This window comes from Mesorhizobium sp. M0601, assembly GCF_040320845.1.
GTDB lineage: Bacteria > Pseudomonadota > Alphaproteobacteria > Rhizobiales > Rhizobiaceae > Mesorhizobium.
In genome coordinates this window covers 1-57092 of sequence record NZ_JAMYQK010000003.1, presented here as the reverse complement: position 1 = coordinate 57092, position 57092 = coordinate 1, and the positions used below count along the sequence as shown (strand labels likewise).

The window sequence follows — 57092 nt, the reverse complement described above, 5'->3', positions numbered from 1 at the left end:
CGCTCGTTGCTATGGCGCAGGCACTCGGGCAGGGCGCCGCCGGGTTGATCGCAGACCAGCAGAAGGTCATCCAGAGTCTGACGGCCAAAACCGACGGTCTCGAGAAGAAGATACAGCAGGACGGCCAAGACGATGCCACCCTCGTGGAAATCCGTCTGCAATTGGAGGATCTGTCGCGGGCGGCGCTCACCAGCGCGCTAGCGTTCCGATCGCGTCTCGGCGATATCAACGATCGGATTGAGATGCTGGGACCTCCGCCGGCCGCGGGCCAGCCGGCCGAGCCAGACATCGTAACCGGTGAACGCCAGGCCTTGGCTTCCGAAAAAGCCGAGATCAACGCCGTTATTGCCAGCGCGCAGAACCTGTCGATCCGCATCAGTGGGCTGATCGAGAAGATCGGCAACATGCGCAGCGAGCTGTTCCGCAATGTGCTTACCAAACGCTACGTGCTGTCCGATGCGCTTAGCCCCGAAGTCTTTTCCGACGCCAACGCTGAGTTTTCCGGCTTCTATAAGGCGGTCTCGTCCTGGCTGAGTTTCGCCTTCAAGTTCAAGTTCCAGGCCATTCTTGCCGCGACTTTGATGGCGCTCGCATTCGCTGCAGTGCTTTTTATCGGCGGCCGACGCCTGTTCGGCCGCGTCTTCGAAGCGGATCCCTCCGTCGAGGACCCCTCTTATCTCAGCCGCCTGTCGGTGGCGTTCTGGTCGACGTTGCTGCCGACGCTGGCGGTCGGCGCCTTCCTTGTCTCGACGATCTTCTTCTTCGATTATTACAACGTTTTACGCGGTGATATCGGCATCTTCCTGAATTCGCTGGTTGCCGTTATCGCGGTGGTGTTCTGCGTCAACCGCCTGACCAACGCAGCGCTCGAGCCCCGACTGCCGAACTGGCGTTTGATCCCGGTCGAAACCGGCCCGGCGCGCTGGCTGGTGCGGCTGACGACCGCCATGGCTGTCGTCATCGGCAGCAACAACTTCCTGTCTGTCGTCAACGACAAGATGGGCTCGCCACTGTCGCTGACCATCGCCAGAAGCTTCATCGCCACCATCATCGTCGGCATCATCCTGATCCTTATGGGCCTTCTGAAGCCGTTCAAGGCCCCCGACGGAAGCTGGCGCCCGTGGCCGGCGTGGCTGCGCTACACCGCCGTCGCGCTAGGCCTATTCACAATCGCATCGGCACTGCTTGGCTATATCGGCCTTGCAATTTTCGTCTCGCTGCAGGTCGTGGTCACCGGCACCATCCTGGTCACCGCCTATATCGGCTTCCTGTCGGCGCGAGCGATCGGCGAGGAAGGTGGTTTCGCCAAAACTTCGATCGGGCGCTGGCTAGCGGCCAATTCAAGCTACGAAGAGACCGCCCTCGACCAGCTCGGGCTTGTCGTCAGCGCCGCCATCAACATCATGATTGTGCTGGTGTTCCTGCCGCTGATCCTGTTGATGTGGGGCTTCCAGCCCGGCGACATCCAGGCCTGGGCCTACAAGCTGGCGACCGGCCTCACCATCGGCTCGGTGACGATCTCGGTCACCGGCATTCTCACCGGCGTCGTCGTCTTCATCATTGGCTATTTCCTGACGCGCTGGTTCCAGGGGTGGCTCGACGGCTCGGTGATGGCGCGCGGCCGGGTCGACACCGGCGTGCGCAATTCGATCAGGCTGGCGGTCGGTTATGCCGGTGTCGCGGTCGCGGCACTGGTCGGCATCTCGGCGGCCGGTATCGACCTCTCCAATCTCGCGCTGGTCGCCGGCGCCCTGTCCCTCGGCATCGGTTTCGGCTTGCAGAATGTCGTCTCGAATTTCGTGTCGGGCCTGATCCTGTTGGCCGAGCGGCCGTTCAAGGTCGGCGACTGGATCGTCGCCGGCGACATCAGCGGCACGGTCAAGAAGATCAGCGTGCGCGCCACCGAGATCGAGACGTTCCAACGGCAATCGGTGATCCTGCCCAATTCAAACCTGATCAACAATGCGGTCGGCAACTGGACGCACCGCAACAAGCTCGGCCGCGTCGACATCAAGGTCGGCGTTGCCTATGGCAGCGACGTCAAGCACGTGCATGGCGTTCTGTTGGAGATCGCACGCAGCCATCCGCTGGTGCTGAAGAACCCGGAACCCTTTGTGCTGTTTTCCAATTTCGGCCCGGCCGCGCTCGAATTCGAGATCCGCGTATTCCTGGCAGACGTTCTTAGTGGCAATATCGTCCAGAACGACATCCGCTTTGCCATCTTCGATGTGTTCGCCGACCAGCATATCGAAATTCCGTCGACACCGCGCGCTGTCGTCGAGATCAAAAAGCACGAGGCGTGGCCGATCGACGACGACAAGATCGAAGTCGAATTCGCCGAGCGGGAACAAGCAAAAGCCCTAGCGGCGGTCGAGGCGAAACGTCTCGCCAAGTCGGGACGCAAGGTACGGAAGCCCGATCCTGACTAGCTGATTGGAGCTTGCCTTCAAGCCTTCGGAAACCAATTGCGGCATGAATGCGGCATTCAGTTGCCGTTCAGCTTGCATTGCATATAAGCTCACCTGCAAACGGCGAGAATGCCTTGCGAAATGCAACAGAGGCGGTGGCAACACCGATACTGCAAAATGTGGAAGTCTCTCGTCGCCGCCGTCGCTTTTCTGGCCGTGGGCGGCTCGGCCCATGCCGCCAGCGCGGTTAACAAGGACGCCGAGACCCGCACGCTGATCGTGACGGAAGGCGGCGGCAAGACCGAGCTGGCGCTGGCCGCTGGCGAAACCGTGGAATTTTGCCCGAGCGGCTGTTTTGTTACCTTGCCGAATGGCGACCTCGAGGCGCTGACCGGTTCGGAGACGATCGAGATCTCGGGCGGCGTCGCGCGCATCAAGTAAAGTCGACGCCATGATTTTTGAAGGCCGGGCAAACACCCGGCCTTTTATTTGCTTCCGGTAATCGGCGATGAAGGTATGCATTTTTCTTCGAAGCTGCGCAGGACGGGCTCTAGCAGCGTCTTCGTACCGAGCAGGGCGAAGGCGTAGGTCTAACTGCATTCGACGGGCTGGTGGCGCGGGCTTTTTTGGCGATGTCGCAAACAGGCTGCAAGCGCGGCGCCGCGCCGCCCTATAGTCTGCTCGCAATAGCATCTTGGAGTCGCGGGCAATGGCAGGGTTTCCGGAAAAGGCGAAGGTCGTCATCGTCGGGCTGGGCGGCATCGTCGGCGCATCGGTCGCCCATCACCTGATCGAGCGCGGATGGGACGATATTGTCGGCATCGACAAATCGGGCATCCCGACGGATATCGGCTCGACGGCGCATGCCTCCGACTTCTGCTACACGACCAGCCATGATTTCCTGTCGTGCTGGACGACGCTCTATTCCCTCGATTTCTACGAAAAGATGGGTCACTACGCGCGCATCGGCGGCCTCGAGGTCGCCCGCGTCGGCGACGACGCCCGCATGGCGGAGATCAAGCGCAAGATCGCCTCGGCGAAGGCCTTCGGCACACGCGCCCGCCTGATCGATCCCGCCGAGATCAAGGAAAAATTCCCGCTGATCGAAGAACAGATGGTACAGGGCGGCCTGTGGGATCCCGACGCCGGCCTCGTCATCCCGCGCTCGCAGACCGTCGCCGGCAAGCTTGTCGATCAGGCGGAAGCTTCCGGCAAACTCAGGGCGTTTGCCAATACGTCGGCCAGGTCGCTCGTCATCGAGAACGGCCGCATCAAGGGCGTGGTGACCGACCGCGGCACCATCGAGGCCGACTATGTCGTGGTCTGCACCGGCATCTGGGGACGGCTAATCGCGGAAATGGCGGGCGAGGACCTGCCGGTCATGCCGATTGACCATCCGCTTACCTTCTTCGGGCCGTACACCGAGTTCGCCGGCACCGGCAAGGAGATCGGCTGGCCGCTGCTGCGCGACCAGGGCAACTCGGCTTACATGCGCGATACCGGCGACCCCAAGACCGCCGAAGGCGGGCAGATCGAATGGGGTTATTACGAAGAGACCAATCCGCGCCTCTGCCATCCGCGCGATATTCTCGAGAAAAACGAGGCGCGGCTTTCGCCGTCGCAACGCGATCTCGACATGGAACAAATCCTGGCGCCGCTCGAGCGCGCCATGGAACTGACGCCGATCTTGGGCGAGCTGGGCTACAATGAGAGCCATTCCTTCAACGGCCTATTGCAGGTGACAGCGGACGGCGGCCCCTCGATGGGCGAAAGCCAGAAGGTCAGGGGCCTATGGTATGCCGTTGCGATCTGGGTCAAGGACGGCCCCGGCATGGGCAAGCTCATCGCCGACTGGATGACGGACGGCCGCACGGCGATCGACCACCACGCCATCGACTATTCGCGTTTCTATCCGCACCAGACGAAAGAACAGTTCATCTGGGATCGCTGCACCGAAACCGCGATGAAGGTCTACAACCCAGCGGTCCATCCACGCGAGCCCTTCTCCAAGGCTCGCAATGTCCGCCGCTCGCCCTTCTGGGAGCGCGAGAAGGAACTCGGCGGCTATTTCATGGAACTCGGCGGCTGGGAGCGCGCCCATGGCTACGCCGCCAACGAGCATCTGCTCGAGAAATACGGCAACCGGGTGCCGGTGCGCCAAAACGAATGGGATAACCGCCACTTCTGGCGCGTCTCGAACGCCGAGCATCTCGCGATGAGCGAGGATTGCGGCATTGTCAATCTGTCGCATTTCGCCATGTACGACGTGGAAGGCCCGGACCATGTCGCGCTGATGGAATGGCTGTGCGCGGCAAAGATCGGCGGTGACGGCAATATCGGCAAGGGCATCTATACCCATTTCCTCGACGAGGAAGGCATGGTGCGCGCCGACCTGACCGTCATCCGCATGGCCGACCGCTGCCGCGTCATCGACGGCGCCGATGCCGGGCCGCGCGACTTCCAGTACATGCGCCGGACGGCAGAGGACAAAGGCTTCGACGTTAGCGTCACCGATGTGACCGAGAGATATGTGACCGTCGGCATCTGGGGTCCGAACGCGCGGGCGACATTGAGCAAGTGCGTGGAAAACCCCGACGGGCTGACGCCTGAGAATTTTCCCTTTGCCGCGATCAAGCCCGTCAGGATCGCCGGCAAGGACGTGACCGCCTTCCGCATCTCCTATGTCGGCGAGCAAGGCTGGGAACTGCACATGCGCTACGACGACGGCCTAGCTGTCTGGGACGCGCTGCGGTCGACCGGCGTGATGGCCTTTGGCGTCGAGACCTATGCCAACAGCCGCCGCATGGAGAAGAGCCTGCGCCTGCAGAATGCGGACCTGTTGACCGAATACAATCTGCTGGAAGCCGACCTTGCCCGTCCGAAAGTCAAGGAGGCCGATTTCTGCGGCAAGGCAAAGCATCTGGAATATCGCGCCCGGGCGCATCAGCCGGCCATGCTTTGCACGCTTATCTTGACGGACAATACCGATTCCAATGGCGTTCCCCGCTATCCGGTCGGCACGATGCCGGTGATGGACCCGCAAACCGGTGAGACGCTCGTCGACGAGCTCGGCCGCCGCTCCTTCACGACTTCGGTGGCCTATGGTCCGACCCTCGGCAAGAACATCGCGCTCGCCTACCTGCCCTGGGCGTATTGCCAGGAGGGCCGCAAGCTGAGCGTCGAATATTTCGGCGAGAAGTACCCGGTCGAAGTGGCCGCCGTCGGCTACAGGCCGCTCTACGACCCGGAGAACCTCAATCCTCGCAGCTAACCGTTGCTTGCCTGCCGATTCTCCACACAGGCAAGCCGAGCAGTGCCGGCAGGACCTGAATGCAGAAGCCCGATTCATTGTCGGGCTTCTCGCTTTGTGGAGCGATGATTCTCGCTTACCGTCGCGCTGCGATTGGGGGGTGCCTTTGCGGCGGATCGGCTGGGATAGAAAAAACGATGCGCTTGTGTTTCAGCTGAACCGGAATATCCCGGTTCGCGTCAGCTGGACCTTCGCAATTCCCCATTGTGCTGCCCTTCCTGAACGAGTGGGCGAGCCGACCCAAGGATGCATTGATCCATACCTCTATCTTTGCAGCGCTTCTGTTTGCGTCGATATTTCTGCACGAACTGGCACACGCATGGATCGGACGCCGACAAGGCGTCGCCACCGACAGGATAGAATTATATCTCTTCGGCGGGTTCACGCGTTTCAAACGCGCCGCAGCACCATCGCCTGCCTGGGCGCGGATTGCGATAGCGGGTCCCCTGGCGAACATCGCGCTCGCCGCGTTTTTCGATGCGGCCTATTATCTGGTTTTTGGAGAACTCATCCCAGTTGTACCCGAAAGGCCATTCGGGTGGCTGCCGTCAAGGTCGGCCGGTCCTCTGGAATGGACGCTTTGGATTGGCGCATTGTTGAACGTGTCACTTATCATTCTCAACATCCTGCCCGCCTACGATCTGGATGGCGGCGTGATTGCAAGACATTTGTTCCTGAGACGCTTCGGCGCCCGCCGGGCCGCGCAGATCGTCGGCATCTGCGGCATCGTACTTTCAATTCTGCGTTTTGCGATCATCTTGCCTGCCGCGGTTGCAGGTATTCTGTTGTGGCTTCCGCCGTCATTCAAGCCGAACTGGACGGCAGCGCGCGGGGTCGGTGCTAGAAAACCGAAGCCGGACCCATCCTCCGAGACGGATGTCGAGAAGGCCGTGGAATGGCGGGGACGGGGCGGGCGCCGCATCCACAAATGAAATTCGTTTTCCGGCGGTTCGCAAAAATGTGACAGAATGAGCCCGGCTCTCCACCGGGCTTTTCTCTTTGTCGATCGGCGATTTTCGCTTACCGTGCGGCATGTCTGGTTTTGCCCGTGCAAGACATCTCGTCTCGGGTGCCGCCGCGCTGGCGTCGGTGCTATGGCTGACTGCAAACTCCCGCGCCGCCGAGCCGGTTGACGTCGAACTGGTACTGGCGGTCGACGTTTCGCTGTCCATGTCGCCGGACGAGCTCGAAATCCAGCGTCATGGCTATGCGGCGGCGCTGACGCATGACGATGTCCTGCAGGCAATCGGCGAAGGCGCTCATGGCAAGATTGCCGTCACCTATGTCGAATGGGCTGGCGCGACCTGGCAGCAGGTCGTTGTGCCGTGGACGGTGATCGCCAATCGTGCCGACGCCGAGCGGCTGGCAGCGCAGCTTTCCGCTCATCCGCCGGCCAGTGCCAGGCGCACCTCGATCTCCGGCGCGCTGGAATTCGCCAGCGATCTCTTTGCTGAAAGCGGCTTCCAGGGCGTCAAGCGGGTGATCGACATTTCGGGTGACGGCCCCAACAACCAGGGCGCACCTGTCGATATCACCCGCGACGCTGTGATCAAGCAAGGCATCACCATCAACGGCCTGCCGCTGATGACCAGGGGCGGGTTCAGCAGCGCTTACGATGTCAACAATCTCGACCGCTACTACAGCGACTGCGTCATCGGCGGGCCGGGCTCCTTCATGATCCCGGTCAATGACTGGACGCAGTTTCCGGCGGCCATCCGCCGCAAGCTGGTGCTGGAGCTTGCCGGTCCGGCCTCGCCGCAGCGAGCGGCGGAAGGGGCGGCGCATCCGCCATTGGTGCTGGCACAGGACATCCCCGTCACCGACTGCCTGGTTGGCGAAAAAATGTGGCGCGACCGCAGCTGGATGTACGACAGCCGCTGATGGCGGAGTTTGCTGTCGATGGTGACATACCGCAGTGCAGCATCTGCTTCATTGACAAGCCTGCGGGCGTCTGTGACACAATTCCGCATCCGAACACATTAAAGGGGAACCGACATGAACAGGATCGGAATTCTTGCCGCAAGCTTGACGCTTGCCGTCGGATTGTCCGCGCCGGCGATGGCCGCCACATCGGTCAGCATCGGCATCAGTGGGTGGACCGGCTTTGCGCCGCTGACGCTCGCCAAGCAGGCCGGCATCTTCGAAAAGCACGGCCTCGACGTCACCTTGAAGAAGGTGCCGCAAGCCAGCCGGCCGCTCGCCATCGCCAGCGGGGACCTGCAATGCGCCGCCACCACGGTCGAGACCTGGCTGGTCTGGAACGCCAATGGCGTGACGACCAAGCAGATATTCCAGCTCGACAAATCCTACGGCGCCGACGGCATCGTCGCCCGCAACGACATCAAGACCGTCGCCGATCTCAAAGGTAAGTCGGTCGCGTCTTCGGCGCCGGGCACCTCGCCCTATTTCATGCTGGCCTGGGTGCTCAACAAGAACGGCATGTCGACCAAGGACGTGACGGTCGTCAACCTGGAGCCGGATGCGGCGGCGCAGGCGTTTCTCGCCGGCCAGAACGATGCGGCGGTCACCTATGAGCCGTTCATCTCGGCGGTGCGCGAAAAGTCCGACCAGGGCCATATCCTTGTCACCACTCTCGACTATCCGATGGTGCTCGATACGGTCGGCTGCACGCCGGAGTTCCTCAAGGCCAATCCGGATGCGGGCAAGGCGCTTGCCGACAGCTATTTCGAGGCACTCGACCTGATCAAGAGCGATCCGGCGAAATCCTATGAGACGATGGGTGCCGACGTGAAGCAGTCGGCCAAGGAATTCGAAGAGTCGGCCAAATACCTGAAATGGGCCGACAAGGCTGAAAACAAGCAGTTCTTCACCAAGGAATTCCAGGACTTTTCCAAGACCGCCGGCGAGCTTCTGCTGCAGATGGGTTTGATCAAGGAAGCGCCTGACGTCTCGACGTTGGCCGACACCAGCGCCGTCGCCGACTAACCGCCAGGATTGTCGCCCGGCGGCGGCGCGTGCGCCGCCGCTTTTTCATTCAGATCAGAGGACGGTCGAAGATGCCGCGCCCCTTGCATCCGGTCTCGCCGGGCATTCGAACCGTGCTCGGCATTTCGTTCTTCGTGCTGTTCGTGGCGTTCTGGGCGTGGATCACGCTTGGCGGCCACGTCAATCGCATTTTCCTTGCCGATCCGCTGTCGATGGTGAGAGACGGCTGGCGGCTGCTGGTCGAGGACCGCTTCTGGCTCGACATCCTTATCACCATCTGGCGCGTCTTCGGCGGGTTCCTGATGGCGGCCATCGTTGCCGTGCCGCTCGGCATCTTGATGGGTGCCTGGAAGCCCGTGGAGGCGTTCCTGGAGCCGTTCGTCTCCTTCGCCCGCTATCTGCCGGCATCGGCCTTCATCCCGCTGCTCATCCTGTGGGCGGGCGTTGGCGAGCTCGAAAAACTGCTGGTGATCTTCGTCGGCTCGGTGTTCCAGATCATCCTGATCATCGCGGTCAAGGTCGGCGGCACACGGCGCGACCTAGTCGAGGCGGCCTACACGCTTGGCTCGTCCGACAACGGCATCGTGCGGCGCGTGATCATGCCGGCCAATGCGCCGGAGATTGCCGAGACCCTGCGGCTGGTGCTCGGCTGGGCCTGGACCTATGTCATCGTCGCCGAGCTGATCGGCTCGTCGTCGGGCATCGGCTACATGATCATCAACAGCCAGTCGCGGCTGGCGACAGGGCAGATCATCTTCGGCATCATCGTCATCGGCCTGATCGGGCTGTTGTCCGATTTCGCCTTCAAGGCGCTCAACCGTTGGCTGTTTCCATGGAGCCTGGCGTGAGCAAGCTGCTCATCGAAGGCGTCTCGCGCACCTTCGCCGGTGTCGGCGGTGGGCAGCCGGTCAAGGCGCTGATGCCGATCGATCTGGCGGTCGCCGCCAACGACTTCATCACCATCCTGGGGCCATCCGGCTGTGGAAAGTCGACGCTGCTCAGGATCGTCGCCGGCCTCGAAGCGCCGAGTGGGGGACGTGTTCTGCTCGACGGCAGGGTGGTGGACCGGCCCGGTCCAGACCGCGGCATGGTTTTCCAGTCCTATACGCTGTTTCCGTGGCTGACGGTCGCCGAGAACATCGCCTTCGGCCTGCGCGAACGTGGAATGGCCGAGCACGAGCGCAGCGAGATCGTCGCTTCTTACGTCGATCTCGTCGGGCTGAGAGGTTTTGAAAACCATTGGCCGAAGCAGCTTTCCGGCGGCATGCAGCAGCGCACCGCGATTGCCCGGGCACTGGCCAACGATCCGGAGATCCTGCTGCTCGACGAGCCGTTCGGCGCGCTTGACAACCAGACCCGCGGGCTGATGCAGGAACTGCTTCTCGGCATCTGGGAGCGCCGGCAAAAAACGGTGCTGTTCGTCACCCACGACATCGAGGAGGCGATCTTCATGGCGTCGCGCGTGGTCGTGATGACGGCACGGCCGGGCCGCATCAAATCGGACGTTGCCGTCGACCTGCCGCATCCGCGCCACTACACGCTGAAGACCAGCCCGGAATTCTCGGCGCTGAAAGCGCGGCTGACGGAAGACATCCGCGTCGAGGCTATGCGCACGGCGCAGGTATAGTCGCCGCAACCTACACTCGACCGCGACCGGAAAAGATGCTCGGTTCGCTCAACAGGCGCTTTAGACGTGGAAGGTCGCGCGTAGGGGCGTCCAGTGCCGCCATGAACGCGGCCCATTTTTCTGCATCGAGGCGGAAGCTGTGCGGGTCGGCCGGTTTTTGGGATAGGCTCGAACTCGTGGTCATGCGACATCTCTCGATGCGGGAATATCACACTTCGCCGGTCCTCTGCTGATTTGCCAGATCAAGCCGCCAGCAATTGCTTGCGATCGACGCGTTCCTGTTGCGGCGAGCGGGCGTACAACTCGCGATAGCATTTGGAGAAATGCGAGGCGGAAACAAAGCCGCAGGCGACCGCCACTTCGACCACCGGCAACGACGACTGGATCAGCAGGTGCCGGGCGCGGTCGAGGCGGATCTCCAGATAGTAACGGGCAGGGGAGCGCCCCATCTCGGTGCGGAACAGGCGCTCAATCTGCCGGCGCGACAGGTCGACATGATCAGCGACCTCGATCAGCGAGAGCGGCTCGGAGAGATTGGCTTCCATCAGCTCGATAATAGCCAGAACCTTGGAATTCTGCACGCCAAGGCGGGCGCGCAGCGGCAGGCGCTGGCGGTCGGTCGGGCTGCGCACGCGATCAGTCAGCACCTGCTCGCAGACGCGGTTGACGAGGCTTTCGTCGAAATCGTCGCCGATCAGCTTCAGCATCATGTCGAGCGCGGCGGTGCCGCCGGCGCAGGTGTAGATGTTCTGGTCGATCTCGAAGAGGTCGGCGAAGACATTGGCCTTGGGGAACGCCTCGGAAAAGCCCGGCAGGTTCTCCCAATGGATGGCGCAGCGCTTGTTGGACAGCAGGCCTGCGGCGGCCAGGATATGCGCGCCGGTGCACAGGCCGCCGACGGCAACGCCGCGATTGTACTCCTCGCGCAACCAGGCAAAGGCCGATTTGTTCTGGTAGCGCTCGACATTGATGCCGCTGCAGACGATGGCCATGTTCGGCCGGTCCGGTCCGGACATTTTCTTGCGCTCTTCCTCCAGCGAGGTGTTGACGGCGCATTCGACGCCGTTCGAGGCGCGCACCGGCTTGCCGTCGATGCTGGCGAGCCGCCAGCGATAGGCTTCATAGCCGAGCATGCGGTTGGCCGAACGCAACGGGTCGAGCGCCGTCGCGAAGGCGATCATGGTGAAATCGGGGACCAGGAAGAATACGAACGATCGCCGGATCGGGTGCTTTACGACATTCACGGGTAGATCCTCACGCTGCAATGGCGCGAACAGGATGTCGCGATTAGCACAGCGACATCAGGAAAGACGTTTCCTGTCAATTGGCTAGACGGCAACGGAGCGACTTTATTTGCGACACGGGTCGCAAATGGGCGATCGCTATGCGGCGAAGGACGCGACATGCCGCCGGATCGACCAACCGAGCCTATGCAGTCTGCGCACACGAAAACGCCGCCTCGGCAAAACCGAAGCGGCGCTGGATCGACTTCGAAGCAGCGCTAGGCTGCTTCCGCCGGGATTGCCGCGTCTCAGGCGACGAAGCCGAGGCGCGCGGCAGCCATGGCACCGGTCTGGCCAGGCATGGTGTTGGCCAGGCGCTGGCGCTCGAGCGCGGTCGTCAGGTTCATTTCGCGACGGGCAAAGAGGCGGGCAAAAAGCTTCATGATCATCTCCATTCGGTTGCTCAGACGGGTCGCCTTCGCTTGATGGAGTGGGGCAGCTCGTTTGTTGATGATGATATAGGCTTACGTGAGGGGAAACTAAATCGCAAAAGCGAAGCACTTGATATGAAAAGCGACACGGAATGCGACAAATTTGGGCATTCTGCCCAGGATTTTCGATTATTTACAATGCGTTGATTGCCAGTGCGGGCTGCTATGCGACTTGCTCATATGCGGCATGCGACGGCGACATGGCTCGGGAAAATCATTGGAGTACAAACAAAAAAGCCTGCCGGGCTGATCTGCGCGGCAGGCCTTCAGCTGTTGATACACACGGTTTACTTTGCTCCAGCCCACGATCCCACACCATGGCGAGTGCCGGCCTTGGCATCGGCAGCTTCGGGCCAGCCGATATCCTTCTGCAGTTCAATCGGCAGCGCGCGGATGGCGCGTTCCGTCTGGTAGCGGGCACGGGCCTCGCTGAACTCGGTCGCGATCCGACCGATGGATGACAGGATAGACATCTCATTCTCCTTCGCGTTGGGCCGGGTCGTCCCGGCGCTTGCAGCGTCAGGCGGTACACCGGCTTTGTTTCAGCTTCATTTCGTGTCGATTGCAGGTCCGTGTCATGGTTGTTTCGGGACCACTTCGATGCGTCCTGCCTCCGACCGAGTTGACTATCCTCCCAAACTGATGTTCAATCAAACGAAATGGAATGATGGTTTGCATCAGAAAAATTGAAGGCCGCTTGCCATGAACGCCCCACTCAATCATCCGCTGCCGCTGCTCGATCTCGATGTTCTGCGCACTTTCGTCGCAATCGCCGAGACCGGCAGCTTCACCACTGCGGCCAATGCGGTCTTCCGCACGCCGTCGGCCGTCTCGATGCAGATCAAGAAGCTGGAGGACATTCTCGGCCGCTCGGTGTTCGCGCGCGACGCCCGTTCGGTGACGCTGACCACCGATGGCGAGATGCTGCTCGGCTATGCGCGCCGGCTGCTGTCGATCAATCGCGAGGTGGTGTCGAAGTTCATCATTCCAGACATTGTCGGGGTGGTGCGGCTCGGCTCGCCGGACGATTACGGCGAACGTGTGCTGCCGCATGTACTGAAGCGGTTCGCACAGTCGCATCCATCGATCGCGGTCGACGTCACCATCGACCAGAGCGTCAATCTGCGCCGGCGCATGGACGACCGGGCGCTCGACATCACGTTGCTCACCAACTCGTACAAGACCAGCGCGATCGGCGCCGAAGTGCTGCTCACCGAGCCGATCGTCTGGGCCGGTGCCAAGGGCGGTTGCGCGCATCTGCGTGAGCCGCTGCCGGTCTCATTGTGGGAAGAGGGCTGTGCCTGGCGGGCAGGGGCATTGGAGGCGCTTGGCCGCGAGGGCCGCAACTACCGTATCGCCTATATGAGCGCACACACGGCCGGCCAGCGCGCCGCGATCATGGCGGATCTTGCAGTCGCGCCGCTGCCGAAATCGTTCCTCGGCAGCGATATGGTCGAGCTGTGCCCGAAGGACGGCATGCCTGACATCGGCACCTACAATCTGGCCATGGTGGTGACGCCGGACGCCAGCGCTCCAGTGAAGGCAGTCGCCGACCATATCCGCGCGACGTTTGAGATGTTCAGGGAAACTGGGAAGTTCTGAGCCAACTACGACCTGAGCGGCGCAACCAGATCGCGAGGCGTTCCGTCGCGGTCTGCCCTTTGCAGCGACAACTCTCCTGCCTTGGCATGATAACTGTCAGTTTCGTTGGTCAAGAAGGCCACTATGCTGTCCCGCGCGCGACGCGCCTCCGGCATGTCGATCAACGGCCAGACATGGAACATGCCTTGCTCGTGGACGACCTCAATTTCGACGCCGGCCGCGCGTGCCTTTTCCGCGAAAATCAGATTGTCGGGGGTGAGCAGATCGCGTGAACCGGTCAGCAGCAGCGTTTTGGGCAGCACCGACAGGTCGCCGTAAACCGGGCTGATGCGCCAGTCGGTGGGATCGATGCCGGCGCTGTAAAGCCGGATCGCCTCGCGGCCGCCGGCAATGCCCAGCCACGGATCGTTGCGTTCGGCCTCATACATTTCTGGGTTGGCGAGCGACACGTCGAGACCGGGCGAAATCAGCACGTGGCGTGATGGCAAGGGCAGGCCGTCTTGCGCAGCCATCATGGTCAGCACGACGGCCATGTTTCCGCCGGCGGAATCGCCCATGAAGATGATATCATTCGCCCTGGTTTCGCCGAACATCTGGCGGTAGACGGCGCCGACCATGCCGAACATGGCGTGAAAATCGTGTTCGGGAGCAATGGGATAGATCGGCACGGTGATACCGAACCCGAGGCGGTCGGCCATGTCGGCGATCAGCCGCCAATGATAGGGTGTGATTTCAAAGACGTAAGCGCCGCCGTGCAGGTAGAGAATCCGCCTCCGCTCACCAGCCTGGGGAGCGATCTCGTAGACGGGAAAGCCGTTGATCGTGCGGGTTGTGATCTCCAGGCGTGACCACAGCGACGCAGGCGGCTGATGGTTTTCCGTCCTGCGCGCATAGGCGATCCAGCGCTGCAGGTTCTCGGGGCTGGAAAACGCCTTCTTGCGGCTGTACCTGAGGACGAACGACACGACGTGGCTTTTGAGACTGGGCATGCAGATACACGGACTTCGGCTGAGCCGACTAAGAGAACCCCCGACTATTTCGAAGATTGTGTCGCCACCAAAAAAGTCAAGATTGATGCAATCTCAACACGGTCGTTTGATCCCAGCTGTCGACAAAGCGTCCGGCCATGAAGTCTCTGGCCTACCGGTGCAGCTCAACGCCGCGGCAGCAACGCGGCGCGCAGCCAATTGTTGGGTGCAGCCGGAGCCGCATTGCGGCTCCGGCGAATACCGAGCAGCTTGCATTTGTCGATGAATTTCATCCGCGCTGCGTGCCCCATCCGACCGAAAGCTGCCTTTCGCTCGAACGCGGCGACACCGGCCAGCCAATGTCCTTTTGGATCTCAGGCGGCAAGCTGTTGAGGATGCGCAGCGACTTGCGCGCTTCGCGTGTTTTCTTGAAGGCCGCACCATAGCGGCCGAAGCTTTCGAACATCGACATCTTGATCTCCTTGGAGCGTTGCGGTGGCCGAAAACTGTTTCCGCCTGCCGTTCGATGCCGGTTAAATGCTCCGCCTATGTATCTGGCGGATTTCACGAAAACGCGATTTCGTTTCCAGATCGGCGCGATCTGGAAACATTTGCATACAAATGAAAATGGAAGGTCTGACAGCCTGGCGGAGGCGAGTCATCCCCGCCCGCGCCGCGCGGCATGGCCTTCGCGCGAACGCCGCCGCGGGGCAGCGTCGCCGGCAATGCCGTCTTCGCTCACCGTCTTGCGCGGCGGCAGTTTCACCGCCGCCGACAGCTTGGGAAACGGGTCGATCTTGTTCGGGAGCGCCATGGCATAAACGAAATGTTCCTGGAATTTCGGCTCCAGCGCCGTCTCGATCTTCTCGATCTTGCTAACGGTTTCCTCGATCTCGCGGCGATAGCCACGGTTCAACAGCGCCATGCGGGCGCCGGCGCCGGCCGCATTGCCAACGGCCGAGACCTTGTCGAGGTCGCAATCCGGAATCAGGCCCAGCACCATTGCGTATTTCGGGTCGATGAACGAGCCGAATGCGCCGGCGAAGTGGATGCGGTCGACATGATCGGTGTGCTGTTTTTCCATCAAAAGCTTGGTGCCGGCATAAAGGGCGGCCTTGGCTAGCTGGATAGCGCGCACATCAGTCTGGGTGATGGTGATCTTGGGCTCGCCTTCCTTCAGCACATAGGAGAAGGTGCGGCCATTGGCGACGACGCGGGGCGAGTGGCCGCTCAGCGATCCATCGACGACGCCGTCCTCGGAGATGATGCCGGCGAGATACATCTCGGCGACCACCTCGATGATGCCGGAGCCGCAAATACCGGTGACGCCGGTCGCCTGCACACTGTCGAGGAAGCCCGGCTCGTCGGACCAGAGTTCCGAGCCGATGACGCGGTATTTCGGTTCCAGCGTTTCAGGATCGATGCGGACGCGCTCGATGGCACCCGGTGCGGCGCGCTGGCCACCGGAGATTTCCGCACCTTCGAAGGCCGGGCCAGTTGGCGATGAGGCCGCCACGACCCGCTGGCGATTGCCGAGCACGATCTCGGCATTGGTGCCGACATCGACGATCAGCATCATCTCGTCCTGGCGGTGCGGCCCTTCCGACAGCGTCACTGCGGCAGCGTCCGCGCCGACATGGCCGGCAATGCAAGGAAGCATATAGAGCCTGGCGCCCTGGTTGAGCTTCAAACCGATATCCGATGCCTTGATGTGCACGGCGCCGGAGACGGCTAGCGCGAAGGGGGCGCCGCCGAGCTCGGTCGGATCGATGCCGAGGAACAGATGGTGCATGATCGGATTGCCGACGAACACGGAATCCAGGATGTCGTTGCGCTGGACGTTGCCTTCGGTGCAGACCTTGTCCACAAGCCCCGAAATGGCCTCGCGCACGGCGACCGTCATGCCTTCGCGGCCGTCCGGGTTCATCATCACGTACGAGACACGGCTCATCAGATCCTCGCCGAAGCGGATCTGCGGATTGGATGTGCCCGACGAGGCGGCGACGCGGCCCGACAGCAACGACACCAGATGCATGGCGATCGTGGTCGAGCCGATATCGCAGGCAAGTCCGTACGCCTCGTTCTTGAGGCCGGGCCACAAAGCGATGACCCGTGCGGTCTCGCTGTCGGTGTCCTTGTGGATGGCGGCGGTCGCGGTCCAGTTGCCTTTGCGCAAAATGCCTTGCACCTGCGGCAACAGATGGAAATCGAAATCGAGGCTCTTGAGGCCCCAGTCCTTCATCAGCGCGATCTTCAGACGGTCGAGGTCGCCGAGCGGCTTGTGCATGTCGGGTTCTTCGATCTCGACATAGCACATGCGGATTGCCGCATCGCGGGCGATGACCCTGGTGTCGGCGTCCTTGCGAATGGTCTGCGCGTTGATGACGGTGTCCTGCGGCACGTCGACGACGAGATCGCCGAGAATCTGCGCCGAGCAGGACAGCCGGCGGCGCTCGGGCAGGCCGCGTACGCGCTCGTAGCGCTCTTCCTTGGCGCCCTTGGGCGAGAGGTGATCGTTGGAGGAAACGATCTTGTGCTTGGCGAAATTGCCTTCCTGCACCTCGATCTGGCAACGCCCGCAAGTGGCACGCCCGCCGCACACGCTCTCGACATAGACACCGAGTTGGCGCGCGGCGTCCAGAACCGGCGTGCCGACCGGAAACCGGCCGCGCTTGCCCGACGGCATGAACAGCACGAGCGGATCGGTGATGTTGACGGGAGAGTTCATACGTTCCAGACTTTACTTTCTACGCAGCTCGGGTCTTGGCTACGGCAGCGATGCCGCTATGTCTCGGTTCCTCCCCAGTCCTAGGCCCCATATCGTGTCGGCCAAGACCTGGCTCAACCCCGGGCCATACGCGCTTCGCGGCCGCCGCGCCTGCGTCCGCCATTGCCATTGCCATCGCCCGGCGCGTTGACCTGCGTCCGGGCGGCAACGGCTTGGCCGCCTTCAGCAGGCTTGTAGTCCTTGTAGGTCCTGATCCAATTGGTGCAGTTCTCGTCGGTGCCGTTCAGCACGTTGGCGCCACGCACCGCTTCCATTTCCTGCGGCCGCACCGGGTTCATGATCGCCGAGGTCATGCCGGCGCCGATCACCATCGGGATGAAGGCGGCGTTGATGCCATGACGGTGCGGCAGGCCGAATGAGATGTTGGAGAGGCCGCAGGTGGTGTTGACCTTGAGCTCCTCGCGCAGCCGGCGTAGCAGGGCAAATACCTGGCGGCCGGCATCGCCCAGCGCGCCGATCGGCATGACCAGGGGGTCGACGACCACATCATGCGCCGGAATGCCGAAGTCGGCACAGCGCTGAACGATCTTCTTGGCGACGGCGAAGCGCACATCGGGGTCCATCGAAATACCGGTCTCGTCGTTGGAAATGGCCACGACAGGAACGTTGTATTTCTTGATCAACGGCAGGATGGCTTCGAGCTTTTCCTCCTCGCCGGTGACAGAATTGACCAGCGGCCGGCCCTTGGCGACCTTCAGCGCCGCTTCGATTGCCGCAGTCACGGAGGAGTCGATCGACAACGGCAGGTCGACCAGGCCTTGCACGATCTCCAGCGTCTGCACCAGCAGCGCCGGCTCGGTGGCGTTGGGATCGACTGCAGTGACGCCGGCATTGACGTCGAGCATGGTCGCCCCACAGGCGGCCTGCTCCAGCGCATCCTTGATGACGGTCTCAAAATTGCCGGCGATCATTTCGGCGGCCAGCTTTTTGCGGCCGGTCGGATTGATGCGCTCGCCGATCACGCAGAAGGGCTGATCGAAGCCGATGATGATTTCTCGTGTCGCCGAGGCGACGATAGTGCGGGTCATGAAATCTCTCCATCGTGATATAAAGAGTTCTTTATATCGTTATCTGTTTCTGATCAAGCGAATGCTGACGATTCGCGCTGTCAATGCGCGGTCTTGACCATGTCGACCTGGGTTTCGGTGAGGTCGTCATGCAGTATGTGGTCGAGCCGGTCGGCAACGAGCTGGTCGTCGCGGCGGATTTCGCGTTTCCACGGCCGGCGACCCTTCAGCACGCCAGATTCGTCGACGATCTCAGCGACGTATTCTTCCTGGCGATAGGCCATCACATGGACGCCGGACACACCGGGAATTTCCTTCACCTCATTGATGATGTCGATGCAGAGCTGCTTGCCTTCCTTCTTCTGATCCTGAGCGCCTTCCAGGCGCTTGACGATCTGATCGGGAATGTGAATGCCCGGTACGTTGGAGCGGATCCATTTGGCCGTCTTGGCCGAGGCCAGCGGCCCGACGCCGCACAGGATGAAACATTTCTCGGTATAGCCGAGATCGCGGACCTTCTGCATGTAGGTGCGGAACATCGGTACGTCGAAGCAGTACTGGCTCTGCACGAACTGTGCCCCGGCGGCGATCTTCTTGCCCAGCCGATAGGGCCGGAAATCGATCGGCGGCGCAAACGGGTTGATCGCCGCGCCAAGGAAAAGCTGCGGCGGGGTCGTGAGTTTGCGGCCGGACAGGAATTTGCCGTTATCGCGCATAACGCGGCAGGTTTCGAGCAGCGACATGCAGTCGAGATCGAACACCGGCTTGGCGCCGGGCTGGTCGCCGGCCTGCACGCCGTCGCCGGTCAGGCACAGCATGTTGGCGACGCCCATCGCAGCACCCCCAAGCACGTCGCCCTGGATGGCGATGCGGTTCCGGTCGCGGCAGGCGATCTGCATGATCGGGGCATAGCCCATGCGGGTCAGCAGCGCGCAGATGCCGACCGACGACATGTGGCAGTTGGCGCCGGAAGCGTCGACGGCATTGATGGCGTCGACCCAGCCGTCGAAAATCCTGGCGCGGTTGTAGACGTCTTCCGGATCGGCGCTGTCGGGCGGATTGAGCTCGGTCGTCACTGCGAACTCGCCGCGCCTGAGGACGCGTTCCAGCCGGCCACGCGAGGTGTGGCCGGGCAGGGGATCGAGCGGCAAATGGATGCCGGCCGGATTCTCGTCTGGCTGACGGCCGATCATGCCGATGCTCCGGTCTTCGTAGTATTCCGGGCCGCATTGCGGGCGGCCGCGGCCTGCGCGGTGACCCGCAGCCAGGCGGAAGTTTCGCGCAAGGACTGATCCACCGGCTTCTGCACTTCCAAAATCTTGTCGCCATGCACCATGTTCCGCGAGCCTTCCCAGGCTTTGACCCAGACGCAAGGCATGTCAGGCTCGACCTCGCAATTGCCGTTGGCGCGGACACCGCCGCAAGGGCCGTTGCGCAATTGCTTGGGGCAGTTCATTGGGCACGACATGCCGGTCGAAGAAAGAATGCACTGGCCGCACATGCGGCAGTCGAACATGAATCCCTTGACGCGCTTTTCGACGAATTTCACAGGCCCTTCGACACGGCTGTAGCCGATGCCCTTCCACAGCGGATGGAGGAGCAGGAACATGTCGGCGAATTTGCCGTAGAACCATTCGAGCAGCCGCGAATGCCGCACAGACCAAAGGCGCACCGCGAAAGAGCGCTGCACACGCCGCTGCGGCGACACGTCGGCCGGCTTGTAGTCGGATTTCGGCGCCGCCTTCTTGACGATGGTCGCCTGGGTCACGCCGGCTTGAGCCGTCGTCGCCGGCATTGATTGGGGATCAGACATTTTCTTTGCCGCCCGCCTTGACCAGAGCGACCAGCCGCTCACGGTCGTATTTCGCATCAAGTTCCTGAAGAGCCTTCTCGGCCTCGGCTTCAAGATCGTCACTGACCGGAATGGGTTCTGCCTTGCGCCATTCGGCAAGATAGTCGTCGGTGCCGCCGGCGCCGGTGCGCATGGCGCACATGTCGATCGCCTCGGTGAAGCGCAGCGGCAGTTCGCGCTTGGCATTCTGCCGGCCCTTTTTGACGATGACCTGGGCGGGGATGTCGCGCCAGTAGACGACGATCAGATCGGCCATGAATTCCTGCTCCTGCAGAGCGCCGTGCGTCCAATCGACTCACAAACGATGCTCTACCACTTAACTCCGCTGCATCGTGCTCTCCGAAGATCGATTCCGATCTTTTGGCCAATGCAGTGGTTTCGAGCATTGCCGGAAGCGCTGTTGGGCTGCTTGTTATGGGACGACGCGGGGGCCTTCAAAAGCGACGCAATCGACGGCCGCGGTTGAAAGCGGAGTTTCTTCCAGCACTGGTCAGCCGGCGCGGCCATCGTAGCTGCCGACCAGCTTCCTGTGGAAGCGCACGTAACCTCGTTCGGTCGTGCGTAAATGCTCCGCGACGATGTCATGGAAGCGCGGCAGGCGGTGGAAGGGAACGGCCGGATAGGAATGGTGCTCGGAATGGTACGGCATATTCCAAGCCACGAAGCGCACCAGCCTTGTGGTGAAGGTGGTGCGGGTGTTCTCGAGCATGTTGGCGACATGTGGGCACAACGCGTGCTCGGCCAGCAGGTAGGCACGCAAAAACGGCTGTCCGACCAGCACCGGCACGATCCAGACCCACAACAGCAGCGCCGACTGCGCGGCGAGCGATGCGGCCAGCAATGCCGCATAGCCGATCAGGAACTGCCGTGCTTCGGCAACCACCTTGCCGCGGCGCTTTTCCGGCACAAAGCCGTCGCGGTTGCGGCCCGCCGCATTGGTTGCGATCACACGGCCCATGGCGATCCAATAGGGGCCGCCTGACAGATAGCGCAGATATTGGCTGATGGTCTCCGGCTTCGGGGCCATCAGTTCGGGGTCGTTGTCCGGGTCGTGCGTATGGCGGTGATGGGCGAAATGGAAATAGCGGAACCATGCCGGCGGCAGCAGGATCAGGAAGCCGGCCACGGCGGCAACAGCGCGATTGAGCCGCGCCGTCCTGAACGCCGTTTCATGGATGGTCTCGTGCAACGGCGTGAAGAAGAAGACGATCAGGATTCCCTGCGGCAAGACGAGCGCGGGCCAGAACGGGATGCGAGCGGCGATCAGCGCGCCTAGCAGGATAACCAGCCCGGCATGGACCGCCAGCCGGACAATGCCTGGCCGGTCAACCCTGGCGGTGAGGTCGCGACGGTCCTCGACCGAAAGGCCGGCAATGATGGTGCGGTGGTCGATGTCGCTCATGATGCAATGTTAGTGGCGGGTGGCTGTCCGGTAAATCGGCGCGTCACCAGACGCCGTTCCTTATCCCCGTCCAGAGATAAAACCATATCGTCGGATGATACCATTGTGTCGAAGGTAGGCCGGGATCCACCGTGCCGACCTTGCCGGCCAGCGCATCCCTGACCGCTTCGACGCAGATGTCGCGCGAGAAGGCCGCCTGCCGCAACGCGTAGCTCGAAACTGTGTCGCCCGGCTGCGGTTTGCCACGCGTCTGCCGCAGCACGCCGCCAGTGTCGACGCCGGCGTCGACCAGATGCACGGTGGTGCCGAAGTTCTCCGCATCGCCTGAGGCCAGCGCCCAGTAGCCGCCGTTCATGCCACGATATTTCGGGGCGATGCCGGCATGGTAGTTGAGGACCGGGCAAGGGATTTTCGCCAGCGTCTGCCGCGACAGCAAGCGGCAGCCGGCGAGCAGCACCACACCCGGCTGGATTTCCGCAATCGCCTGCAGGCACTCCGGCGCGTTGGCCGACGAGACATAAATGATCTTTTGCCCAGGCTTCGGTTCGGTTTGCAGCTTCTGCCCGGCGGCAAGCCGTGCTGCGTGGCCGGCGAAGAAGCGCTTACCGAGGCGCGTCAGCACCATCGTGCCGAGTTGACCGATGGCCGAGGTCCAGCCTTGCCGCCGCGCCCGCGCGAGAAGCAATTGCTTTTTGGATTCAGGAGCTTCGAGGATGACGCTGACCGGGCCGAGTTGATCGGCGAGGGCGTTGACGATCGCCCAGATATGCGGGCCGCCTTGGGTGACGACGACGATCGGCCGTTGGTTTGTTTTCGACAGTGCCATGCTCTGCGACTCTCCGCAAAGAACCTGTTCTTTGCGCGCGAATGCTAGGCTGACCGGGTTAACCCCTGGTGATCGGGCTCAGCGCTTGAATTCGAGGATATCGAGCTTCGATTCGTAATAGGGCGCCGGGAACTCGATGCGCCATTCACTGGCGCTGTTGCGGAAGGCATAGCCGACCTGATCGCTTTCCGGGCCGCTGCCGTAGGGCTTTGCCGGATCGTCGTTGACGTGGAAGGAACCGAGATAGATCGCGCGTTTCTCGCCATCGTCGAAGAAGCGGCCCTTGGTGCGCTGCGAGCCGGTGATCTTTTCCAGTCTCCAGCCGGAACCGTCGTCGCTCACCTTGCATTTGAACCAGCCATAGATGACGAGCGGGCCCAATCCGCCGGCCTTGATGGTGCGGCATTGCCATTTGCCGGTCAGGTCCCTGTCAGAGAAGGGAACCAGCGGCTTTGCCAGCAAGGCGGCGAGCTGCTTGACCTCGGCGGGATCGCCGGCCCTCGCCTCGTTAAGCGCTGCCTTGCGCGTCTCGCCATATTTGTTGAGCCGCGCCTTGTCGGCAGCCGTTATCAGCTTCTGCACCTCGCCATCGGCGAACGCGGGCATGGTCAAGCAGAGGACAGTTGCTGCGGCAAACATGAGGCGAGCGATCATCGGTGGCGTTTCCCTTTTGATGGCTGGAGCAGGCTGTTTTCTCGTCTGGCGCATACCTTAATGTTTCGCCGCGTTCTGTCATCCGTGCCTGAGCATCGACAGCAGAAACGAGGTGGAAAGAATGGGGATCTTGCTGACGGGATCGTCCGGTTGGCTGGGCAGCGCCTTGGCGCCGCGCCTGCGGGCTCTTGGCCATGACGTCACCGGCCTCGATCCCGCCCCATCCTCGGAAACGCGAATCGTCGGCTCAGTCGCCGATCGCGACCTGGTCATGAGGGCGGTCGAGGAGAACCGCATCGAGGCCATCATCCATAGCGGCGCGCTGCACAAGCCTGACATCGAACGTCATCGCAACGAGGATTTCGTCGAGACGAATGTGCGCGGCACGCTCAACCTGCTCGATGCGGCGGCAGCTTTTGGCGTTCAGCGCTTCGTGTTTACGTCGACGACATCGCTGATGATTTCCGAGTCCATCCGCACCGGCTTCACCGGCGGGGCGCGCAAGGCGGCATGGCTGACGGAAGACATGTCGCCTGAACCGCGCAACATCTACGGCGTCACCAAGCTTTCAGCCGAACAGCTCTGCCGGCTCTATCATTTGCAGTTCGGCCTGCCGGTGATCGTGTTGCGCACCGCCCGGTTTTTTCCCGAGGCGGACGACATGGCGCACGTGATCGAACAGTCGGATGCCAACACCAAGGCCAATGAGCTGTTGTTCCGCCGGCTGACGGTGGAGGACGCAGCCGACGCCCACATCGCTGCCCTGGAGAAAGCGCCGCAATTGGGCTTCGACACTTTCATCATCTCGGCACCGACGCCTTTCCAGCCCGAAGATTGCGCGGCCTTGATCGCCGACGCGCCGTCGGTCGTGGCGCGCTATTTTCCGGATTATCCGGCGCTCTACGCGAAGAAAGGCTGGACGATGTTTTCGTCGATCGACCGGGTCTATGATGCGTCGCGGGCGAGGAAGCGGCTGGGTTTCATCTGCAAGACGAGCTTTGCCGATGTGCTCGCCCGGCTTGTGGCGGAATAAGAGCGCGGGTATTCGTCAGGAATGCGCGTCACTGGGAGAGGTAGTTGGGAGTAACAATCCACTTTGAAGGACAGTTACGGGGTCACGGGCAATATGCTGCTTTGCTGCACGAAGCCAAGGCGTTCGCCATTGCGCGAGACTGGCCGGTGCGCGAGATCGATGAGCGCGAGAAGACGCTCAATCGAGTCATTGATGAACGAAACGTGGACTATATTGGCCCTGTGTTTGGAATAGAGCTTCAACCGCATCCCAATTCGGAACCGCTGCGGCTTGAGTTCGACAAGCACCTCTTCGTTCAACAACACTGTAAAACTCAGTTTTCAGGTGCAGGCGCTCATATCGAGATCATCAGCTTTCTTCGCGAAATTACTCGCTTGTTCTCCAGTCTCAATGTCGTCGATGAAGGGGAGTATTGGGAGCTAAGTGATCCGTCAATTCTGCAAAGTAATTTTGACAATGTCGATGCAATGCTTGCCGAAATATTGCTTAAAGATCCAACCGCGCGGGGACCGATCCGCCTTGAAACCGGACGCATTATCGATGTCATATCGGATCGGTGAATCGGTGGGCGAAAATGAACGGCAGCCTCCGGCAAACGCTTAGAGGACGCTATTTCTTTTACGAATGTGCTGAGGCGCTGGCCAGTTCCTTCGTCAGGTCACCATAGCCGGTCGAGCGGCGCTCATAGGCGAGGCCGAGCATTTTCGCCGCCTTTTCGGCGACCTTGTCGAGTTCCGGGTCGTTGGTCTGAGCGATATAGATCAGCTTCTCGTAGTTGCCGAAATAGTCCTTGATCAGCTCCGGGTGCTTGTCGAGGCCGAGCGGCTTCATGAAGAAGGCATCGAATTGCCGGCAGAGGAAGTCGGTCATGTAGAACGACATCATGTCGTCATCGGCGACCTTCGCATAGGCATCCATGCCCTGGTAGAAAGCAAAGCAATGCGGCCCGGCCATGCGCTCGACGCCATGCTTCTCGCAGATCCGATCGAGCAGGCCACCCGTGCCGCAATCGGCATAGCCGACGAAGATGTGTCTGTAGCCGTCGGTCTTGGCCTTCTCGATAGCCCTGTCCATGGCCGGCGCGATGCGGTCCGGATAGAAATGGAACTCCGCCGGCAGGCAGGTCAGGTCGAGATGGTCGAGCCCGAGCTGCTCCTTGACCGCCAAAACTTCGCGCGCGATCATCCCGCAGGCGATGACGAGCAGCCTGTCGCCTTGATCGGATTGTTGTTTTCGCGCGGTAGTCATGGAACCAGTCTAATCGATCTTCGTTGCTGTCCGGCGAATTTATATGCTGAGGGAGACACCAATCATGAAATTGTTCCGCGTCGCGCCAATCGCTATTCTCGCCTGCGCCTTGGCTGTTTCGGCCTGCGCCAACACGGTGCGCGGCGTCGGTAAGGATATCAAATCCACTGCGAAGGCAGTTGACGATACCGTCAAGAAACCCTGATCCGCACGGCTCTCAACATTTGGGAATAAAAAAGCCGCACTGCAAGGCGCGGCTTTTCTTGTTCGTGCCGGACTTATTGGCTCAGGCCGAAGCGCGGACGTTGTGCTTGCGCTTCATGAAGTCCTTGGCGGTCTCGACTGCCACCGCGGCGTCGCGGCAATAGGCGTCGGCGCCGACGGCTTTGCCGAATTCCTCGTTGAGCGGTGCGCCGCCGACCAGTACGACATAGTCGTCGCGAATGCCTTTTTCCTTCATCGTATCGATGACGACCTTCATGTAAGGCATGGTCGTCGTCAGCAGGGCCGACATGCCGATGATGTCGGGCTGGTGCTTTTCGATGGCATCGAGATATTTTTCGACCGCATTGTTGATGCCGAGGTCGATGACATCGAAGCCGGCGCCTTCCATCATCATGCCGACCAGGTTCTTGCCGATGTCGTGGATGTCGCCCTTGACGGTGCCGATCACCATCTTGCCCTGCTTCGGCGCGCCTGTGGCGACAAGCAGCGGACGCAGGATGAACATGCCGGCCTTCATCGCGTTGGCCGACAGCAGCACTTCGGGAACGAACAGGATGCCGTCGCGGAAATCCTCGCCGACGATACGCATGCCCTCGACCAGAGCCTCGGTCAACACCTTGTAAGGCGCCCAGCCGCGCTCGAGAAGGATATTGGTGCCTTCCTCGATTTCTTCCTTCAACCCGTCATAAAGATCGTCGTGCATCTGCTGCACCAACTCGTCGTCGGAGAGTTCCGAAAGGATGATCTCGTCGTCGGCCATTTTTTCTCAGGCTCCTTGCCGGCTACAACTATCGCGGCAGCTTAAAAATATCGCGTCAATACCTAACCCGCACGGGCCGGTTGTCCATAGCTGATTTGCGACTTCCCGCAAAACGAAAGCGACCGTAAATCTCTTGGAATTCTTGTCGATTTTGCGACAGGCGTTGGCGCTGGCGGGCCGTTTCGAATAGGGTGCATGGCTACGATCCGGCCAGAGACCGCAATATGCGGCCGCAAACGGATTTCAGGCCGGTACAACAGCCCGGCCGGAGTAAATCAGGCCAGAACGAAAGCCAGGGAAGAACGATTATGAGTGAGAACGCGCCGGTCGATCAGGAAGCGTCAAACGCACGGCGCGGGCGCGCTGCCAGCGGTGGCGCCGCAGCCCGACGGGCCGCGCGTTCGGGCGGCGGCCCCGGCACACAGCTCACCTATATCAAGCGCAAGATCAACGTCTATGAAGTGCTGGACGAGGAAGGGCTGGCGCTGATCGAAAAGAACACCGACACGGTGCTGGAGGAGATCGGCATCATCTTCCGCGACGACGCCGAGGCGCTGCAGCTTTGGAAAGAGGCGGGCGCCGACGTCAAGGGCGAGCGGGTGCATTTCCCCAAGGGCCTCTGCCGCTCGCTGTTGAAGACCGCTCCGTCCGTCTATACCCAGCACGCCCGCAACGGCGAGCGCTCGGTGCAGATCGGCGGCAACGCGACAGTGTTCGCGCCGGTCTATGGACCGCCCTTCGTGCGCGATCTCGACGGCGTCAGGCGCTATGCGACGATCGAGGATTTCCGGAATTTCGTGAAACTCGCCTATATGGCGCCGTCGATCCACCATTCGGGCGGCACGGTTTGCGAGCCGGTCGACGTGCCGGTCAACAAACGGCATCTCGACATGGTCTACAGCCATATCAAATATTCGGACAAGCCGTTCATGGGCTCGGTGACCGCGCCCGAGCGCGCGGAAGATACGGTGGCGATGGCCAAGATCGTGTTCGGTGACGATTTCGTCGAGAACAACACGGTGCTGACCAGCCTGATCAACGCCAACTCGCCGATGGTCTTCGACGAGACCATGCTGGGAGCGCTGAAGGTCTATTCGCGCCACAATCAGGCCTGTATCGTCACGCCGTTCATCCTTGCCGGTGCGATGAGCCCGGTGACGGTCGCCGGCACGCTGACCCAGGTTTTAGCCGAGGTTCTGGCGGGAGCGTCGTTCACCCAGCTGATCCGGCCGGGTGCGCCGGTGCTGTTCGGCACCTTCGCCTCGTCGATCTCGATGCAGTCGGGCGCGCCGACCTTCGGCACGCCGGAGCCGTCGCTGGTCTCGTATGGCGCCGCACAGCTTGCCCGTCGGCTCGGCCTGCCGTTTCGCACCGGCGGTTCGCTCTGTGCTTCAAAAATCCCCGATGCGCAGGCCGCCTACGAGAGCGCCAACACGCTGAACTCGACGATCCTCGCCGGCACCAACTTCGTGCTGCATTCGGCCGGCTGGCTCGAGGGCGGTCTCGCCTCCTGCTACGAAAAGTTCATGATGGATATCGACCAGCTCGGCATGACGCAGAAGTTCTCTGAGGGTGTCGACCTGTCGGAAAACGGCCAGGCGATGGACGCCATCCGCCAGGTCGGCCCAGGCAGCCACTATCTCGGCTGCGATCACACCCAGGCCAATTTCCAGACCGCGTTCTACCGCTCCAACATCGCCGATAACAATTCCTACGAGCAATGGCTGGCCGAAGGCGAAAAAACCGCGCCGCAGCGCGCCAACGAGCTCGCCCGCCGCTGGCTCGAAAGCTACGAGGCGCCTTACCTCGATCCGGGCATCGACGACGGGCTGAAGGACTTCATCGGCAGGAAGAAGGCGTCGATGGCCGACGCCTTCACCTGAAAGGAGCCCGAATCAGGCGGGGCTAAAGTCGCCAACATCATCCACAAGGAAGTCTGGCGGAGTGCCTTCTCCGACCCGGACAAGAAGGGATGATCCCGAGCGCGGCATGACTGAAACAATCGCGGCAGCGCTTTCCTCCTCCGGCCTCATGCTTCGCGGCGGCTTCGATTTTGCGGGCGGTGAGGAAACACCTTTCGGTCTCTCCGGCGCTGCCGCCAGATCCGTTCTGCTGGTGGGGCAGGCGGGCGCCGCACCTTGGCCGCACTTCCTGCGCTGGCTGGAGAGACAGTCACAGCCGATCGACGATCCGCTCGACAGATGGTCTCGCGAAGTGATCGGCGCGGTGGCCGAAAGATTCGGGGCACGCGCGGTGTCGCCGTCCGACAGGCCTTATCTGCCATTCCAGCAATGGGCGATGCGTGCGGAGGGGCTGAAGCCGTCGCCGCTCGGCATTCTCATGCATCCGAAATATGGGCTCTGGCATGCCTATCGCGGCGCGCTGCTGTTCGAAAATGAGATTGCGCTCCAAGAACCCTACGACGTGATTCACCTTTGCGATACATGTTTGGAAAAACCTTGCCTGAAATCCTGTCCGGTCGAGGCTTATTCTGCGAATGGTTTTGCACATGAAACCTGTCTGGCCCATGTGCGCGGGCAAAATGGCGCGCCCTGCCGGACCGGCGGCTGCCTTGATCGCAACGCCTGTCCTTACGGCACCGATTATCGCTATCCGGCCGAGGTTCAGGCCTTTCACATGGCAGCATTCGCGCGTCTGTAGCGTCGCCGAATGCCGCACGAAATCTTGAAGCAGATCGCCTCATTACAGCTTGCGGCGACGGTCAGCGCGGATATCTATCGCACGACACGTCAACGGAGCGGGTGATGGCCAAGCAAGCGATGCAGATCAAGACAAGCGACGGCATTGCCAAGGCCCGGCTGTTCCGTTCGGCGGCCCCAGCCAAGGCAGCGATCATCCTCTACATGGACGTTTTCGGTCCGCGACCGGCGCTTGATCAGATGGCGGAGCGGCTTACGAGCGAGGGCTATGCGGTGCTTGTGCCGGACCTTTTTTACCGCAATGCGCCCTACGGTCCGTTCGATCCCAAGACTGCGTTCGGCGACGAGAGGAGCAAGGCCGCCATCACAGGTCTGCTCGGCGGCACGACCCAGGAGATGACGATCCGCGACAGCGGCGCTTTCCTCGATGCGCTCGCTGCCCAAGGCCTAACCGGGCCGGTCGGCATAGTCGGCTACTGCATGGGCGGAGCGCGGGCGCTGAACGCCGCGGCCAGCTATCCCGACCGCATCGCCGCCGCGGCCAGTTTTCACGGCGGCAATCTGGCTGGTGACGCCGCCGACAGTCCGCATCGGAAGGCCGCCTCGGTCAAGGCAAGGGTCTATATCGGCACTGCCGGTGTCGACCGCAGCTTTCCGCCGGAGCAATCGGCGCGGCTCGCCGAAACACTGCGCGCCGCCGAGGTTGATCATGTCATAGAGAACTATGCCGGCATGGCGCATGGCTGGTGCATGCCGGACCATAGTGCCTTCGATGCAGCCGGCGCCGAACGCCACTGGAAGCGGCTGACGACGCTGTTTGCGGAGACGCTCGGCCAAGTCACGCCAACCATTACGACGTGACCGCCCACCAAAAAATTCTTTCCATCGCCCCAAGGAACCGCCATTAGCCTTCGTCCAACAGGCAAATGATGGCGATGATGCTGGACGAAAGCGAAGCCTCCGACGCCGAACTGATCGGACGGGCGAAGGGCGGAGACCGGGGTGCTTTCGGCAAGTTGCTCGAAAGGCACTATGGTTTCGTCTATCGCGCCGCCTATCGTTGGTGCGGGAAAAAGGCCGACGCCGAGGACATCGCCCAGGAAGTCTGCGTCCGGCTCGGGCGGGCGATCCGCGACTATCACGGCAGCGGTGCCTTCACGACGTGGCTCTACACCATGACGCTGAATGCGGCGCGCGACATGATGCGCAAGACCGCCCGCGAGACGGTCAAGACCGAGGCTTATGGCGCCTATGCGCTAATTTCGGGGGAAATCTCGGCCGAGCCGGAAGACCCGGCCGAGGCGCTGTGGGCAGCGGTACGCAAGCTGCCGGACAAGCAGCGCGACGCGGTGCTGCTGGTCTATGGCGAAGGGCTGAGCCACGCCGCCGCCGCCGAGGCGATGGCAATCTCGGAGACGACGGTTTCCTGGCACATCCATGAAGCGAAGAAACGGCTGAAGACGCTGATGCGTTCAGCCGGGGAAGTGTGACCATGGTCGACGACAACGAACTCAACAGACTGCGCGACATCGCGGCACCGGCGCCGGACGCGGACGCAAAGGCGCGTGCCCTCCAGGCCGCGCTGCGCGCCTATGATATGGACGAAAAAACTTTACCGGCCGCCCAAGGATCGGTGAGCGGGCTTCGTCTCACAGAGCGAGCACAAAAGCTCTGGAGCGAAATCATGCAAAAGAAACTCTTCGCCACGCCGGCCATTGCCGGGCTCGTTGCCCTGCCGATCGCCGGATACGCTACCATGTACATGCTGGGGGAATCCAAATTCAGCGGGCCCGAATTCGGCGGTGATAAGATCACCGAAACGCTGGCCGACAAGCCGGCGACCGTCAAACCGCCGGTCGTGGCCGAAGCAGACAAGCAGAAGAAGGCGGACGCCGACAGCGAAAGCCGTAACGCCGGCGAGGCGCTCGTGGCGCCGACATCGCCGCCGAAAGCGGAATCGACCGCAGTCGGCGGGTTGACGCAGCAGGATGTGCTCAGCCGCAATGCACCCGAACCGCAGCCGAGCAGCGAGCTTGCGTTGAACGGCGACGCAAGCTCCGCGGCCCCTTCAGCCGATGGCGGCGCGCGGGTCGGCCGCATGCCTGGCACGGTTGCCGAGCCCAAGCTGATGGCACAGCAGCCCGCCGCTGCGCCGGCCGACCAGATGCTGCCGCAAGAGGAAAACCGCGACCGCGTCGAGAATTTCAAGACCAACCCAGTGCATGCCGCACTTGAAGACCCGGTCTCGACCTTCTCGATCGATGTCGACACCGCTTCCTATTCCTTCGTCCGGCGCTCGCTGAAGGAAGGCTTTATCCCGCAGGCCGACACGGTTCGCGTCGAGGAGATGGTCAACTACTTCCCCTATGACTGGAAAGGCCCGGACTCCGCCTCGACGCCGTTCAACTCGACCGTCAGCGTCATGCCGTCGCCGTGGAACGAGCACACCAGGCTGATGCATGTCGCCATCAAGGGTTTCGACGTGAAGCCGGCCGAGCAGCCCAGGGCCAATCTGGTCTTCCTGATCGATGTGTCGGGGTCGATGAACGAGCAGGACAAGCTTCCGCTCCTGCAGTCGGCCTTCCGACTGCTGGTCAACAAGCTGAGACCTGACGACACCGTCTCGATCGTCACCTATGCGGGCGATGCCGGTACCGTGCTGGAGCCCACCAAGGCTTCGGAAAAGGACAAGATCCTCGCTGCCATCGACAATCTGACATCCGGCGGCTCGACGGCAGGCGAGGCCGGCATCAAGGAAGCCTACAGGCTGGCGCAGAAATCCTTCGTCAAAGACGGCATCAATCGGGTGATGCTCGCCACCGATGGCGACTTCAATGTCGGCCAGACCGACGACGACGACCTGAAGCGGCTGATCGAAAAGGAGCGCAAGACAGGCGTATTCCTGTCGGTGTTCGGCTTCGGCCGCGACAATCTGAACGACCAGATGATGCAGACCATCGCCCAGAACGGCAATGGCACTGCTGCCTACATCGATACGTTGGCGGAGGCCGAGAAGGTGCTGGTCGAGGATGCCTCCTCGACGCTGTTCACCATCGCCAAGGACGTGAAGATCCAGGTCGAGTTCAACCCGAACAAGGTCTCGGAGTACCGGCTGATTGGCTACGAAACCCGCGCCTTGAACCGCGAGGATTTCAACAATGACCGGGTCGATGCCGGCGAGATCGGCTCAGGTCATTCAGTCACCGCAATCTACGAGATCACGCCTAAGGGCAGCGGCGGCGAACAGATCGACCAGCTGCGCTACGGCCAGGCCTCGGTGAACAATGGCGGTGTCGCCAATGCCGACGAATATGCTTTCGTCAAGATCCGCTACAAGCTGCCGAACGAGGACACCTCGAAGCTGATCACCACGCCGGTAACGTCAGCCAATGAGGTGGCGTCGTTCGACCAGGCCAGCACCGACCAGCGTTTCTCTGTTGCCGTTGCTGCCTTCGGCCAGAAGCTGCGCGACGAGGATGCGACCGCGAAGTTCGGCTACGACAAGATCATGCAGATTGCCACCGCCGCCAGGGGAGCCGATCCGTTTGGATACCGGTCCGAGTTCCTCTCGCTTGTGCGCCTTGCCTCGGCGCTCGGCGGTAACCGGTAGTGGCAATGACGGCCGGTTTCTTTCAGATGGGATCGTTCTGATAGGGGGAGCCGGCCTACGGGCGGGTGAGGCAGGCCGGCGAGGGAAACCTTGCCGGCCTTTTTTCGCGGCCGCACCGCTTCGCGCGGACCATGTCGCAGACGAAAGCGTCAGGCGCGTCCGCGGCGCCGCTCGCGGCGGGCTTCGCTGGTCTCGGCGACATTGACCGTAGCCTGCTTGTTGCGCATCGGGCCGATGCGTTCGACGATCTGCTCGACGGTCGGGCGATCCGACTTGGTGTGCGCATCGAGCGCCTTGCGCATGGCGGCGAGGTGCTGGAACGAGGTGCCGCAGCAGCCGCCGACGATTTTGGCGCCGGCATCGACGGCGAGGCGCACATAGTCGGCCATCAGCTCGGGTGTGCCGGAATAGTAGATCTCGGCACCGCGAAATTCGGGAATGCCGCAATTGCCCTTGACGATCACCGTTGCTTCCGGCTTCGCCTCGGTCATGTCGAGCAGCGACGCGAGAATGTCGGAGGCGCCGACACCGCAATTGGCGCCGACACCGAGCGGTGTCTGCGACAGGCCATCGACGACGCCGTGGATGTCCTTCGGCAGCAGTCCCATCATGGTGCGGCCGGCGGTGTCGAAGGAGCCGGTATAGGTATAGGGCAGGCCGACGCGGATGGCGGCTTCGGCGGCGGCGCGGATTTCGTCAGGCGCCGACATGGTTTCGATCCAGGCGACTTCGGCGCCGCCGGCCTTCAGCCCCTCAATCTGCTCGGCAAAGGCTTCGACCGCCTCGTCATAGGTCATGGCGCCGAGCGGCACCAGCAGCTCGCCGGTCGGGCCGACGGAGCCGGCCACGATCACCTTGCGGCCAGCGTTGCCGGCGACGGCGCTTGCGATCTCGGCCGCGCGCTTGTTCAGCGCATAGACCCGGTCCTGCGCGTGGTGCAGCTTGAGCCGATGACGGGTGCCGCCAAAAGAGTTGGTCAGGATGATGTCGGCGCCGGCATCGACAAAGTTCTGGTGCAGGCTGGTGATGGTGTCGGGCGCGGTCTCGTTCAAGAGCTCGGGAGCCTCTCCGGCCTCAAGGCCCATGGCGAACAGATTGGTGCCGGTGGCGCCATCGGCGAGCAGAACGCCCTTTTCGGCAAGCAGAGCGTCGATCGGATTGGTCATGTGAAATACGCCTTCCCGGAAGAATAACTGAGATAAGGATATAAAGAATTCTTTATGTGCCGTCAATGTCGGCACGTAGAGCAACCGGTCAAAATCGCATCTCCGCCAGCTTTCGTGTGAAGCTGGCCGCTTCATGCGCGTTGACGTCCGCGGCACGGATCAGATTGTCGAAATGGCTGGTCAGGATGCGGATCGGCTGCGTGGCGTTCAGCACCAGATACATGTCGCCGACGTAAATGGCGGCGCGATAGGGCCCGAAGATGGTGTAGGGGATCGAATAGCGCATCCGCCCGTCATAGAGAAACAGGCGGAAGGTGGGATAGAGGTCGTCGAGCAGCGTCGCCATGTGCAGGAGCTGCTGGTGGCGGTCGACCTCCGGAAAGCGGTCCCACACGCCCAGCCCACGCGCGAAGATCTCCAGCGTGTGGCGCGGCATACAGACTTCCATGTCGGTTTCGGGCCGTCGGTTGTAGTCGATGCGGTACTGCGTTTCGCCGGCCTGTGCCTCGCGGCTCTTGTTGGCGATGACGGCTTCGTAGTCGACAAGCGCCTCGGTGCGCAGAAGATCGGGAATGCCGGCCGGCACGTAGCGGATTTTCGTTCCCGCCGCCTCGGCATGCCAGCGAGCCAGCAGCGTGCGGTCGAAGCCGTCCGGCGCCTCCTCGATCTCAAGGCTCTCGCGGATTTCGCCGGTAACACCCTCGTCGTGGCTGAGGCCGAGCAGCCAGTCGAGCGAGACTTTGAATTCGGCGGCGATGTTGAGCAGCGTTTCGGCGCGGGGAAGGCGGGTCGAGGCGCCGGAGAGCAGCTGCGACAGTGCCGAACGGTCGATGCCAACCGCGGCGGCGAAGGCCGACTGGTTCAAATCGGACCTTGTCAAGAGCATTTTCAGGCGCTCGCGAAAGATCGTCGACAGGTCGCGCTTGTCCAAATCGCCACCCCATTCAATAGGAGGAAAAATTTGCGCTTAAAGCCGCGAACGCGGGCTTCAGGCGCAAATGAATCCTGTTGGCTGTTTACAATACATAACATATGCAGCTGAAAATGCGCAATCGCAACAGTTTGTGCGCTTTATCGCGTTGCGCCGACGCAACGCTCCTGACACAATGTTGTCAGGAATCAAACGGGTTCCGGCGACTGGAAGGCAGTGGTCGATAGCATGACGAGCATGGGCAACAGGCGACACGGCGCAATGGCCATCGAATGGCCGACAGCATTTCTCGCACTTCTCTGCTACGGCGGCTGGCTCGCTACCGGCTTCCTGCTCTGGCCCTCTTACCCGCTGCTGGCACTCGCCTTTCTGACCCTGATTGCGGCGCTGCAATCCTCGCTGATGCACGAGGTCCTGCACGGCCACCCAACCCGGAATGCGCGGCTCAACGAAGCCTTTGTGTTCCTGCCGATTGGCCTTGTCTGGCCGTTTCGCCGGTTCAAGACCATTCATCTGCGCCACCATGCAGACGAGCGCCTGACCGATCCGCTCGATGATCCCGAAAGCTATTACAAGGCGCTCTGGCAGCACGAGGAGCTGCCGTCGGCGATGAAATTCCTGCTGAAGATCAACAACACAATGCTCGGCCGTTTCGTGCTAGGCCCGTGGCTTTCCTGCATCGGCTTTTTCATCGACGACGCCAAGCAGGTTGCCGCGGGCGACAACGTCGTCCGCAAGGCCTGGTTACTGCACGCGATCGGCCTCGCCATCGTGCTGCCCATCGTGCAGTTCGGCTTCGGCATGCCGTTATGGCTCTACATACTGGTGCCGGTGTGGCTTGGGCAGTCGCTGATTTCGATCCGCACCTACGCCGAGCACCAATGGTCTGAACATCCGGAAGGCCGCACGATCATCGTCGAGCGCTCGCCGCTGTCCTTCCTGTTCCTCAACAACAATCTGCATTTCGTCCATCACAAGAGCCCGACGGTGGCCTGGTACAGGCTGCCGAAGGTGTTTCGCGACCGCCGTGACGAATGGCTGCGGATGAACAATGGCTACGCCTATCCGAACTATTTCGCGCTGCTCAAGGCCTATGCCTTCAAGGCGAAGGAGCCGGTCGTCCATCCCGTGCTGCGGCGCATGCCGGAACCAGGACGCGCATTCAAGCCGCGCGTCAGGGCACGCAGCCTCAATGGGCTTGGCAGCGCACCGGTACCCGCCGAGCCGCCGAAAGAATGATTCTTGCGTTGTTGCAGGCGGTGCCGCGCGGACGACGCTTTCCTGACCTTGTCAATTTCCCCGCATAACGGTCAAATCCCGGCATGAGCGAATTCATTGCGGCTTTGCCGATGTACGACTGGCCGGAAGCGCGGGACGATGTCGACGCGCAATGGGCGCGGCTGCGCGATGCTTTCAGACAAAAAGGCATCGATGCGCCGGAGACGATCATCCGCCGCACCGGCGATTTGCCCCCCGTACCTGGCGGTATTCGCGATGATCAGGGAAAACCCATCGCGCCCGATCCGGCGACATTGCCGCCGGACGAACTGGATTTTCACCAGCTCTGGCTGCATCCGGCGCTGCTCTTTGCGCAAACCTGCTGGGGACCGATGGAACTCGGCCTGTCGCAGCGTGTCCAGCTCGTCGGCCAGCCGCGTTACGACGCCTTCGAGGGTGGACAGGGCGAACTCTATTCGAGCGCCATCGTCATGAGGGCGGGCGAGGCACCGCCGGCAAGGTCGCCGGCCGACGGCTGCGCCGTCATTCCGCTCGATCAGCTTCGCAGCAAGCGCTTCACCTTCAACAGCCTCGATTCCATGTCGGGCATCATCGCGCCAGCCCGCGACCTGCAAGCATTGGGCGAGAGTTTGGATATCTTTTCCGCGCTGAGCGAAAGCTGTGGGCACCGCGCTTCGATCGTTGCCGTTGCCGAGGGCAGGGCGGACGTCGCGGCGATCGATTGCGAGAGCTGGGCGCTGGCGCAGCGTTTCGAGCCGACGGCGCAGAAGGTGACGGTCGTCGGCTGGACAAGGCGGCGCAAAGGCTTGCCGTTCATCACCGCCAGGACGACGCCGGAAACGATCGTCGCCGCGATGCGCGAGGCGATCGCGGCGCTCACGTAAAGCGCGTCGCGTTCGGTCGGCCTCATGCGACGCGCTTTAGATTCTTGTTTTATGCATGTCGTTATCGCAAAGCCGCTGCACACTTTTGCGCGACATGCATTAGCATCGCTCAGCCGCCAAGCAGCCGATTGTCGAGCGGGTAGGTCGAAAGCTTCTCGTAGCCGGTTTCAGTGATCAGGATCTGTTCTTCGATCTTGACGCCTTCGTAGCCGCCAAGCCGACCGATATAGCTCTCGACGCACAGCACCATGCCAGGTTCGAGCACTCCGCCCGGTGTGTCGTCGGTCCAGTCGCCAGCATGCGGCAAAGTCGGGTATTCGTCGGCAAGGCCGACGCCGTGATAGAGCACCCCGTAACGGGCCGGGAAGCAGTCTCCCGGTGGCACTGACGAGCCCTCGACGAGGTCGCGGAGCGATATGCCCGGCCGCATCAGCTCCGTGTTGTGGGCGATCTGGTCGGCGGCGATGCGGAACAGGTCGCGCTGCTCCTGCGACGGCGGCGCGTCACCGCAAAGCCAGGTGCGCGAAAGGTCGGCGCAGAAGCCGTAAGGACCGATCAGGTCGGTGTCGAAAGCGACGAGCTCGCCGGCCTTGATCGTCCGCGACGAACACTCCTGGAACCATGGATTGGTGCGCGGACCCGACGACAGGAGCCGGGTTTCGATCCATTCGCCGCCGCGCGCGATGTTGCCGCGATGGAGTTCGGCCCACAATTCGTTCTCGGAGATGCCAGGCCTCAACGCCTTCTCCATCTCGCCCATTGCCGCCTCGCAAGCGGCGATCGCCCGGCGCATGGCAAGGATTTCGTCGGGCGATTTGATCAGCCGCGCATTTTCCATCACCGCCTCGCCATTGCCGGTCGAGATGCCGAGGCGGGCGAGCTCTTCGATGCCCTCGGGATTGATGTGGTCGACTGCGATGCGGCGATTGCCGCCGCCATGTTCCAATACCAGGTCGGCGATGCCGGCTGCCCAGCGGCGGGCTTTTTGGCCGGTCAGCTCGCCGCTGTACAGATAAGCCCACGACACCGCCGGCCGCACCTCGTCGACGACGCCGGAATGATCGGAAAGGTGCTCGCAGGAGAAATAGTCGAACAGCACCACCGGGCCATCGGTGGCAACGAAACAATGCCTGGTCCGATTGTGTGCGACCCAGAGCTGCATGTTGGTTGCGTCGGTGGCATAGCGGATATTGACCGGATCGTAGAGCAGGGCTCCCGCATAGTCGCGGCGCTTCAGCTCGGCGCGGATGCGCTCGAGCCGGTATCGGCGCATGGCGGGCAGGTCAGGAGCAGCAATGCCCGCCGCCTGCCATTCGGCTTCCGCCAGCGCTCCATAGCCCAGCGCATGCTGGTTGAGTTCAGCGGCCTTCAGCTGCGATTTTTTGCGCAGCACATCATTCGATCCGTCGGGCTCGAACGGCATGATCTTGCGGTGATGACGGGGCCGGTCAGTCGGGTTCCTGTCCACCCTCGGCTCCTCCGCTAACGCCTTCCTTGGGCGCCGTGGCTTCTCCCACCGCCATTCTCTTCAATCTTACATAGGCGCCGGCCCGGGCGGACTTGCCGGTGCCGCGCAACAGCGGAACCATCATGTGCCGTGGTTGGCCGTCCGGCTCATAGCCGGCCGCTTTGAGCTGCTCCAAAATGACCGGACGCGGATCGTCTCGGTCAAGCCAGACGAGTACGGCTGGTTCCTGCATCAGCGTTTCGAAATTAGGCACTTCCTGGTCAAGTGCGACCAGTTTTTCGTCGACCAACCGCAGGTTTCCGACCCATGCACCATCAGATATTGCGGTTTTGACCGGTCCGTCCGCAGTCAGTTGGCGATAGAGGGCGGGGTAATCCACGCGGATCATCCGCGAGAGGCCACTGGTCCCGTTTATCTGGACGTACCAGGTGGCCGGCGCGAGCAGCACGGCGATGATCGCTCCAGCCGCGATGACCAGGAGCTGCGCATTCCTGCCGCGCGGCGCCAGCCGTTCCATAGTGGCCAGGATGGCCAGCGGCAAGATGAACAGGACCGGCAGCAGCCAGCGGTCCTTGACCACCGTCACGCCGGTGGCAAGTACAAGTATTGCCAGCATGGCCAAGCCGAGCGCCAAGGTACGCCACAACAGAATTTCCCTTGCCGGACCTTTCGGGTGCCGCTCGGAGAAACGGAACTTCGCCAGCCAGAAAGCCAGGGCGGAAACGAGCACGGGCAAGACCGCGAAATTGAAGGTTCCCATGATAAACTTGCCGGCACCGACAAAGGCCGCGGCCATGCGCCCTTGTTGCGCGTCTATTCCGAACTTCTCGCCTCTCGACAATAAATCGGCGGGATGCATGAGGCTCCAATAGGTGGTCGGCGCCAGCACCAATATCGCGACCGCTATGCTGATGGCGAACTTCGGATCAAGGATCGAGCTGCGCCATTCGCGCAGCGACAGCACGGCCGCAACAAGGGCCACCACGAGGAAGACATCATTATATTTGGCAAGAATTGCCGCCGCGGTGGCCAGGCCAAACGCCACATAGGCGATCATGCTTCGCCGCTCGAGAAGATAGGCCATGGCCAGCAGGAGCAGCGAGCAGAAGCCGACGACGGCGACGGAATGCGACAAGGCGCGCTGCGATTCCCAGACGATCTGCGGGATCGTAAACAGGCCGAACATGGCCGCCGCCGCTGTCGCTTTGGTGTAGCCGAACCGCCGCATGGCGGCGAACACGCTGCAGGCGGCAAGGAACAGCACGGAGTATTTGACGAGCTTCAGCGTGAAGATACTGGTGCCGAAAACATGCGCGGCCAGCCAGTTGATCCAGGTGTACAGGGGTGGTTGCGAGCCGCCATATCCAGCCCAGAAATACGGAACATAGATCAGCTGCTCCGCATCATCGATGCCGACGCCGGTTCCCGCCCAAGAGCTCAACAGGGACAGTATGATGGTCTGCAAGGCAAAATAAGCCGCGACCATGACGATCGCCGCCGGGAAGGGGCCGATCCGTCCCTCGGCCAGCCACTCGGCCCATCTCAGATTGTACTTCAATGAAATCTCATCGCCCTTGCCAGCAGAGTGTTGCCGGCTGCGCTAGCATGAAGAGTATGCTCCGCACAATGCGACCGGCTGGCTGCGCCTACGTCCTCATCTTTTCGCCGCTCGGGTCGAAAGGCGGTTCGACATTGATGCGTGCGGGACGCCGGTGCCCGAGGATTTCGATCTCGAACAGGCCGGCGCTCTCGTTCTCGGCAAGCGCCGCCGGTACATATCCCTGCGCCATCGACTTCTCGACATAATGCGCATAGCCGCCGGAGGTGACCCAGCCGACCACGCGCCAGTCGCCGTCGACAATGCCGCGCACGGCAGACGCGCCTTCGGCGGCGTTCGAGCCGCGCACTTCCTTGCCGCCCGCGTCGAAGCGCGGCGCGCCATAGCCATGCGGCTTTTCCACGGTGCCGTAATCCTTGCCGCCGACCTTGGCCCAGATCGGCTCATCGCCCATGACGTCTGCATCCGCGGCATCGACGATGAAGGAGACACGGCGCAGTTTCGGCCCTTCTGCCTGTTCCTTGGCCGCTGCTTCCCGGCCGATGAAGTCGTTCTTCTCTAGCTTGATGAAGCGGTCCATCGAGCCTTCGAACGGTCCGTAGATCGGACGTAGCTCGCGGAACCAGGTCGGGAAGTTCTTCTCAAGGCGCATAGAGAGCAAAGCCCGCATGCCGAAATCGACAAGCCCAAACTCTTCGCCAGCCTCCTTGATCGCCTTGTAGACAAGGCGCTGGTAGGCAGGCGCCATCCAGATCTCGTAGCCGAGGTCGCCGGTGTAGGTGATGCGATTGACCATGCAAGGCGCGCCGCCGACCGCCATTTCGCGGAAATCCATAAAGCGGAAGGCCTTGGTCGACATGTCGACATCGACCAGTTTCTGCAGCAGGTCGCGGGATTTCGGCCCGGCGATGGAGAGACCGACCAGCGTCTGGTCGAAGCGGTGGATGCGGATGCTTCCATCCTTTGGCAGATGCTTCTCGAACCAGCGCATGTGGTATTTTTGCGCTGCCGAAGAACCCCATATCATGAAGCGTTCTTCCCCACCCCTTGGGCCCGCCTTGGCGATGGTGAAGTCCCCGATCAGCCGGCCGAACTCGTTCAGCATGGGCGTCAGCACGATGCGGCCGGTCTTCGGCATGCGATTGGTCATCAGACGGTTGAGGAAGTCCTCGGCCCCTGGCCCGGAGACTTCGTATTTGGCGAAGTTGGCGATCTCGGTGACGCCGACCCTCGCGCGGGTGGCGCGCACCTCCTCGCCGATCGGGCGGAAATCATTGGAGCGGTGGAAGGACACGACGTCCTTCGGCTCCGAGCCTCTCGGCGCGAACCAGAGCGGGGTTTCGAGACCCCAGCTGTCGCCCATGACGGCGTTGTTGGCGAGCATGGTGTCGTAAAGCGGGGTCGTCTGCGCTGGTCTTGCCGCCGGTAATTCCTCGTTGGGAAAGCGGATGGAGAAACGGCGCGAATAATTTTCGCGGACCTTTGCGTTGGTATAGCGCAGCGTTGCCCATTCGCCGAAGCGCGCAACGTCCATGCCCCAGACGTCGAAGCCGGGGTCGCCATGGACCATCCAGTTCGACAGCGCCAGGCCGACGCCGCCGCCCTGGCTGAAGCCGGCCATGACGGCGCAGGCGCACCAGAAATTGGTCAGGCCCTGCACCGGGCCGACCAGCGGGTTGCCGTCCAGCGCGAAGGTGAAGGGGCCGTTGATGATCTGCTTGATGCCGGCCTTTTCGATGCCGGGGAAATGCTTGAAGCCGATCTCGAGCGACGGCGCGATGCGGTCGATGTCTGGCTGCAGCAGCTCGTGGCCGAAATCCCAGGGCGTGCTGACCGGCGACCACGGCTTGCAGGCCTTTTCATAGGTGCCGAGCAGGATGCCGTTGCGCTCCTGGCGGGTATAGATCTCGCCCTTGAAATCGAGCACGCCAATCATCTCGCGGCCGGTCGACTTGTTGAATTCCTCGACCTCCGGCATCGGCTCGGTCAGGAGATACATATGCTCCATGGCCAGCACTGGCAGTTCGACGCCGACCATGCGACCGATCTCGCGCGCCCACAGGCCGCCGCAGTTGACCACATGCTCGGCTTTGACTGTGCCTTGCTCAGTGACGACGTTCCAGGTGCCGTCGACCTCCTGCGTCAGTTCCACGACGCGGTTGCGCAGTACGATCTCGGCGCCTAGCTTCCTGGCGGCCTTGGCATAGGCATGGGTGGTGCCGGAAGGGTCGAGATGGCCCTCGACTGGATCCCACATGGCGCCGACGAAATTCGTCTCGTCCATCAGCGGGAACATTGCCTTGGCTTCGGACGGCGTGATCAGTTCGGTGTCCATGCCGAGATAGCGGCCCTTGGCGTGGGCGAGCCGCAAGAAGTCCATGCGCTCGGGCGTGTCGGCCATCATCACGCCGCCGGTCAGGTGCAGCGAGCAGGATTGGCCGGAAATCTCCTCGATCTCCTTGTAAAGCTGCACCGTATAGGCCTGCAGCTTGGCGACGTTGGGATCGCCGTTCAGCGTATGGAAGCCGCCCGCCGCATGCCAGGACGAGCCGGAAGTGAGCTCCGAACGCTCGATCAGCATGATGTCGGTCCAGCCAGATTTGGCCAGATGATAGAGCACCGAGCAGCCAACGACGCCGCCGCCGATGACAACCGCTTTTGCATGAGATTTCATGAAGATAGATCCGTTTTTGAAGAGATTGAATCGAGTGAGCGGGGCGCGAAAACAAAGCGGAGATGGGATACAGCGATGTTTCGGGCCAGCCTGCCATCAAGACGGAGTGGGGGTCGACTACTCATCAGATGATCAAAAATCGGTCGGCGCGCCGCCTTCGGCCCGGCGCTTGTCGACGAAGGCGTTGAGCTCCTCCCGGATTGCCGGATCCATGTAAGGCTCTTCATAGGAGGCCAGCCGTTCCTTCCAGACGCGATTGGCCTTTTCGAGCGCCGTCGGCGATCCGGCCTCCGCCCAACTCTCGAAATTGCGCCAGTCCGAGATAATAGGCGCATAGAACGCGGTCTTGTAGCGGTCCTGCGTGTGCTGGGTGCCGAAGAAATGGCCGCCGGGGCCGACGGACTGTATGGCGTCGAAACCGAGTGCTTCCTCGGAAAGATCGAGCGGCGTCAGGAACTCTGCGACCATCTGCAACAGGTCTATATCCAGGATGGTCTTCTCATAGGAGCAGCGCAGGCCGCCTTCGAGCCAGCCGGCGGCATGCATCATCAGGTTGCCGCCGCCCTGGATGGCGCCCCACAGCGAGAACACACTTTCATAGGCGGCCTGCGCGTCGACCGTGTTGGCTGCGCAGGTGTTGGAGGTGCGGTAGGGGATGTTGTAGCGGCGGGCGAGCTGCCCGCCGACAAGCTGCGCCTTCATATATTCCGGCGTGCCGAAGGCCGGCGCGCCGGACTTCATGTCCACATTCGAGGTGAAGCCGCCGTAGCCGACAGGCGCGCCCTTGCGCACCATCTGCGCGAAGGCGATGCCGGACAGCGCCTCGGCATTCTGTTGCACCAGCGCGCCGGCAATCGTCACCGGCGCCATAGCGCCGGACAGGGTGAACGGCGTCACGATGACCACCTGGCCCTTGCTCGACATCTGGATGATGCCTTCCATCATCGGCACGTCGAGCTTGAGCGGCGAATTGGTGTTGATGATGGTGAATACCGACGGCTCCGCAAGCAACTGCTCATGGCTGATGCCACGTGCGATCCTGGTGATCTCGATGCCGTCGACGTTGCGCTCCTTGCCGAGCGAATAGATGTGGAACATCTTGTCGGTCAGCGTGGCGAGGTCACGTATGCATTCAAGGTGGCGGACGGACGGATGGATGTCGATCGGCTCGACCGGATAGCCGCCCGTGCAGTTCAATATGTTGTGCATCTGCGCAAGCTTGAGGAAGTTGCGGTAGTCCTGCTGGTTGCCCGGCCGGCGGCCGCGGTCGACGTCGGAGCAATTGGGCGCCGACGCCATCATCGAGATGATCAGATTATCGCCGCCGAAGCGCACGTTGTGCGCCGGGTTGCGGGCGTGGATGGTGAATTCCGGCGGGCAGTGCGCAACCAGTTCCAGGATCATGTCACTGTCGAAGCGCACCCGCTCGCCGCCTTCGCGTACATCGGCGCCATGCGCCTTCATAATGCGCCGGGCTTCGTCATGCAGCACGTCGACGCCGATTTCCCGCAGCACGCGCAGAGAGGCGAGGTGGATAGATTCCAGCTCGTCGTCGGAAACCAGCCGGGTCGGCGCCAGCGGGTTCTTCAACTGCCGAAACGGCGGCTGCTCGAACGCCGCCGATCCGCCGGCACGCTTTCCCGCGCGGCCGCCGCGACGGGCGCGGTCGTTTGCCAATGCAGGTTCGGCGGGCTGAATGGCGGCGGTCATGATAGTCCTCGTACGCTGCGGCAATGCGGCGGCATAATGGACTGCCGGCCGGCCAGCCATTGCGGAGGCGGCGACCACTAGGACGAGGGAAGCGACATGCCTAAAGGGCAGCCGGAGGGATCGTCAGGCTCTTATTCTCTTCCGGCTGGCGCAAGCGGTTTTCGTTGCCGGTGCTTACCGCGATGAAAGCGAAACGCTAGTCCTGCATCATGGACCGGGCGGAACAGGACAGCGGCGAGACAGTGCAGTGGGCGGCGATCACCGGCGTGATCGCCACCGTCTCGGTGTTCGCCATCGCGCAAGGGCTGAGCTATCCGCTGTTGAGCTTCATCCTGCAGCGCCAGGGCGTCTCGCCGGCCATGATCGGCCTGTCGGCGGCAATGACGCCGATCGGCTTCATCGTCTCGTCGCCGCTGGTTCCGGCGCTGGCGGGGCGTTTCGGGGCAGGGCGCACCGCGCTTACTTGCGCGGCACTTTCCGCGCTGGTGCTGGCGCTGATCGGCTGGACGCAAAATGTCTATCTGTGGTTTCCTCTGCGCTTTTTGATCGGCGCCGTCACCAACCCGCTCTACGTGCTGAGCGAAGTCTGGGTGATCGCACTGGCGCCGCCGACACGCCGCGGCCGCGTCATGGGCATCTATTCGACCATCATTTCGGCGGGCTTTGCGGCGGGGCCGCTGTGCCTGCTTGCGGTCGGCACCGAGGGATGGCCGCCGTTCCTCGTCGGCATCGCCGCATTCCTGTTTTGCGGCGCCTGCCTCGCCTCGGTGCTGGCACGGCTGCCCAAGGTCGACGAGAGCGGGCACCGCGTTTCGGTGCTGGGGTTCGTGCCGCAGGCGTGGCTGCTGTTATCGGCGGTGATCGTGGCCGCCGGTTTCGAACAGGCGGTGCTCGCCTTGCTGCCGGTCTACGGAACACATTATGGCATCGCCGAAGCGCGCATGTCGGCGCTGCTGTCGGTGATGATCGCCGGCAACATCGCTATGCAGGTGCCGCTCGGCCTGCTGGCGGAACGACTGACGGCGCGGCTGGTGCGGTTCATCTGTGTTTCGATGACGGTGCTCGGATGCGTTCTGTTGCCGTTCCTCATCGAGACGCCGCTGATCTGGCCGTGCGTCTTCATCTGGGGCGCGGTTTCCTACGGCATTTACACGATGTCGATCATTGAACTCGGCGAGCGGTTCACCGGCTCGGCACTGGTCGCCGGCAACGCCGCCTTCTCGCTGATGTGGGGCGTCGGCGGCATCGCCGTGCCGCCGCTGGCGGGCAGCGCCATGGATGTTGTTGGCGCCGGCGGCCTGCCAATGACGCTCGGTGCCATTTGCCTGGCGCTGGCAGTTGTAACGGTCATTCGAAGACGGATGGTGTGAATGCCAGAAAGCCGCCGTTTCTGACGAATGACTTGAATATAAGCGGCCCCATGTCGATCTTGGCTATGCCGCCGCCCGACTCAACCGGAGACGTCATGACCAAATCGAATACCAAGGGCCAGCCGGGTTCGGCGGCCGAAGACCCGTTTCTCTGGCTTGAGGACAGGAGGGGCAAGCAGGCGCTCGACTGGGTGCATCACCAAAATGCAGTTACGGTCGGGGAGCTGCAGGGCGATCCGTCCTATCAGACGTCGTTCGAGACGGCGCTCGACCTGATGACAGCCGAGGATAACATCGCCGTTGGGGCCGCTATCAACGGCTATGTCTATAATTTCTGGCAGGACCGGACGAACGTACTCGGCCTTTGGCGGCGCACCACCGTCGCCTCCTACAAGACCGACAAGCCGGAATGGCAGACGATCATCGACTTCGACAGTCTGGCGGCGAAAGAGGGGGTGAAATGGGTGTTCAGCGGCGCCAGTCGGCTCTACCCCGACTTCAGCCGCTGCCTGCTCAACCTGTCGCCGGATGGCGGCGATGCCAGCGAGATGCGCGAATTCGATATCGAAAGCAGATCGTTCGTCGATGGCGGCTTTCGCGCTCCTGCCTCGAAGTCGAGCTTTAGCTGGCTGGACGAGGACACGGTTATCGTTTCCGCCGCCTTCGAGGAGGACGACAAGACCCAGTCCGGTTATCCGCGCGTGGTCAAGCTTTGGCGGCGCGGCACGCCACTGGAAGCGGCGATGCCGATCTTCGAGGCGCTGAAGCAGGATCTTGCCGCCGGCGGGTCCGTCGAATTCGACGGCGACAAGCGTCATGTCTTCCTCGCCCGGACCATCGACTTCTTCGCCTCGCACAGTTTCCTGCGGCTGCCTTCCGGCGAGAACAGGCGCATCCCGTTGCCGGACGACGTCACCGATACAGCGCTGTTCAAGGGCCAGCTCGTCTTCGGCGTGCGTACCCCGTGGACTGCGCCGGACGGCACGCTGTGTAAGCCCGACGGGCTCTATTCACTCGATTTCGAGCGCTGGATCGAAACCGGGATATTCGGATCCCTCGATACCGTGCTCGAGCCGGCGCACCGCGTCTCGATCGCCGGCATTGCCCGCACGCAGGACCGGCTGTTCATCAATTTGATGGACAATGTGCGCGGCAAGGTCGTCGCCGGCGAGCGCAGCGACAGCGGCTGGGAGTTCAAGCCCGTGGCGTTGCCCGAAAACGGCAATGTCGGCATCAGCCATGCCGAGCATTTCGGTTCCAGCGTCTCCTTTTCCTTCACCGATTTCCTGACGCCGAGCTCGATCATCTGGTCGGACGACAATGCTGCCACGCTGGCACCGGTGAAATCGCAGCCGGCGCGTTTCGACGCGTCGTCCCTGCTCTCCGAACAGTTCGAGGCGCGCTCGAAGGATGGCACGATGATCCCGTACTTCGTCGTCAGGAGGCGCGACTTGCATGGACCCTTGCCGACATTGCTTTACGGCTATGGCGGCTTCGAAGTGCCGCTGCTGCCCGGCTATGCCGGCGTGCGCGGCAGGCTGTGGCTGGAGAAGGGCAATGCCTATGTGCAGGCCAACATCCGCGGCGGCGGCGAGTTCGGCCCGAACTGGCACCAGGCAGCGCTCAAGGCCAATCGCCAGAATGCCTTCGACGATTTCGCTGCCGTCGCGCAAGATCTGATCAAACGCGCCATCGCTACGCCCGACACACTGGGCATCCAGGGCGGATCGAATGGTGGCTTGCTGACCGGCGTCTCGCTGACCCAGCACCCGGAATTGTTCGGTGCAGTGATCATCGACGTGCCGTTGCTCGACATGCTGCGTTACACCGAGCTGCCGCCCGGCGCGTCATGGATGGCCGAGTATGGCGATCCGGCGAAGCCGGAAGAGGCAGCCTGGCTCGCCGCCTATTCGCCCTACCAGCATGTAGACACGGATGCAGCCTATCCGCCGGTGTTGCTGACGACCTCGACCGCCGACGATCGCGTCCATCCCGGCCATGCCCGCAAGATGGCGGCACGGCTGCAGGCGGCCGGCCACGGCAAGACGCTGTTCTTCGAGGAGACCGAAGGCGGCCATGGTGGACGCGGCGACCGGCGGCCGCAGGCCGCACAGGCGGCGATGAAGTACGTCTTCCTGCAGCGGGCCCTGACTGGCACCAATTGACTGGCACCAATTGACCGGCGTCGCTTGACCGGCACGGCTTGAACTGAGGGCTCGAGGCAGCCTAAGGTACATGCATGGCTCGGCTGGCGAAATCGGGTTGCGCATTTGGGGTGGCGGTGACGCCGTCGTCGCGCACGCTACGCGCCGAGCTGTTGCGGCTGTGCGCTCGCATCGGCTATTCGCCGCCCGCTGTCCTCTGACGAATCCGCCCCGGCGCGAAAGCTGCCGGATTGGTTCAAGAGGAAAGACCAGACATGACCTACCAGAATTATTCGCTGAAGCAGCTTCAGCAGATCGATGCCGCGCATCACCTTCATCCGTTCACCGACCACAAAGAGATGCGCGAGACCGGCTCGCGCATCATCACCCACGCCAACGGGCCGTTCATCTATGATGCCGAAGGGACGGAAATCCTTGACGGCATGGCTGGGCTGTGGTGCGTCAATGTCGGCTATGGCCGCGACGAGCTCGCCGACGCCGCCTACGCCCAGATGAAGGAATTGCCCTACTACAACTCTTTCTTCAAATGCTCGACGCCGACGCCGGTTCTGCTGTCGAAAAAGCTGGCGGAGATCGCGCCAAGGCACATCAACCAGGTGTTTTACGGCTCGTCCGGTTCGGAGGCCAATGACACGGCGCTGCGCCTGGTCCGTCACTATTGGGTGCTGGAAGGCAGGCCCGAGAAGAACCGCATCATCTCACGCAAGATGGGCTACCACGGCTCGACCATCGCCGGCGCCTCGCTCGGCGGCATGGATTTGATGCACAAGCAGCTCGGCGGCGCCGTGCCCAACATCGTCCATGTGATGATGCCCTATGCCTATGAGCTCGCACTGCCCGGCGAAAGCGACCATGATTTCGGCCTGCGCGCGGCAAAAGCGGTCGAGGACGCGATCCTCGAAGCCGGCGCCGACAAGGTGGCCGCCTTCATCGGCGAGCCGGTGATGGGGGCAGGCGGGGTGAAGATCCCGCCGATGAGCTATTGGCCGGAGGTGCAGCGCATCTGCCGCAAATACGATGTCCTGCTGATGCTGGACGAGGTCATCACCGGATATGGCCGCACAGGCGAGTGGTTCGCCGCACAAGCCTTCGACGTCGAGCCCGACACCATCACCACGGCCAAGGCGCTGACCTCCGGCTATCAGCCGCTGTCGGCGCTGCTGGTCGGCGACCGCATCGCGGCGACGCTGGTCGAAAAGGGCGGCGAATTCTATCACGGCTACACCTATGCCGGGCATCCGGTGGCCTGCGCGGTGGCGCTGAAGAACCTCGAGATCATCGAGCGCGAAGGCCTGGTCGATCGCGTCAGGAACGACACCGGGCCTTACTTCGCCAGGGCGCTGCAGGAACGTCTCGGTGGGCACGATCTGGTCGGCGAGGTGCGCTCGTTCGGGCTGATGGGGGCGATCGAGATCGTCAAGGACAAGGCAACCAAGGAGCGTTTCCTGCCCGCCGGCAGCGCGGCGGTGATGGTTCGCGACCACGCGATTGTCCAGGGCATGATGCTGCGCGCTACCGGCGACACGATGATCCTGTCGCCGCCGCTGATCTGGACCCGCGAGACGATCGACATGGCCTGCGACCGCATCGCCACGGCGCTCGATCTGGCGCAAGCGGATTTGCGCAAGGGGTAAGGTAGAACCATCGCCGGGCGACCTGCAGTCGGACGCTCGGCGATCGCTGCGTCGATCGCCGAGCAGATGGTCGAGGACGTGGACAAAGTCAGTTCGAATTCGGCTGCGGGTGGAAACGCGCCCCATCCAGGCACTGCCGACTATTCAGCTTTGGCGCGCCAAGCCTACCTCACTCCCGCCTGGCAAAACTCGTCCATGCCGAGCGCGGCAAGCGTGCGAACGGCGCCCGTCTTGTCACCTGCCGCCGATCAGCGTGACGTCCGTAAGCCATCCGTAAGTCCGGTCCTGTCAACTTCGCCTGATCGAATTCAGCAAGGGATCATTCGTTCAAGGAGACCAAAATGGGCGACTAGCTGTCCTTAGCGCCACGTCGCAACGAATTGCGCCACGTTGAAGTGCGAACAAGTCGAGCGGTGTGCAAATTGAAGCATGCTTGCTTCCCAATTGAGGCATTTGGCGAATCCAAATCTGAGGGAGTGACACATGTTTAAATATCCGTCTCGGGAGGGTCTCACGCGCGAACAATCGGAAGCCCTGGAAAAGGCCGCGTTCTTGATCATCAGCGCGCGGAAAGAAGCCGCGGCGCTACTGGCGCGGGCGGGAGTAACTTTACCTGATGATGGGTTTGGGTTCGGGAACCCTTGCAACGCGCACATAGAGGCGCACGGCAACTGCCCGTGCAACGATTACACGGGCGATGGTGGGCCATGTTTGACGCAGACTACCCTCGATACGGCCTTCCCCCCGTCCCGGAGTTGCGGCCATCCACCATCAAAACATCTCTCCACATAAGGCGTATTGGAGACAGTTGATGCGCACCATTTCTTTGATCCTAGCCTTGGTTATGCAATCGGTCATCACTGTATCTCTTGCGCAGGACGCCAAAACACCTTTCAAAAGGCCGGTTCCAGAAGAGCACAAGGGCTTCGTGGCGGAAATTGAGGGTGTTTTCAGGAAATATCCAAAGGCGATCGCTCGCTACAAACTCGTGGATATCGGCCTCGTAAATATTGGCGAGATGCCGCGCGTGGAGTGCACAGTAGAATGCGAGTTTGATTCTACTTGGGGCGGATGGTGCAAAGACCGTTGTGATACGGAACGCGAAGAATAGCACCCTGCCGGTTTCCATTGCCCGGTTGCTAGTCGACAGACACGCGCTTTATGATGGCTGCTGAAGCGCCGATCGGGCCCGTTGCCCGAGATCGTTGTGCGGGAGGGACACTATGGCCCAGCAGGAGCAGTGGCAGCTGGAAGGCAGCGCCGCGGACCTCTACGAGCGCTACCTGGTCCCGGCAATCACAGCCCTGTGGGCTGCGGACCTGATGGATCGTGCTGCGCCTCAATCTGGTGAGCGGATTTTGGACGTAGCTTGCGGCACCGGCGTGGTGGCACGCTCGGCGGCCGAGCGTATGGGAAGTGGGCAGGTCGTCGGCCTCGACATCAATACGGGCATGCTCGCCGTTGCTCGGTCGCTCCCGAGAGGCGCTGGAGCGCGTATCGACTGGCATGAGGGAAGCGCGCTCGAAATGCCGTTCCCTGACTCCGCCTTCGATCTGGTTCTTTGCCAGCTCGGACTGCAGTTTTTTCCGGATCGATCTAGTGCGCTCCGTGAGATGTTCCGGGTTCTGGTGCCTGACGGCCGACTGGCTTTAAACGTTTTCAGCGCTATTGAGCACACTCCTGCGGCGAAGGCGCTGGCGGATGCCTTGGATCGACACCTCGGTCCAGGCGCTTCGGCAACGAAAGGTCTGAGCATTCACTCGCCGATGCGGACGAGCTTTACCGATTGGTGGCCGAGGCGGGATTTCGTCAGGTGACCATCCACACGACGACACAAAACATCCGATTTCCCTCGTCTAGGGAATATGTGCGGCTACAGCTGGCAGCGACTCCGCAGGCCGGGCTGGTCAGCAGAATTGATGCCGGGCATCGGGAAGCAGTCATCGCAGCGATCACCGGTGATCTAAATTTTTCGCTGGCAATCTATTCAACTGAAGGGGAGCTGATGTTCCCCCAAGAGGCCCACGTCGTGCTCGCACGCAAGTAGCGTAGCTGATCGATGAGCCATGGCACCGACGCGCTGGGGGATTGGGGCGCGACCACCTGTGGGTCGACGTAGCTCAGGACAGCAGCCACGACGCCGACGATCATCTGGAGACGCGCCAGGGCGATCGCCTCATTGTCCTTGAAGAATGCGAAACGCAAAAACCGCGCTCCATCGGAACGCGGCTTTGCCAGATACGCATGGCGCTTCGCCAACAATACACTTGCGAAACTTACGGCGAAACTTACGGGCTCCGGTACGCGAGACCTGATCCGGAGCGCCGGGCGGATGTCCGCCTCGCAATCCGTTTTAAACGCATATCGTTACTGCAGGGTTAGCAAGAGCTTAAGCAAACCTAAATTTGCCGGCTTTCCGCATTGGGCAGATCGAAAACCTGTGAACTTGGAGCTTACGCCGGGTCACCACGGAGGAAATTAATGATGCCGGAAAAATCCGCGCCGGCATTCCCTTGTGCGTTGAACAGCGCATAAAGCTGGGCTGCCTCGGCGCCGAGCGGCGTTGCTGCACCGACGCTCTGTGCGGCCTCCTGCGACAGTTTCAGGTCCTTCAGCATCAGTGCCGCCGCGAAGCCAGGCTTATAGCCATTGTTGGCGGGCGATGTCGGCACCGGGCCGGGCACCGGGCAATAGGTGGTCAGCGACCAGCACTGGCCGGACGACGTCGAGGCGACGTCGAACAGCGCCTGGTGCGACAGGCCGAGCTTTTCCGCCAGCACGAAGGCCTCGGCAACGCCGATCATCGAAATGCCCAAAATCATATTGTTGCAGATCTTCGCCGCCTGTCCGGCGCCGTCGTCGCCGCAATGAACGATGCGGCCGGCCATCGGCTTGAGGATTGGTTCGGCCTTGGCGAAGGCATCCTTCGAACCGCCGGCCATGAAGGTCAGCGTGCCGGCCGCCGCACCGCCCGTGCCGCCGGAGACCGGCGCGTCGATCGACAGCAACCCGTGCTTGGCGGCGATGGCATGGGCCTTTCGAGCCGACTCGACATCGATGGTCGAGGAATCGATGAACAGCGCGCCTTTTTTTGCCTTGGACGCTATGTCTGCGTAAACCGACAGAACATGCTTGCCGGCTGGCAGCATGGTGATGACCGCATCGGCGTCTTTCACCGCCGCAACGGCATTGGCCATGACGATGACGCCGTGCTCCCTGGCAATGACGAGGTTCTCCGGCACCAGGTCGAAGCCGTGCACGGCATATCCGGCCTTGACCAGGTTGGCGGCCATCGGATTGCCCATATTGCCGAGGCCGATGAAGGCGATGGTGGTCATAATGGCGCTCCGTGGTTTGGGTAGGCAGTAGGCAGTAGGCAGTAGGCAGTAAGCAGTAAGCAGTAAGCAGTAAGCAGTAAGCAGCAAGCAGTAAGCGACCTATTCGGGCGCAAGTTTGCTAATAAGTTGGCGAAGCATTTTCCCGATGCCCTCGGTCGCTAAAAGCACGTGATAAGCTTGATCATGCGTAGCAAGGCCAATGCGTTCAGCGATCTGGAGGTGTGTCTCGAACTCCTTCAGCGATCCCTGGGCAATCCTGAGAAATTGCTGATAGGAGCCTCTGTTGTCTCGACCGTAACCTTCCGCGATGTTTGCAGGAATAGAGGTTGCTGAGCGGCGGATTTGGCTGGTCAACCCATACAATTCCTCTTTTGGCCATGCCTTGGTCAGGGAGTAGGTGGTGACGGCCAGATCCATCGCCTGCTGCCATACGATAAGATCCTTGTACGAATTGATCTTGCCGGTCATCTTTCTGCCTACTGCCTACTGCCTACTGCCTACTGCCTTACCGTCCGATCAGCGCGCGTGCGATGATGACGCGCATGATCTCGTTGGTGCCTTCGAGGATCTGGTGGACGCGCAGGTCGCGCACCAGCTTCTCGATGCCGTAATCATGCAGATAGCCGTAGCCGCCATGCAGCTGCAGGGCGTCATTGGCGATATTGAAGCCGGTGTCGGTGACGAAGCGCTTGGCCATTGCCGACCATTTCGAGGCATCCGGCGCGTTGCGGTCGAGCTTCGAGGCGGCGGTGTAGAGGAAGACGCGCGCTGCCTGCAATTCGGTCTCCATGTCGGCAAGCTTGAACTGCAGCGCCTGGAACTGGTTGATCTTCGACCCGAAAGCCTTGCGCTCGGCGGTGTAGGCGAGCGCCTTGTCGAACGCCGATTGCGCGCCGCCGAGCGAACAGGCGGCGATGTTCAACCGGCCGCCGTCGAGCCCGGCCATGGCGATGCCGAAGCCGGCGCCCTCGACCGACAGCAGGTTTTCGACCGGCACCTTGCAGTCCTCGAAGACGACCTGGCGGGTCGACTGCATGTGCCAGCCCATCTTGCGCTCGTTGGCGCCGAAGGAAAGGCCGGGCGCATCGTTCGGCACGACGAAGGTGGAAATGCCTTTCGGCCCGTCGGCGCCGGTGCGCGCCATGACGACATAGAGGTCGCTGTCGCCGGCACCGGAGATAAACTGCTTGGCGCCGTTCAGCACATAATCGCCGCCGCTTTTGACCGCGCGCGTCTTCAGCGCCGCCGCATCCGAGCCCGAGCCGGGCTCGGTCAGGCAATAGCTCGCCAGCCATTCCATCGAGGTCAGCTTCGGCAGGAAGCGCCGGCGCTGCTCGTCGCTGCCGAAGCGGTCGATCATCGATGCCGCCATGTTGTGGATCGAGATGAAGGCGGAAAACGCCGGATCGGCCCGCGAAAGCGCCTCGAAGATCAGCACGGCGTCGAGCCCGCCGAGCCCCGAGCCGCCGACGTCGTCGCGGACATAGATGCCGCCAAGGCCGAGCGGACCTGTCTCGCGGATCACATCGGCGGGGAAATACTTGTTGCGATCCCAGTCGAGTGCGTTCGGCGCCACACGGTCGGCGGCGAAGGCTTGCGCCATCTCCTGGATGGCGCGCTGGTCTTCGTTGAGTTCGAACTGGCTGGTGCCCGCATCGACAGCGGCGTCCATGGCGTGCTCCCTGATGTTTCCGGCCTGCTGGCCTGTCGTTTTTGGCTTTGCGCGCAGTCCAATCTAGACCAATGATGCCGCCGCGCAACCCGACCGTCTCTATCCAACCATCTGGGCAGCCGCTGTGCGCGAATGCGCTTTGGAGCAAAGTGTGACGACAACTTTCGACGAACTGCTTGGATGCTTCCATGCCTATCTCCAGACGTTCGACGATGCGCTCGTGCAGGACGCTGTGGCGCGGATCGGCTGGGACATGCCGGGCCGGCCGCTCGAACCGCATGCACTGCCTTGTCTCGTCCAGCTCGACCGGATCGTCGAACTCGCTCCCGCTGCGGCCAAGTCGCTGGCGCGGCTGGTTGCGGAGCGTCGCGGCTATCTGCACTGGGGCCAGACCTATGGCGAGGCGGATTTCGGCACGGTTTTCATCGACAATTACGGCTGGCTGGAGGTGTTCGGCACACGCGGCCATTTCGTCAATGACGAGGTCGCGGGCGGCCTGCTGATCCTTGGGCCCGACATTGTCTACCCCGATCACCACCATGTCGCGGAGGAGATCTACATCCCGCTGACCGGCGGCACCGAATGGCGCATGGGCGACGGCGGTTTTCGCCTTCGAGCGGCGGGCGAAGTGATCCACCATGCCTCTGACATCAACCACGCCATGCGCACCGGCAAGGAGCCGCTGCTGGCGCTCTATCTCTGGCGTGGCGGGCCACTGGCGGCCAAGTCGACGATCACCGCAACCGTTGCGCAGGGCAGGGACTGATATGGCCAAGGCGATCATGCTGCAGGGCACGGGTTCGGATGTCGGCAAGACGGTGCTCGTCGCCGGTCTGTGCCGCGCGGCGAAGAAGCGCGGCTTGAAAGTGCGGCCGTTCAAGCCGCAGAACATGTCGAACAACGCCGCTGTCGCCGATATTCCAGGCGATTCAGGCGGCGGCGAGATCGGCCGCGCCCAATGGCTGCAGGCGATCGCCTGCGGCGCAGCGCCGACCGTCCACATGAACCCGGTGCTGCTCAAGCCGCAGACCGATGTCGGCGCTCAAGTCGTCGTGCAGGGCAAGGTGTTCGGCGAGGCGCGGGCGCGCGACTACCAGGCGCTGAAGGGCCGGCTGATGGATGCGGTGCTGGACTCCTGGGCAAAGGTCGGCGAGGGCGCCGATCTGGTCATTGTCGAGGGCGCCGGGTCGCCGGCCGAGATCAATCTCAGGAGCCGCGACATTGCCAATATGGGCTTTGCGACGCGCGCCGGCGTGCCGGTGATCCTGGTCGGCGATATCGATCGCGGCGGCGTTATCGCCTCGGTCGCCGGCACCCATCTGATCCTGCCGGAGGAGGACCGGCGCATGATCGTCGGCTACCTCATCAACAAGTTCCGCGGCGATGTCTCGCTGTTCGAAGACGGCATCGAGGCGATCGAAAAATTCACCGGCTGGCGCTGTTTTGGCGTCGTGCCGTGGCTGAAGGCGGCGGCGCGGCTGCCATCGGAAGATTCCGTCGTGCTCGAGCGACTGGCGTCCGGCGAGAAGCGAGCGCTGAAGATCGCCGTGCCGGTGCTCTCGCGCATCGCCAATTTCGACGATCTCGACCCGCTCAAGGCCGAACCGCAGGTTGAGGTGGTGTTCGTGCCGCCTGGTGAGCGCTTGCCCGAAGATGCGGGTCTGGTGGTCATTCCCGGCTCGAAGTCGACGATCGGCGATCTCCTGAAATTTCGCGAGAACGGCTGGGACCGCGACCTTGCCGCGCATAGGAAACGCGGTGGTCATATCGTCGGCATTTGCGGCGGCTTCCAGATGCTTGGTCATATCGTGCGCGATCCCGACGGCATCGAGGGCAGCGTTACAGAAACGCAAGGGCTTGGCCTGCTCGACGTCGAAACGGTGATGGAGCCGGAAAAGACGGTGCGCAATGTCAGCGCGCGCTCGGTGCAATTCGATCTGCCGCTCGAGGGCTACGAGATCCATCTCGGCCGCACCACCGGTCCGGACACGCTGCGGCCGTCCGCCGTTATCAACGGCATCGATGACGGCGCTATCTCGGCCGACGGCAAGGTGCTGGGCACCTATATGCACGGGCTGTTTTCCGCCGACGCCTTCCGGGCGAAATTCCTCGAAAGCCTCGGCGTCAAGGGCGGCGGCATCGACTACCGCGCCGAGGTCGAACGGGCACTGGACGAGATCGCAGCCGAACTGGAAACCCACCTCGACTGCGACACGATTTTTGGGCTGGCGCGTTAGATACTTTGCGCGGAAGTTTTGCACGGGTCGTTGGCTTCGACGGATCACATGCCTTGGCGATTAGCGGAAACGTCCATCGCTTCGTCATCCTGGGGCGGAGCAAGGAGCGAAGCGACGCGGCGCAGATCCCAGGATCCATGCCGCTACATCAGAGCGCTGCAGCGGTGCAGCATCCTGCTCCGCTGCACCCTTCGGCTAAGGTCACGGCATGATGGGGTGGACGGCGCCCGACGGCATCGGATGTGCCAGAATGAGTTCGTTGAGATCTCAAACAAGGGAGCCGTCCGTGGAACACCTTATCCGTATTGGCATGGATACGTCATCCGTATTGGCATGGATACGTCCAAGAGTGTTTTTCAGCTGCATGGTGTCGACGCTGCGGAGCGTTCGGTGCTGGTGCGTAAAT

Annotated in this window: 53 protein-coding genes (1 of these 53 running past the window's edge); 28 read left to right on the top strand and 25 right to left on the bottom strand. The window is 62.1% G+C overall.

Annotated features, from left to right (window positions below; genetic code table 11):
• From NKI41_RS04365 to NKI41_RS04330, 8 genes are all read left to right on the top strand, one after another.
• A protein-coding gene (locus NKI41_RS04365; protein ID WP_352681627.1) for a mechanosensitive ion channel family protein crosses the window boundary here: on the top strand, positions 1-2429 show its 3' portion. The gene continues 61 nt to the left of window position 1, outside the view; the window shows 2429 of its 2490 coding nt (coding positions 62-2490); its start codon lies beyond the left edge, outside the window; it ends in the stop codon at positions 2427-2429.
• 156 nt (positions 2430-2585) lie between these two features.
• Positions 2586-2849 carry a hypothetical protein gene (locus NKI41_RS04360; RefSeq protein ID WP_352452117.1) on the top strand — a complete coding sequence of 88 codons (264 nt, stop codon included), beginning with the start codon at positions 2586-2588 and terminating at the stop codon, positions 2847-2849.
• A gap of 268 nt (positions 2850-3117) precedes the next feature.
• Positions 3118-5679: a GcvT family protein gene (locus tag NKI41_RS04355; RefSeq protein WP_352681625.1), complete on the top strand. Its 2562-nt coding sequence runs from the start codon at positions 3118-3120 to the stop codon at positions 5677-5679.
• Positions 5680-5924: 245 nt separating this feature from the next.
• Entirely contained in the window at positions 5925-6650 is a 726-nt protein-coding gene (locus tag NKI41_RS04350; protein WP_352681624.1) for a site-2 protease family protein, read from the top strand.
• A 100-nt stretch (positions 6651-6750) separates the two neighbouring features.
• Positions 6751-7599: a DUF1194 domain-containing protein gene (locus NKI41_RS04345; RefSeq protein ID WP_352681622.1), complete on the top strand. Its 849-nt coding sequence runs from the start codon at positions 6751-6753 to the stop codon at positions 7597-7599.
• 114 nt (positions 7600-7713) lie between these two features.
• Complete coding sequence (locus tag NKI41_RS04340) at positions 7714-8664, top strand: ABC transporter substrate-binding protein (RefSeq protein WP_352452114.1); 951 nt, start codon at positions 7714-7716, stop codon at positions 8662-8664.
• Between the two features lie 71 nt (positions 8665-8735).
• Positions 8736-9512, top strand: coding sequence for an ABC transporter permease (locus NKI41_RS04335; RefSeq protein ID WP_352539653.1), 777 nt, complete (start codon positions 8736-8738; stop codon positions 9510-9512).
• Positions 9509-10291, top strand: a complete 783-nt coding sequence (locus tag NKI41_RS04330) for an ABC transporter ATP-binding protein (RefSeq protein ID WP_352500960.1) — start codon at positions 9509-9511, stop codon at positions 10289-10291. Before NKI41_RS04335 ends, NKI41_RS04330 begins: the two co-directional genes overlap by 4 nt.
• A 10-nt stretch (positions 10292-10301) precedes the next feature.
• Here the strand turns inward: NKI41_RS04330 and NKI41_RS04325 are convergent, their stop codons facing one another.
• From NKI41_RS04325 to NKI41_RS04310, 4 genes are all read right to left on the bottom strand, one after another.
• Positions 10302-10475, bottom strand: a complete 174-nt coding sequence (locus tag NKI41_RS04325) for a type II toxin -antitoxin system TacA 1-like antitoxin (protein ID WP_352500959.1) — start codon at positions 10473-10475, stop codon at positions 10302-10304.
• A 58-nt stretch (positions 10476-10533) separates the two neighbouring features.
• Positions 10534-11472: a GlxA family transcriptional regulator gene (locus tag NKI41_RS04320; protein ID WP_352501106.1), complete on the bottom strand. Its 939-nt coding sequence runs from the start codon at positions 11470-11472 to the stop codon at positions 10534-10536.
• A 350-nt stretch (positions 11473-11822) separates the two neighbouring features.
• Positions 11823-11957, bottom strand: coding sequence for a hypothetical protein (locus NKI41_RS04315; RefSeq protein WP_013894968.1), 135 nt, complete (start codon positions 11955-11957; stop codon positions 11823-11825).
• A 335-nt stretch (positions 11958-12292) separates the two neighbouring features.
• Positions 12293-12478, bottom strand: a complete 186-nt coding sequence (locus tag NKI41_RS04310; RefSeq protein WP_352452109.1) for a hypothetical protein — start codon at positions 12476-12478, stop codon at positions 12293-12295.
• Between the two features lie 229 nt (positions 12479-12707).
• Here NKI41_RS04310 and NKI41_RS04305 point away from each other — a divergent pair, with 229 nt between their 5' ends.
• Positions 12708-13607 (top strand): LysR substrate-binding domain-containing protein, encoded by a 900-nt coding sequence (locus NKI41_RS04305; protein ID WP_023676521.1) that lies wholly within the window; start codon positions 12708-12710, stop codon positions 13605-13607.
• A gap of 5 nt (positions 13608-13612) precedes the next feature.
• On the opposite strand, the gene NKI41_RS04300 is transcribed toward NKI41_RS04305, so the two are convergent.
• The 10 genes from NKI41_RS04300 to NKI41_RS04255 all read right to left on the bottom strand — a co-directional run bounded on the left by NKI41_RS04300 (position 13613) and on the right by NKI41_RS04255 (position 23104).
• Entirely contained in the window at positions 13613-14596 is a 984-nt protein-coding gene (locus NKI41_RS04300) for an alpha/beta hydrolase (RefSeq protein ID WP_352539654.1), read from the bottom strand.
• A gap of 268 nt (positions 14597-14864) precedes the next feature.
• A complete protein-coding gene (locus NKI41_RS04295) occupies positions 14865-15047 on the bottom strand; it encodes a hypothetical protein (protein WP_352470285.1) in 183 nt (60 codons plus the stop codon).
• A 186-nt stretch (positions 15048-15233) separates the two neighbouring features.
• A complete protein-coding gene (locus tag NKI41_RS04290; RefSeq protein WP_023676517.1) occupies positions 15234-17303 on the bottom strand; it encodes an ASKHA domain-containing protein in 2070 nt (689 codons plus the stop codon).
• Between the two features lie 113 nt (positions 17304-17416).
• Complete coding sequence (locus NKI41_RS04285) at positions 17417-18391, bottom strand: methyltetrahydrofolate cobalamin methyltransferase (RefSeq protein ID WP_023676516.1); 975 nt, start codon at positions 18389-18391, stop codon at positions 17417-17419.
• An 80-nt stretch (positions 18392-18471) separates the two neighbouring features.
• Positions 18472-19563 carry a methylenetetrahydrofolate reductase gene (locus tag NKI41_RS04280; protein WP_023676515.1) on the bottom strand — a complete coding sequence of 364 codons (1092 nt, stop codon included), beginning with the start codon at positions 19561-19563 and terminating at the stop codon, positions 18472-18474.
• On the bottom strand, positions 19560-20183 hold the full coding sequence (locus tag NKI41_RS04275) for a methylenetetrahydrofolate reductase C-terminal domain-containing protein (protein WP_352454616.1): 624 nt from the start codon (positions 20181-20183) through the stop codon (positions 19560-19562). Before NKI41_RS04275 ends, NKI41_RS04280 begins: the two co-directional genes overlap by 4 nt.
• Positions 20176-20478, bottom strand: a complete 303-nt coding sequence (locus NKI41_RS04270; protein ID WP_352539655.1) for a virulence factor — start codon at positions 20476-20478, stop codon at positions 20176-20178. The genes NKI41_RS04275 and NKI41_RS04270 overlap by 8 nt, the downstream gene beginning before the upstream one ends.
• Before the next feature lie 234 nt (positions 20479-20712).
• The gene (locus NKI41_RS04265; protein ID WP_352681619.1) at positions 20713-21624 is read right to left on the bottom strand and encodes a fatty acid desaturase; all 912 of its coding nucleotides are present in this window, start codon (positions 21622-21624) and stop codon (positions 20713-20715) included.
• A 43-nt stretch (positions 21625-21667) separates the two neighbouring features.
• Positions 21668-22450: a formyl transferase gene (locus NKI41_RS04260; protein ID WP_352681617.1), complete on the bottom strand. Its 783-nt coding sequence runs from the start codon at positions 22448-22450 to the stop codon at positions 21668-21670.
• A 78-nt stretch (positions 22451-22528) separates the two neighbouring features.
• Positions 22529-23104 (bottom strand): DUF4893 domain-containing protein, encoded by a 576-nt coding sequence (locus NKI41_RS04255; protein WP_352681615.1) that lies wholly within the window; start codon positions 23102-23104, stop codon positions 22529-22531.
• Between the two features lie 121 nt (positions 23105-23225).
• Here NKI41_RS04255 and NKI41_RS04250 point away from each other — a divergent pair, with 121 nt between their 5' ends.
• Positions 23226-24137, top strand: a complete 912-nt coding sequence (locus NKI41_RS04250; protein WP_352681613.1) for an NAD-dependent epimerase/dehydratase family protein — start codon at positions 23226-23228, stop codon at positions 24135-24137.
• 44 nt (positions 24138-24181) lie between these two features.
• Positions 24182-24697 (top strand): hypothetical protein, encoded by a 516-nt coding sequence (locus tag NKI41_RS04245; protein ID WP_352681611.1) that lies wholly within the window; start codon positions 24182-24184, stop codon positions 24695-24697.
• Positions 24698-24755: 58 nt separating this feature from the next.
• On the opposite strand, the gene NKI41_RS04240 is transcribed toward NKI41_RS04245, so the two are convergent.
• Entirely contained in the window at positions 24756-25385 is a 630-nt protein-coding gene (locus NKI41_RS04240) for a DUF1638 domain-containing protein (protein WP_352500949.1), read from the bottom strand.
• A gap of 64 nt (positions 25386-25449) precedes the next feature.
• Here NKI41_RS04240 and NKI41_RS04235 point away from each other — a divergent pair, with 64 nt between their 5' ends.
• Complete coding sequence (locus NKI41_RS04235; protein ID WP_023676507.1) at positions 25450-25590, top strand: entericidin A/B family lipoprotein; 141 nt, start codon at positions 25450-25452, stop codon at positions 25588-25590.
• An 81-nt stretch (positions 25591-25671) separates the two neighbouring features.
• Here NKI41_RS04235 and NKI41_RS04230 read toward each other — a convergent pair whose 3' ends face one another.
• Positions 25672-26370, bottom strand: coding sequence for a cobalamin B12-binding domain-containing protein (locus NKI41_RS04230; protein ID WP_023676506.1), 699 nt, complete (start codon positions 26368-26370; stop codon positions 25672-25674).
• Between the two features lie 308 nt (positions 26371-26678).
• Between NKI41_RS04230 and NKI41_RS04225 the strand changes: the two genes are divergently transcribed.
• The 5 genes from NKI41_RS04225 (at position 26679) to NKI41_RS04205 (ending at position 32640) form a co-directional block, all read left to right on the top strand.
• Entirely contained in the window at positions 26679-28253 is a 1575-nt protein-coding gene (locus NKI41_RS04225; protein ID WP_352500948.1) for a trimethylamine methyltransferase family protein, read from the top strand.
• Positions 28254-28359: 106 nt separating this feature from the next.
• Positions 28360-29031, top strand: a complete 672-nt coding sequence (locus NKI41_RS04220; RefSeq protein ID WP_352681609.1) for a hypothetical protein — start codon at positions 28360-28362, stop codon at positions 29029-29031.
• A gap of 104 nt (positions 29032-29135) precedes the next feature.
• Positions 29136-29891 carry a dienelactone hydrolase family protein gene (locus tag NKI41_RS04215; protein WP_352681607.1) on the top strand — a complete coding sequence of 252 codons (756 nt, stop codon included), beginning with the start codon at positions 29136-29138 and terminating at the stop codon, positions 29889-29891.
• Positions 29892-29959: 68 nt separating this feature from the next.
• The gene (locus NKI41_RS04210; protein WP_352452095.1) at positions 29960-30520 is read left to right on the top strand and encodes an RNA polymerase sigma factor; all 561 of its coding nucleotides are present in this window, start codon (positions 29960-29962) and stop codon (positions 30518-30520) included.
• Positions 30521-30522: 2 nt separating this feature from the next.
• The gene (locus NKI41_RS04205; RefSeq protein ID WP_352681605.1) at positions 30523-32640 is read left to right on the top strand and encodes a vWA domain-containing protein; all 2118 of its coding nucleotides are present in this window, start codon (positions 30523-30525) and stop codon (positions 32638-32640) included.
• Positions 32641-32789: 149 nt separating this feature from the next.
• Here the strand turns inward: NKI41_RS04205 and bmt are convergent, their stop codons facing one another.
• Both bmt and NKI41_RS04195 read right to left on the bottom strand, forming a co-directional pair.
• Positions 32790-33806, bottom strand: a complete 1017-nt coding sequence (gene bmt / locus NKI41_RS04200) for a betaine--homocysteine S-methyltransferase (RefSeq protein WP_352454606.1) — start codon at positions 33804-33806, stop codon at positions 32790-32792.
• Between the two features lie 88 nt (positions 33807-33894).
• On the bottom strand, positions 33895-34737 hold the full coding sequence (locus tag NKI41_RS04195) for a helix-turn-helix domain-containing protein (RefSeq protein WP_352681603.1): 843 nt from the start codon (positions 34735-34737) through the stop codon (positions 33895-33897).
• 228 nt (positions 34738-34965) lie between these two features.
• Here NKI41_RS04195 and NKI41_RS04190 point away from each other — a divergent pair, with 228 nt between their 5' ends.
• Entirely contained in the window at positions 34966-35976 is a 1011-nt protein-coding gene (locus tag NKI41_RS04190) for a fatty acid desaturase (protein WP_352681601.1), read from the top strand.
• A gap of 83 nt (positions 35977-36059) precedes the next feature.
• Positions 36060-36860, top strand: a complete 801-nt coding sequence (locus tag NKI41_RS04185; protein WP_352681599.1) for a phosphate/phosphite/phosphonate ABC transporter substrate-binding protein — start codon at positions 36060-36062, stop codon at positions 36858-36860.
• A 109-nt stretch (positions 36861-36969) separates the two neighbouring features.
• On the opposite strand, the gene NKI41_RS04180 is transcribed toward NKI41_RS04185, so the two are convergent.
• The 4 genes from NKI41_RS04180 to NKI41_RS04165 all read right to left on the bottom strand — a co-directional run bounded on the left by NKI41_RS04180 (position 36970) and on the right by NKI41_RS04165 (position 44270).
• The gene (locus NKI41_RS04180; RefSeq protein WP_352681867.1) at positions 36970-38283 is read right to left on the bottom strand and encodes a M24 family metallopeptidase; all 1314 of its coding nucleotides are present in this window, start codon (positions 38281-38283) and stop codon (positions 36970-36972) included.
• A 25-nt stretch (positions 38284-38308) separates the two neighbouring features.
• Entirely contained in the window at positions 38309-39886 is a 1578-nt protein-coding gene (locus NKI41_RS04175; protein WP_352681597.1) for an ArnT family glycosyltransferase, read from the bottom strand.
• 88 nt (positions 39887-39974) lie between these two features.
• Positions 39975-42560 carry a GcvT family protein gene (locus tag NKI41_RS04170; protein ID WP_352681595.1) on the bottom strand — a complete coding sequence of 862 codons (2586 nt, stop codon included), beginning with the start codon at positions 42558-42560 and terminating at the stop codon, positions 39975-39977.
• Positions 42561-42692: 132 nt separating this feature from the next.
• Complete coding sequence (locus tag NKI41_RS04165) at positions 42693-44270, bottom strand: trimethylamine methyltransferase family protein (protein ID WP_352470303.1); 1578 nt, start codon at positions 44268-44270, stop codon at positions 42693-42695.
• A gap of 209 nt (positions 44271-44479) precedes the next feature.
• Here NKI41_RS04165 and NKI41_RS04160 point away from each other — a divergent pair, with 209 nt between their 5' ends.
• From NKI41_RS04160 to NKI41_RS04130, 7 genes are all read left to right on the top strand, one after another.
• Positions 44480-45640: an MFS transporter gene (locus tag NKI41_RS04160; RefSeq protein ID WP_352681593.1), complete on the top strand. Its 1161-nt coding sequence runs from the start codon at positions 44480-44482 to the stop codon at positions 45638-45640.
• Between the two features lie 95 nt (positions 45641-45735).
• Positions 45736-47805 carry a prolyl oligopeptidase family serine peptidase gene (locus NKI41_RS04155; RefSeq protein ID WP_352681591.1) on the top strand — a complete coding sequence of 690 codons (2070 nt, stop codon included), beginning with the start codon at positions 45736-45738 and terminating at the stop codon, positions 47803-47805.
• Between the two features lie 254 nt (positions 47806-48059).
• Entirely contained in the window at positions 48060-49439 is a 1380-nt protein-coding gene (locus NKI41_RS04150) for an aspartate aminotransferase family protein (RefSeq protein WP_352681589.1), read from the top strand.
• A 483-nt stretch (positions 49440-49922) separates the two neighbouring features.
• Positions 49923-50231 carry a DUF6422 family protein gene (locus NKI41_RS04145; RefSeq protein ID WP_352681587.1) on the top strand — a complete coding sequence of 103 codons (309 nt, stop codon included), beginning with the start codon at positions 49923-49925 and terminating at the stop codon, positions 50229-50231.
• 19 nt (positions 50232-50250) lie between these two features.
• The gene (locus tag NKI41_RS04140; RefSeq protein ID WP_352613982.1) at positions 50251-50550 is read left to right on the top strand and encodes a hypothetical protein; all 300 of its coding nucleotides are present in this window, start codon (positions 50251-50253) and stop codon (positions 50548-50550) included.
• 112 nt (positions 50551-50662) lie between these two features.
• Positions 50663-51256 (top strand): methyltransferase domain-containing protein, encoded by a 594-nt coding sequence (locus NKI41_RS04135; RefSeq protein ID WP_352681585.1) that lies wholly within the window; start codon positions 50663-50665, stop codon positions 51254-51256.
• A complete protein-coding gene (locus NKI41_RS04130; protein ID WP_352681583.1) occupies positions 51253-51486 on the top strand; it encodes a hypothetical protein in 234 nt (77 codons plus the stop codon). Before NKI41_RS04135 ends, NKI41_RS04130 begins: the two co-directional genes overlap by 4 nt.
• A gap of 406 nt (positions 51487-51892) precedes the next feature.
• Here NKI41_RS04130 and mmsB read toward each other — a convergent pair whose 3' ends face one another.
• From mmsB to NKI41_RS04115, 3 genes are all read right to left on the bottom strand, one after another.
• Positions 51893-52777 (bottom strand): 3-hydroxyisobutyrate dehydrogenase, encoded by an 885-nt coding sequence (gene mmsB, locus NKI41_RS04125; protein ID WP_352681581.1) that lies wholly within the window; start codon positions 52775-52777, stop codon positions 51893-51895.
• 99 nt (positions 52778-52876) lie between these two features.
• Positions 52877-53245 (bottom strand): four helix bundle protein, encoded by a 369-nt coding sequence (locus NKI41_RS04120; RefSeq protein WP_023719958.1) that lies wholly within the window; start codon positions 53243-53245, stop codon positions 52877-52879.
• 37 nt (positions 53246-53282) lie between these two features.
• Positions 53283-54449, bottom strand: a complete 1167-nt coding sequence (locus NKI41_RS04115) for an isobutyryl-CoA dehydrogenase (RefSeq protein ID WP_352681579.1) — start codon at positions 54447-54449, stop codon at positions 53283-53285.
• Positions 54450-54600: 151 nt separating this feature from the next.
• Between NKI41_RS04115 and NKI41_RS04110 the strand changes: the two genes are divergently transcribed.
• On the top strand, positions 54601-55215 hold the full coding sequence (locus tag NKI41_RS04110; RefSeq protein ID WP_352681577.1) for a dimethylsulfonioproprionate lyase family protein: 615 nt from the start codon (positions 54601-54603) through the stop codon (positions 55213-55215).
• Between the two features lies 1 nt (position 55216).
• Complete coding sequence (locus tag NKI41_RS04105; RefSeq protein WP_352613988.1) at positions 55217-56686, top strand: cobyric acid synthase; 1470 nt, start codon at positions 55217-55219, stop codon at positions 56684-56686.
• Positions 56687-57092 lie beyond the last annotated feature (406 nt).

Coding starts and splice junctions, on each gene's coding strand:
- NKI41_RS04170 (WP_352681595.1), bottom strand. CDS start 42,560: ATGAAATCTCATGCAAAAGCGGTTGTCATCGGCGGCGGCGTCGTTGGC.
- NKI41_RS04310 (WP_352452109.1), bottom strand. CDS start 12,478: ATGTCTATCCTGTCATCCATCGGTCGGATCGCGACCGAGTTCAGCGAG.
- NKI41_RS04215 (WP_352681607.1), top strand. CDS start 29,136: ATGGCCAAGCAAGCGATGCAGATCAAGACAAGCGACGGCATTGCCAAG.
- NKI41_RS04320 (WP_352501106.1), bottom strand. CDS start 11,472: ATGATCGCCTTCGCGACGGCGCTCGACCCGTTGCGTTCGGCCAACCGC.
- NKI41_RS04145 (WP_352681587.1), top strand. CDS start 49,923: ATGTTTAAATATCCGTCTCGGGAGGGTCTCACGCGCGAACAATCGGAA.
- NKI41_RS04105 (WP_352613988.1), top strand. CDS start 55,217: ATGGCCAAGGCGATCATGCTGCAGGGCACGGGTTCGGATGTCGGCAAG.
- NKI41_RS04240 (WP_352500949.1), bottom strand. CDS start 25,385: ATGACTACCGCGCGAAAACAACAATCCGATCAAGGCGACAGGCTGCTC.
- NKI41_RS04305 (WP_023676521.1), top strand. CDS start 12,708: ATGAACGCCCCACTCAATCATCCGCTGCCGCTGCTCGATCTCGATGTT.
- NKI41_RS04250 (WP_352681613.1), top strand. CDS start 23,226: ATGGGGATCTTGCTGACGGGATCGTCCGGTTGGCTGGGCAGCGCCTTG.
- mmsB (WP_352681581.1), bottom strand. CDS start 52,777: ATGACCACCATCGCCTTCATCGGCCTCGGCAATATGGGCAATCCGATG.
- NKI41_RS04300 (WP_352539654.1), bottom strand. CDS start 14,596: ATGCCCAGTCTCAAAAGCCACGTCGTGTCGTTCGTCCTCAGGTACAGC.
- NKI41_RS04265 (WP_352681619.1), bottom strand. CDS start 21,624: ATGAGCGACATCGACCACCGCACCATCATTGCCGGCCTTTCGGTCGAG.
- NKI41_RS04150 (WP_352681589.1), top strand. CDS start 48,060: ATGACCTACCAGAATTATTCGCTGAAGCAGCTTCAGCAGATCGATGCC.
- NKI41_RS04290 (WP_023676517.1), bottom strand. CDS start 17,303: ATGAACTCTCCCGTCAACATCACCGATCCGCTCGTGCTGTTCATGCCG.
- NKI41_RS04220 (WP_352681609.1), top strand. CDS start 28,360: ATGACTGAAACAATCGCGGCAGCGCTTTCCTCCTCCGGCCTCATGCTT.
- NKI41_RS04275 (WP_352454616.1), bottom strand. CDS start 20,183: ATGTCTGATCCCCAATCAATGCCGGCGACGACGGCTCAAGCCGGCGTG.
- NKI41_RS04280 (WP_023676515.1), bottom strand. CDS start 19,563: ATGATCGGCCGTCAGCCAGACGAGAATCCGGCCGGCATCCATTTGCCG.
- bmt (WP_352454606.1), bottom strand. CDS start 33,806: ATGACCAATCCGATCGACGCTCTGCTTGCCGAAAAGGGCGTTCTGCTC.
- NKI41_RS04335 (WP_352539653.1), top strand. CDS start 8,736: ATGCCGCGCCCCTTGCATCCGGTCTCGCCGGGCATTCGAACCGTGCTC.
- NKI41_RS04295 (WP_352470285.1), bottom strand. CDS start 15,047: ATGTCGATGTTCGAAAGCTTCGGCCGCTATGGTGCGGCCTTCAAGAAA.
- NKI41_RS04230 (WP_023676506.1), bottom strand. CDS start 26,370: ATGGCCGACGACGAGATCATCCTTTCGGAACTCTCCGACGACGAGTTG.
- NKI41_RS04225 (WP_352500948.1), top strand. CDS start 26,679: ATGAGTGAGAACGCGCCGGTCGATCAGGAAGCGTCAAACGCACGGCGC.
- NKI41_RS04140 (WP_352613982.1), top strand. CDS start 50,251: ATGCGCACCATTTCTTTGATCCTAGCCTTGGTTATGCAATCGGTCATC.
- NKI41_RS04260 (WP_352681617.1), bottom strand. CDS start 22,450: ATGGCACTGTCGAAAACAAACCAACGGCCGATCGTCGTCGTCACCCAA.
- NKI41_RS04165 (WP_352470303.1), bottom strand. CDS start 44,270: ATGACCGCCGCCATTCAGCCCGCCGAACCTGCATTGGCAAACGACCGC.
- NKI41_RS04340 (WP_352452114.1), top strand. CDS start 7,714: ATGAACAGGATCGGAATTCTTGCCGCAAGCTTGACGCTTGCCGTCGGA.
- NKI41_RS04115 (WP_352681579.1), bottom strand. CDS start 54,449: ATGGACGCCGCTGTCGATGCGGGCACCAGCCAGTTCGAACTCAACGAA.
- NKI41_RS04360 (WP_352452117.1), top strand. CDS start 2,586: ATGTGGAAGTCTCTCGTCGCCGCCGTCGCTTTTCTGGCCGTGGGCGGC.
- NKI41_RS04180 (WP_352681867.1), bottom strand. CDS start 38,283: ATGCCGTTCGAGCCCGACGGATCGAATGATGTGCTGCGCAAAAAATCG.
- NKI41_RS04185 (WP_352681599.1), top strand. CDS start 36,060: ATGAGCGAATTCATTGCGGCTTTGCCGATGTACGACTGGCCGGAAGCG.
- NKI41_RS04160 (WP_352681593.1), top strand. CDS start 44,480: ATGGACCGGGCGGAACAGGACAGCGGCGAGACAGTGCAGTGGGCGGCG.
- NKI41_RS04205 (WP_352681605.1), top strand. CDS start 30,523: ATGGTCGACGACAACGAACTCAACAGACTGCGCGACATCGCGGCACCG.
- NKI41_RS04285 (WP_023676516.1), bottom strand. CDS start 18,391: ATGACCCGCACTATCGTCGCCTCGGCGACACGAGAAATCATCATCGGC.
- NKI41_RS04210 (WP_352452095.1), top strand. CDS start 29,960: ATGGCGATGATGCTGGACGAAAGCGAAGCCTCCGACGCCGAACTGATC.
- NKI41_RS04270 (WP_352539655.1), bottom strand. CDS start 20,478: ATGGCCGATCTGATCGTCGTCTACTGGCGCGACATCCCCGCCCAGGTC.
- NKI41_RS04120 (WP_023719958.1), bottom strand. CDS start 53,245: ATGACCGGCAAGATCAATTCGTACAAGGATCTTATCGTATGGCAGCAG.
- NKI41_RS04235 (WP_023676507.1), top strand. CDS start 25,450: ATGAAATTGTTCCGCGTCGCGCCAATCGCTATTCTCGCCTGCGCCTTG.
- NKI41_RS04255 (WP_352681615.1), bottom strand. CDS start 23,104: ATGATCGCTCGCCTCATGTTTGCCGCAGCAACTGTCCTCTGCTTGACC.
- NKI41_RS04315 (WP_013894968.1), bottom strand. CDS start 11,957: ATGAAGCTTTTTGCCCGCCTCTTTGCCCGTCGCGAAATGAACCTGACG.
- NKI41_RS04190 (WP_352681601.1), top strand. CDS start 34,966: ATGACGAGCATGGGCAACAGGCGACACGGCGCAATGGCCATCGAATGG.
- NKI41_RS04345 (WP_352681622.1), top strand. CDS start 6,751: ATGTCTGGTTTTGCCCGTGCAAGACATCTCGTCTCGGGTGCCGCCGCG.
- NKI41_RS04325 (WP_352500959.1), bottom strand. CDS start 10,475: ATGACCACGAGTTCGAGCCTATCCCAAAAACCGGCCGACCCGCACAGC.
- NKI41_RS04355 (WP_352681625.1), top strand. CDS start 3,118: ATGGCAGGGTTTCCGGAAAAGGCGAAGGTCGTCATCGTCGGGCTGGGC.
- NKI41_RS04155 (WP_352681591.1), top strand. CDS start 45,736: ATGACCAAATCGAATACCAAGGGCCAGCCGGGTTCGGCGGCCGAAGAC.
- NKI41_RS04135 (WP_352681585.1), top strand. CDS start 50,663: ATGGCCCAGCAGGAGCAGTGGCAGCTGGAAGGCAGCGCCGCGGACCTC.